The organism is Photobacterium marinum (assembly GCF_000331515.1).
GTDB lineage: Bacteria > Pseudomonadota > Gammaproteobacteria > Enterobacterales > Vibrionaceae > Photobacterium > Photobacterium marinum.
This window is the reverse complement of record NZ_AMZO01000015.1, coordinates 57,672-99,900: the sequence shown is the minus strand read 5'-3', so window position 1 is coordinate 99,900 and position 42,229 is coordinate 57,672. Positions and strand designations below refer to the sequence as shown.

29 protein-coding genes and 2 CRISPR repeat arrays are annotated in these 42,229 nt (G+C 45.7%); of the genes, 11 read left to right on the top strand and 18 right to left on the bottom strand.

The window, feature by feature from the left end:
- Window positions 1–102: 102 nt before the first annotated feature.
- The 7 genes from C942_RS10130 to C942_RS10100 all read right to left on the bottom strand — a co-directional run bounded on the left by C942_RS10130 (window position 103) and on the right by C942_RS10100 (window position 6,521).
- Window positions 103–615: a SixA phosphatase family protein gene (locus C942_RS10130; protein WP_007465315.1), complete on the bottom strand. Its 513-nt coding sequence runs from the start codon at window positions 613–615 to the stop codon at window positions 103–105.
- Between the two features lie 131 nt (window positions 616–746).
- Entirely contained in the window at window positions 747–1,997 is a 1,251-nt protein-coding gene (locus C942_RS10125; protein WP_007465314.1) for an ABC transporter substrate-binding protein, read from the bottom strand.
- Window positions 1,998–2,020: 23 nt separating this feature from the next.
- A complete protein-coding gene (locus C942_RS10120; protein WP_007465312.1) occupies window positions 2,021–3,463 on the bottom strand; it encodes an ATP-binding protein in 1,443 nt (480 codons plus the stop codon).
- 35 nt (window positions 3,464–3,498) lie between these two features.
- The gene (locus C942_RS10115; protein WP_036799585.1) at window positions 3,499–4,224 is read right to left on the bottom strand and encodes a response regulator; all 726 of its coding nucleotides are present in this window, start codon (window positions 4,222–4,224) and stop codon (window positions 3,499–3,501) included.
- A 304-nt stretch (window positions 4,225–4,528) separates the two neighbouring features.
- A complete protein-coding gene (locus C942_RS10110) occupies window positions 4,529–4,735 on the bottom strand; it encodes a DUF3283 family protein (RefSeq protein ID WP_007465310.1) in 207 nt (68 codons plus the stop codon).
- 95 nt (window positions 4,736–4,830) lie between these two features.
- Window positions 4,831–5,622 carry a hypothetical protein gene (locus tag C942_RS10105; protein ID WP_007465309.1) on the bottom strand — a complete coding sequence of 264 codons (792 nt, stop codon included), beginning with the start codon at window positions 5,620–5,622 and terminating at the stop codon, window positions 4,831–4,833.
- A gap of 380 nt (window positions 5,623–6,002) precedes the next feature.
- Window positions 6,003–6,521 carry a porin family protein gene (locus C942_RS10100; protein WP_007465308.1) on the bottom strand — a complete coding sequence of 173 codons (519 nt, stop codon included), beginning with the start codon at window positions 6,519–6,521 and terminating at the stop codon, window positions 6,003–6,005.
- Between the two features lie 523 nt (window positions 6,522–7,044).
- On the opposite strand from C942_RS10100, the gene C942_RS10095 reads away from it, so the two are divergent.
- From C942_RS10095 to C942_RS10080, 4 genes are all read left to right on the top strand, one after another.
- Window positions 7,045–7,215 (top strand): XapX domain-containing protein, encoded by a 171-nt coding sequence (locus C942_RS10095; RefSeq protein WP_007465306.1) that lies wholly within the window; start codon window positions 7,045–7,047, stop codon window positions 7,213–7,215.
- A 41-nt stretch (window positions 7,216–7,256) separates the two neighbouring features.
- Window positions 7,257–7,967 carry a purine-nucleoside phosphorylase gene (gene deoD, locus C942_RS10090; protein ID WP_007465303.1) on the top strand — a complete coding sequence of 237 codons (711 nt, stop codon included), beginning with the start codon at window positions 7,257–7,259 and terminating at the stop codon, window positions 7,965–7,967.
- Between the two features lie 388 nt (window positions 7,968–8,355).
- The gene (locus C942_RS10085) at window positions 8,356–9,846 is read left to right on the top strand and encodes a lactate dehydrogenase (protein ID WP_036799564.1); all 1,491 of its coding nucleotides are present in this window, start codon (window positions 8,356–8,358) and stop codon (window positions 9,844–9,846) included.
- A 236-nt stretch (window positions 9,847–10,082) separates the two neighbouring features.
- A complete protein-coding gene (locus C942_RS10080; protein ID WP_232428163.1) occupies window positions 10,083–12,950 on the top strand; it encodes a hybrid sensor histidine kinase/response regulator in 2,868 nt (955 codons plus the stop codon).
- A 305-nt stretch (window positions 12,951–13,255) separates the two neighbouring features.
- Here the strand turns inward: C942_RS10080 and C942_RS10075 are convergent, their stop codons facing one another.
- From C942_RS10075 to torR, 3 genes are all read right to left on the bottom strand, one after another.
- Window positions 13,256–13,837, bottom strand: coding sequence for a PadR family transcriptional regulator (locus C942_RS10075; RefSeq protein ID WP_007465298.1), 582 nt, complete (start codon window positions 13,835–13,837; stop codon window positions 13,256–13,258).
- Window positions 13,838–14,166: 329 nt separating this feature from the next.
- Window positions 14,167–17,310 (bottom strand): cache domain-containing protein, encoded by a 3,144-nt coding sequence (locus C942_RS10070; protein ID WP_036799562.1) that lies wholly within the window; start codon window positions 17,308–17,310, stop codon window positions 14,167–14,169.
- Between the two features lie 3 nt (window positions 17,311–17,313).
- Window positions 17,314–18,045 carry a two-component system response regulator TorR gene (torR, locus tag C942_RS10065; RefSeq protein ID WP_007465295.1) on the bottom strand — a complete coding sequence of 244 codons (732 nt, stop codon included), beginning with the start codon at window positions 18,043–18,045 and terminating at the stop codon, window positions 17,314–17,316.
- A 400-nt stretch (window positions 18,046–18,445) separates the two neighbouring features.
- Between torR and C942_RS10060 the strand changes: the two genes are divergently transcribed.
- From C942_RS10060 to C942_RS10050, 3 genes are all read left to right on the top strand, one after another.
- Window positions 18,446–19,372: a LysR family transcriptional regulator gene (locus tag C942_RS10060; RefSeq protein WP_007465293.1), complete on the top strand. Its 927-nt coding sequence runs from the start codon at window positions 18,446–18,448 to the stop codon at window positions 19,370–19,372.
- A 172-nt stretch (window positions 19,373–19,544) separates the two neighbouring features.
- The gene (locus tag C942_RS10055) at window positions 19,545–20,609 is read left to right on the top strand and encodes an alanine/ornithine racemase family PLP-dependent enzyme (protein WP_007465290.1); all 1,065 of its coding nucleotides are present in this window, start codon (window positions 19,545–19,547) and stop codon (window positions 20,607–20,609) included.
- Between the two features lie 45 nt (window positions 20,610–20,654).
- Window positions 20,655–22,070, top strand: coding sequence for a YfcC family protein (locus C942_RS10050; protein WP_007465289.1), 1,416 nt, complete (start codon window positions 20,655–20,657; stop codon window positions 22,068–22,070).
- Between the two features lie 181 nt (window positions 22,071–22,251).
- Window positions 22,252–24,275: direct repeats of the CRISPR family, unit length 32 nt; unit sequence GTTTCAATCCACGCTCCCGTGGAGGGAGCGAC.
- A 177-nt stretch (window positions 24,276–24,452) separates the two neighbouring features.
- Here the strand turns inward: C942_RS10050 and cas2 are convergent.
- The 8 genes from cas2 to C942_RS10010 all read right to left on the bottom strand — a co-directional run bounded on the left by cas2 (window position 24,453) and on the right by C942_RS10010 (window position 35,530).
- On the bottom strand, window positions 24,453–24,746 hold the full coding sequence (cas2, locus tag C942_RS10045; protein ID WP_007465286.1) for a CRISPR-associated endonuclease Cas2: 294 nt from the start codon (window positions 24,744–24,746) through the stop codon (window positions 24,453–24,455).
- A 13-nt stretch (window positions 24,747–24,759) separates the two neighbouring features.
- Window positions 24,760–25,788 (bottom strand): type I-C CRISPR-associated endonuclease Cas1c, encoded by a 1,029-nt coding sequence (gene cas1c, locus C942_RS10040; RefSeq protein ID WP_007465285.1) that lies wholly within the window; start codon window positions 25,786–25,788, stop codon window positions 24,760–24,762.
- Window positions 25,785–26,408 (bottom strand): CRISPR-associated protein Cas4, encoded by a 624-nt coding sequence (cas4, locus tag C942_RS10035; protein ID WP_007465284.1) that lies wholly within the window; start codon window positions 26,406–26,408, stop codon window positions 25,785–25,787. The genes cas1c and cas4 overlap by 4 nt, the downstream gene beginning before the upstream one ends.
- Before the next feature lies 1 nt (window position 26,409).
- Window positions 26,410–27,282, bottom strand: coding sequence for a type I-C CRISPR-associated protein Cas7/Csd2 (gene cas7c, locus C942_RS10030; RefSeq protein WP_007465282.1), 873 nt, complete (start codon window positions 27,280–27,282; stop codon window positions 26,410–26,412).
- Between the two features lie 10 nt (window positions 27,283–27,292).
- The gene (gene cas8c, locus C942_RS10025; RefSeq protein ID WP_007465280.1) at window positions 27,293–29,293 is read right to left on the bottom strand and encodes a type I-C CRISPR-associated protein Cas8c/Csd1; all 2,001 of its coding nucleotides are present in this window, start codon (window positions 29,291–29,293) and stop codon (window positions 27,293–27,295) included.
- Window positions 29,290–30,024, bottom strand: a complete 735-nt coding sequence (cas5c, locus tag C942_RS10020) for a type I-C CRISPR-associated protein Cas5c (protein WP_007465278.1) — start codon at window positions 30,022–30,024, stop codon at window positions 29,290–29,292. The genes cas8c and cas5c overlap by 4 nt, the downstream gene beginning before the upstream one ends.
- Window positions 30,025–30,036: 12 nt before the next feature.
- Window positions 30,037–32,532 carry a CRISPR-associated helicase/endonuclease Cas3 gene (locus tag C942_RS10015; RefSeq protein ID WP_007465277.1) on the bottom strand — a complete coding sequence of 832 codons (2,496 nt, stop codon included), beginning with the start codon at window positions 32,530–32,532 and terminating at the stop codon, window positions 30,037–30,039.
- A gap of 341 nt (window positions 32,533–32,873) precedes the next feature.
- Window positions 32,874–34,295: direct repeats of the CRISPR family, unit length 32 nt; unit sequence GTCGCTCCCTCCGCGGGAGCGTGGATTGAAAC.
- A gap of 50 nt (window positions 34,296–34,345) precedes the next feature.
- Window positions 34,346–35,530: an acyltransferase family protein gene (locus C942_RS10010; RefSeq protein WP_036799559.1), complete on the bottom strand. Its 1,185-nt coding sequence runs from the start codon at window positions 35,528–35,530 to the stop codon at window positions 34,346–34,348.
- Window positions 35,531–36,119: 589 nt separating this feature from the next.
- Here C942_RS10010 and tal point away from each other — a divergent pair.
- The 4 genes from tal (at window position 36,120) to C942_RS09990 (ending at window position 42,202) form a co-directional block, all read left to right on the top strand.
- A complete protein-coding gene (tal, locus tag C942_RS10005; protein ID WP_007465273.1) occupies window positions 36,120–37,070 on the top strand; it encodes a transaldolase in 951 nt (316 codons plus the stop codon).
- Window positions 37,071–37,153: 83 nt separating this feature from the next.
- Window positions 37,154–39,148 carry a transketolase gene (gene tkt, locus C942_RS10000; protein ID WP_007465271.1) on the top strand — a complete coding sequence of 665 codons (1,995 nt, stop codon included), beginning with the start codon at window positions 37,154–37,156 and terminating at the stop codon, window positions 39,146–39,148.
- A 535-nt stretch (window positions 39,149–39,683) separates the two neighbouring features.
- Window positions 39,684–40,061, top strand: a complete 378-nt coding sequence (locus C942_RS09995) for a RidA family protein (RefSeq protein ID WP_036799557.1) — start codon at window positions 39,684–39,686, stop codon at window positions 40,059–40,061.
- Window positions 40,062–40,858: 797 nt separating this feature from the next.
- On the top strand, window positions 40,859–42,202 hold the full coding sequence (locus C942_RS09990) for an APC family permease (protein WP_036799555.1): 1,344 nt from the start codon (window positions 40,859–40,861) through the stop codon (window positions 42,200–42,202).
- Window positions 42,203–42,229: the final 27 nt, after the last annotated feature.

Here is a 42,229-nt window from a genome sequence, read left to right as displayed (position 1 = left end):
CTCTCCGTAAGTGCGGCGAATATTATATAGCTGACGGAAAGTTGTAAAGCACAATATCAATAAAACAAAGTCAACCGTTCAAACAGCAAGCAAATCATATGATTATTTTCCACTATGGTTCATTTTTGGCTTCTTTCGTTTGGGATAATCATAATAAAGCGCTATCGCAGGTTCATTATCAATGTCTTTCCAACTATCGATTTCAAGACCAAACACGATAACTCCACACGTCGGAAAGTTATCTAAATCAAAATCCAACTGGCTGATTAACTCATTCATTGCCGGGTTATGACCAACAATCATCAGTCGATCAATTTCATTTGGGCTGTTCTGAATCACTTCCAACAGCACTGCAGGTGAATCGGTATAAAGCGAAGAGCATGCTTCCAGTGTTGGCTTACCGGAAAGCCCCTGAGCAAAAAAAGACGCTGTCTGAGCAGCTCGTAGTGCTGTACTGGAAACAATAAGCTGTGGACCTAACTGCCAGGCATCAAGCCGAAAAGCCATTTCCGGCGCATTTTTCATGCCGCGTTCACTTAAAGGACGATCGTGATCATCCAGCTTTGGGTTATCCCAGGAAGACTTTGCATGACGAACAAGAAACAGCAACTTCATTTTCACCTCCCCCTTTAATTCCAAACAGAAGAATTATCACACTAAGTATATGAAGTAATTAAGGTGGTGTACGAATGAAAACAAAAAAACGGCCCTGAGAACTTGGGCCGTTTATGAAAGAAAATAGTTACTTAGATCGCCGATTTTACTGCGCGGGCTAATTTGCCTGCTGCTTGTTGCGGATCCGGTGATTTAGCATTAAAGAAGTTAGTTACCACGTCAAAAATCGCCGCCTGAACATAACTTGTGGTTGCCAGACCTTGAGATACACTTGGCACCAGCTCACCATTGGTCGACGTCGATCTGAACGTTGCCATAGAATCCAGCGCACACTGATCAAACTTGCTCATGTCCATATCAAGACGAACTGGAATCGAACCTTTATTTAGATTGAAGATCTCCTGAAAGTCCTTATCCAGAATGGTTCTGGCAAGCTGCTTTTGCGCTTTACGGTTTTCTTCATCACTCAGTTTGAAAAAAGCAAAGCTATCGATGTTATAGGTAAACTGCCCTTCTGTACCCGGAGCAGCCAAACACAGGTAATCCTTACCCGGCACCTTACCGGCCGCTGCAAACTCACCTTTTGCCCAGTCACCCATGATCTGCATCGCTGCCTGACCATCAATCACCATTAAGGTAGCTGCATTCCAGCTACGACCACGATACTGAGGATCAATGTAATCACGCATTTTATTAAACTGGACAAAAACTTCCGTCATCTTGTCGCCGGAAAGCACATCCATATCAAGATCAACAAAGGCTTTCTGATAATCTTCAGCTCCCAGAACGGCCAACGCCACAGCCTCGAATAATGTGATGTCCTGCCATGGTTGACCGCCATGAGCTAGAGGCACGAAGCCTGCGGCCTTCACCTTCTCTGCGGCAATGAAAAACTCATCCAGTGTTGTCGGTACTTTGGCTCCGGATTTTTTCAATACATCAGGATTCACCCAAAGCCAGTTAACCCGGTGGACGTTAACCGGCACAGCAACATAATTACCGTCGTATTTCATCACCTTAGTCACGACTTCCGGCAATACCTGATCCCAATGTTCAGCATCAGCGACATCACTCAAATCAGTGAGGAAACCCAACTTCCCCCACTCCTGAATATCATGACCTTTAATTTGCGCTGCTGACGGCGGATTTCCTGAAACAGCTCGAGTTTTCAAAACCGTCATGGCACTTTCACCACCACCGCCTGCAACCGCAAAATCTTTCCAGGTATTACCCTGACCTTCAATCTTCTGTTTCAGCACAGACACAGATTTAGCCTCACCGCCAGAAGTCCACCAGTGCAAAACTTCCACTTCTCCTGCAGAAGCAACAGACGCAGACAACGCCAGTATCAATACAGGCAAAGCCCGTTTAAAAGTCTTCATACGTTTCCCCGAATGCTCCTTCCCTACTCTTTCAGCAGGCGAGGAAGGTAAACTTTAACCTCCAGACCACCTTCCTTAGCATTGTGGATGGTCATATCACCGCCATGGGCGTGGATAATATTACGCGCGATCCCCATTCCCAGACCGTGGCCTTCGTCATCTTTGGCAATGCGGAAATAAGGCTCAAAAACCGTTTCCAGCATCTCTTCCGGAATACCTTCCCCTTTATCTTTAATGATCAGCACAAGAGCATCAGGTTCATCCGAAACAATGATATTTACCTCATGACCATACTTCACCCCATTATCGATCAAATTACTCAGGCATCGTTTCAACGCCAATGGTTTGCCCGTAAGTGGAGCAATTTTGGTATCCGGCAGGTGAACCTTGGTTCGTTTGCTGTTATGACGTTCAGCAATACTTTGCAGCACTTCCGCCAGATCAACCTGGATAAGGTTTTCGTGAAGGTCGGTGTCTTTCACTGTCTGCAAGGCACCTTTCACCATCATCTCAAGCTCATCAAGATCACGGTTAAATTTCTCGATTTTATCCTCATCGTCAATCAACTCAGCTCGGAGTCTCAAGCGAGTAATTGGTGTTTTCAAGTCATGGGAAATAGCAGAGAAAAGATGCTCACGGTCATCGATATAACGGCGCAGGCGCAACTGCATCCGGTTAAATGCCTGAGTAGCCGTTATCAGTTCACTCGCCCCTTCTTCCACCAGCGGTGGCTGGTAGATATCAAAACTCAAGGCATTGGCTGCATTAGCCAGGCGCTTCAAAGGCTTGGTCTGGCGACGAATCATGAAATAAGTAAACACTAACAGCAGAGTAGTAATGAACAGCAAAAACATCACTTGCTGGTTAGTGATGATTTCATCTTCCAGGCTGACGTAAGGCGCAGGCAAAAGAGCGGCGATATAAAGCCATTCATTCTCTGCCAGCTCCAATTGGACAACCAGGATCGGCGGATTTAATGGCTCGAGGCTGAGCGTATAGTGAGCCCAGGATCGCGGTAAATCGCTTAGCAAAATATCGTTTTTCAGAACATGAAGAGTTTCCGGGTGGGAAAACTCTACTCTGATAACGTCAAGACGCGGAAGCTTCTCTCTCAAGACTTCATCAAATACCCTGACGGCGGTATTTTTCATTAATGAGGACGGAATAGGATCAATCTTGATTTCTTCTTCATTAAACGAAACGAAGAAGCGGGTGCCTCCCATATTTCGCAACTGATCCAGAACGATATGCCGATATTCCAACGGAAGAGACTGAAAGAATGTAACTGTAGAGGCAAACATGTTAGCCATGCTGGCTGATGCTGACTCAAGCCCCTCCAGATCCCGCTGTTTTGACTGGCCATACCAAATCACAGTGGCAATCATTTGGGCAAGGAAAACTGCCAGCAATGTTAGCCACAGGGTGCGGGCCAAAAGAGACTTTGGCCACCATTTTTTCAAATTCATGCTGCGATGCCTTGTTGTATCACATCAGGAGGGAATCACTCTTCGTAAGTGACTTCGGCATTAAAGGCGTAGCCGTTACCACGAATTGTTTTGATCAAACGCTGTTGTGTACCCTTGTCACCAAGGCGCTGACGTAAGCGACTAAGCTGAACATCAATACCACGTTCAGAAGGGTGTGCTTCGCGGCCTCGGGTCGCAAATGAGATCGTATCCCGATCCAATACTTCATTAGGGCGGGTCAAAAACAGCATCAACAACGCAAAATCACTGCCTGACAGTTCGTAGTCTTTGCCTTTATCCAGGTCATAAAGACGCTGTGACCCGGTCTCCAAACGCCAGTTGGCAAAGCGAATTGCCTTCGGCGTTGCCGGAGCCTGCTGCGTTTCAGTTGGTTGAACCCGGCGCAGTAACGCTTTTATACGCGCCATAAGCTGGCGCGGGCTAAACGGCTTAGCAATATAGTCGTCAGCACCCAGTTCCAGGCCAATGATCTGATCCATTTCGTCAGATACCGCTGTCAGCATAATAATAGGTACATCAGAAGTTTTACGAATGTACTGACAAAGGGTAAAACCATCATCACCCGGCATCATAACATCCAATAAAATGAGATCAGGGTAACCCATCGCCAGCCGACGCTTCATTTCTTCGCCTTCGGCCGCTGTTGTGACCGTAAAACCTGCTTTCGTCAGGTACTCATCCAGCAGCTCGCGAATTTCCTGATCGTCATCAACAACAAGAACCTTCTTGCTCGCACTCATTTCACCTTCCTTTTGTACCGGTTTTTTCCAACCATCTGGCAGCACCCAAACATACTCACTGCCAAGCCAGTGAAAACCGGAGATATACCATATTACTAAACCAGATACCTTGATTCCGAAGCGTTACTATACACGCGTTTCTCAGGCTGTATCTTTCTTTAAGATACCAGACCATAAAGAAAAAGGCGCGCATTATGCCTCAGAATCATGAAGTTCACATCAAAGACTGATGATTTAGTCAATATCTAATCACTGAGATCAAAAAAGCTGCCAATGGCAGCTTCTTTCAGCAGAGAGATGAGGGTTATGCAACACCCATCTTTGTCTTGTACTTGGTTACCGCGTTGTCGAAGAATTCGCGCTCATCGTCATCTTCAATATTGTTGCTGACTTCAGCAATAGCTTCGTAACCACGCTTGGCATTCTTAATTTGCCAGACAACATAAGCGGCCTGCTTATCCAGTTCAATACGGTTTTTTTCAGCTTGAGATAACAACGTAAGATTATGCATAACCAGCACCAACGGAAAAACACAGCGCAAATCTTAGCTGATTTTCTTGTCGGAACCAATGCATAAACAGCCAAGTGCACCGGGATTAACCGAAATCAAAAGCCAAGGAGCATTTTAAAAATCAAAAAGAAGCTGACAACCACTCCCATGATGAGCCCGAAACTTAAAACCGGGCTGAGTGTCGACTTACAAGGATTATGTATCACATCAGTCAGTGTGGGCTCAGGTTCTGTAGGGTCCGTTTGTTTTCTGACCAGTTCTGAAATGTAATAGGTGACAGTTTCAATACATTCATCAGCAGAATCGATAACCTGAGCACCGAACCACTTTTCGTTATCAACTAACTGATCGTCACCTACTGTTTGTGGCTTACTGAATAATCCTGTCCGGCGATCAATAACAGACACCGCATATTGATTATTTTCTTTATACCAGACCCAGCATGGTAAATAATTGCCCTGAACTTTGACTTTACTTGGAAATGGGTAATGAGTGTCGGTCATCAACTGAAGTAATTTGTCTTTTGAACCAATTAAATAATGCAGTTGCTGGATACACTCTTCCAACCAGTGAGGAAAGTTATTCCGATAAGATGTCTGACGTAAGGGAGCAAGGCGGGATGCCCCTCTCACAACATATTCACTGACAATAGAACAGACTGATTCCTTATCGGACCAAAACGACTCGGCCTCAGCCTTTGGTAATGAAATCCTCTGACAAATCAATCCACTTGGCGAGACCATCAGTAACTTTTGTTCGCCACTCTTACCTGAGGCGACTGCATCATCAGCAGGCTGATATTCAACCTGCCAAGGTAGTTTTACTTTACGGAGAATGGCTGCATTGACTTTATCTGCTGTAGCCCGGTAGTAGTCAAAGTTTGTCATCAATACGCCTCCGTTTATGCTCTCGACAATTATTGACTACATAGTAAAGGAATTTATTTTCAGCAACTATGATCCGTTTCATTTTTTAGAAAATTGGCACTCTTTTACTTTTTTCTTAATAAAGACTGAATAAAAACAAAAAAATTATTTATTGAACAGTTAAATCTGCATCATCAATGCTATTCCTCAACCAAATAAATAAAAAAATGAAAGCACAATTTATCCTAACTATTAAGTAGCTAGCCATATGAACTGTAAAATTTTCACCTTCGGAGATACCTTCTCAACGAGTTCCACTAAATCTCCTATATACAGAAGTAAAGAAAGCTACCTAGGTGGCAGCTTTCAGTCATCTTTATGTTAACAGGCAGGAAAACAGGTCAAATTCCAAGCTGTACACCCAGTACAACGGCGTTACTCTCAACGTCACCCATATTGCGGTACTCATACCCCAGGCTCAGGTCAAGTAAAGGCAGCAGGGTGAATACAAAACCGGCCCCTCCGGTAAAGCCCCAACCGTCATCATTTATTTGTATTCCCGGACTCTCAATATCCACATCGTAATAATTTGTTCCGGCTTTCGCGTATAAATTACCGATCAATAAAGGAAGATCCCCACGGATTGTTACCGGAAACGCCGTATAGTCAATTTCATTGTCTGCTGTTTGCAGATTCGCATCCACATCAGCACTACCCTGCACGACCCCTGCATTAATGCTTAGTATGTCATTGAACTGATACCTTGCATGAACGCCATACTCAAATCCATAGTCACTGTTACCGTCAAATTTAACATTGGCTCCACCAGCCGTTGCACCTGCTGATAAACCAAAAATCTCAGCACTTACAGGTAAAGAAGCAAAAAATAATACAGCTGCTATCACGTACTTTTTCATCATTGTATTCCCTCACAAAGTAGCCCCCCGACAGAGCAGATATGTAGTATCAAACGATCGGCTTATGCCTTTAATCCATAGACAACAACTAGAGTAAATACCAGTTGGCAAAGGCATTACGTGTTGGGGATCACTATCCCATTTTTGACTCATTTTTGAACCTGGTCGCAATGTAATCCATTGCAAGATCACATGTTCACTTGAGCTGTTGCATTACTTTTTCTCAACGCCAAGCATTTGCTCAAAATAACATAACACATTGATAAAAAGCATAAACCATCAAAAAAAAAGGATTCAAATTGCCAATTTACAAGCCTATCAGGCAAACGGTTTCCCTCCCAGTTTCAACAGAATTGGTAATCGACAGCCATTTTTTGGATAATAGCGAGACAATTTGTGATCGCGATCGCGAGATTGTTAACGCTCGTTGCTTAAACTGGCTCCATCAAACGGCAACAATAAAAGGCGCCAGTCAGAGCAGCCTCACAAGCCGAAACAAAACATGCAACACAACGAGGGTAAACACATGAACGAGATTTTACTTGCAATCTTTGCAGGTTTAATTGTTGGCGTATTTTTCTCCGCCATCAAACTTCCGCTTCCAGCGCCACCTGTACTGCCAGGCATTATGGGTATCGTAGGTGTTTACCTTGGCGGTATTGCATACCAAACTATTGTTGAGCGTTTTTTTTCTTAATTTCCCATATTCATTAAATAACAAATTCCGAGGAGTGAGCTATGGCTACCCCACATATCAATGCAGAACTTGGTGATTTCGCTGAAACAGTCCTGATGCCAGGCGACCCACTGCGTGCCAAATTCATCGCCGAAAACTTCCTGGAAGATGTGAAGCTTGTATGTGATGTTCGTAACATGTTCGGTTACACAGGCACTTACAAAGGCAAAAAAGTTTCTGTAATGGGCCACGGTATGGGTATTCCGTCATGCTCAATCTATGTTCACGAGCTGATCAAAGATTTCGGCGTGAAAAATGTAATCCGTATCGGTAGCTGTGGTGCTGTACATGATGACGTAAAACTGATGGACGTTATCATCGCTATGGGTGCATCAACAGACTCTAAAGTAAACCGCATTCGCTTTAGCGACCATGACTTTGCAGCAATCGCTGATTTCCACCTGCTGGAAACTTCTGTAAACCAGGCTCGCCAGCAAAACGTTCCTGTTCGTGTAGGTAACGTTTTCTCTGCAGACCTGTTCTACAGCCCTGAAGCTGACCTGTTCGACAAGATGGAAAAACTGGGCATGCTGGGTGTTGATATGGAAGCAGCTGGTATCTACGGTGTAGCTGCTGAGTTAGGTGCTCGTGCACTGACTATCCTGACAGTTTCTGACCACATCAAGCGTGGCGAGAAACTAAGCTCTGAAGACCGTCAGAAGTCTTTCAACCAGATGATGAACGTAGCTCTGGAAACAGCTATCAGCATCTAATCTGATTTTCAGTGGCTGGCGTTACCCCCGATTACGCCGGCCACTTATTTCCTCATGGTAGGCGCAAATACGAATGTGATTAATGCATTGATCATATTGGTATTAGTGAAAACTAGGGACAATTAGGGTTAGCAAGAGACAGACATTGCAAATGGTCGCAGCTCAAAATTTTGTAAAATGTGGCGTCTTACACAATTTGAACTGAGGGCTGACTGCAAACCTCTGCGCTCAGGCGCACCGGATGCTCTTTCTGTTAATTGGTAACATCTAATTATGTACTGAATAAAAGGTGCATTCCTTTTATTCAGTACCCTTCCCTCCCCCTTTTAGTGAAAGGCTTTGCGGCTAATCACGCTATGCTCTGGCACACGGATAAGGTTAGGCTGTTATGATGAAAACACTTCACACCGATTGCAATGATTCCTTATTGCCTCCGGCTAGCGGTAATCTTCAGCTTAACCACTGCAAAACTATCGGCTGCTGTAATTTCGGTTCCACCGACAAACATCACTACGTGTTACAACGAACCAATCCTCACCGTCCGACTCTTGTATGCCGAGAATGCGGTGCATTTCCGCCTGTTCTGAATAACAACGATGTGTTGGCCGAAGTTGCCCGCCTTAAGATAATGCAAAGCAGCGGTCTGCCAGCCTGTAGTAATCCTGAGTGTGAAAATCTCGGGTTACCTGTACTAACTCACCGTCACCTATATCATGCATTTGGCTACAGTGGTGACCGTCAGCGTTATCGCTGCAAATGCTGCCAAGCCACGTTTGTTGACCGCTGGTCAGGCTTTAACGGCAAGAACCAGATTCAGCAGAAATTACTGGCACTGCTGTTTACCGGCTGTTCGGTACGAGACATCTGTCGTCGTCTAAGCATGAACCCGAAATCGTTCTACGATCAACTGTCACAAATTGCTAGCCGCTGCCGTCGCCAGCTGTCGATGTTCGATGCGCGACTATTCAAACATGCCCAGACACTGTCACTTGCATCCGACCTGATCCCGTTACAGCCAAACAGCAGTAACGGGGTTACCTGGATCGCAAGCTGTGAAGCAGCTTCCGGTTATGTTGTCGGGCAGCATGTTAACTTCCAGCAAAGTGATGTTGAAGATGCCAGCGAAGAACATGATGCGTACGTTGATGGCACCCGCTTCATGGCACCACCAAAGGCAAGACTGGTTGAAGTACCACCTCCGACACCACAAGGTATTCTTGCTCGCGTTGATGCTAAATACCGTGAAGTACTGTCACGTCCGAACCTAGAAGATCCACTCAGCAACATGCCGCGGATTAACTATCCAGCCAAAGGTTGCCTGATCCGCCCGCAGTACACGGTATATGCACATTACCTGCACCTCGCAGAGATGCTGGAATACAATGAATCACTCGCGATTTTCATACCACAAGAACCGCTGATGCGTTCTGCCTGTATTTCTGTATTTATGGATCGTATTAAAGCGAAAACCATTCATCCGCTCTACGTTGAAGAAGATATGGGCTGGCTGCATGGACAGGCAGCAGGAAGAATCGACATCGTACTGATGGGATGGTGGCGTGATCGCTGGGCATTCACCCGTCATGACGACATCAGTAAAGGTGTCTGTCACCTTGGTGGTGAAAAAGGTGATGAAGACAAATGGCTGGAAATCGCATCTCACCGCACTATCAGCGACTACCAGAAACGTTTCCATGACCAATTCGCTCAGTTGGTTGATGAACCGCGCCGTAAACTACGTCCGGCTGGTTTATTGCCTCTGCTCGATATTTACAGAGCATGGCACAACCTATGCCGACAGGATCGTTCAGGACTAACACCTGCACAGCAAATGGGCCTGACCTCCGCCCCACTAACACTTGAGCAACTGCTTAGTTAATTCCATTTCACCTGAGCATCAATCCCCCCTGGCTGCATGCTATTTAGTATGCAGCCTGATAGTTTTCACTAATTTCATTCCTCTAAATACAAGCCAAATGGCACGTCAGCTCTTTCTTTTCACTCGCTTTGCAGCTGAGATCAACTTTCCTTCCTTCAGTCATGCGAAGAGATTGATAATTATCTAAGATTTATTTACAAACAATTAATAAATCTAAAATCTTGGGGTGCTGTAGATTGTTTAGGGTAATTCCATATCGTATCAAGCCAATGTTACTGGCAAGTATGTTGTTCATCGGTATTGTCCCGGCTTTCATATACAGCTGGGTCACCAGTGAAAAACTATCAACTGTCGCACTGACACAGATTTCTCAAAATCTTAGTAATCGAACGGATCTGGCTGCACAGAATATTGATGATATTCTTGCAAAACGGCTGGTTATACTCAACACACTGGCCAACTCCCCTATTTTTGCTTCAAATGCCGGCTCAGAGCGTGTAACCCATCAGTTCATCAGCCGCTACCTGGAGAAAATTACAACTGTCGATACCGCCTTCTCTGCCATATATTTGCTTGAGAACACAAAAGACAGATATACCGTAGCTGAGTCATCCCACCTAATTTCAATAGCCTCTCTAGTCGAAAAATTAAACCAGGCCGGTATCAATCAGCTAACGGCAATTCCCGAAATACTAAGCAACACACCAAATAATGTCTTTATCTCCCAGCCACAACAGCAGGATACAACGCCTTTTGTTTACTTAATCACTCAAGTTAACACTTCAGAGCAAGCAGGCACTTCAGCAAACACGCAAAAAATGCTGATTGTGAAATATGAGCTGAGTGAACTTAACGAAAAGCTGGTTTTCCTTGCAGAACGCATTAATAAGCAGGACCACCTGCTGCTTATCGATCCAAGTGGCGATGTGATTTTGTCCGGCCCACAACAAGGCCATCACCTACAGACATTCGAAAGTTTCAGGCAGGTCTACCTGACAGACGATAACAGTCATAAACAAGTTCTGCGCTATAGCGACCGTTACGGTGATGAACTAATTGCGACTATTTCCCGGCTAACAATACAGGACAATGAACAACAGCCTCTCTGGTCACTGGTTTCAATCACCCCGAAAGATATGGTGACCCATACTCTCGACTACATGCACAAATTCTTTATGGCTTCGTTACTGCTAACAGCGGTGATTGTCATTATCCTTTCTATAACAATGACCAAACGCATTACAAAGCCGCTGGCAAAACTTTCCCGTTTTGCCGCCCAGTTCAGATTAGGCAACTATGACAGAAATGATGAATTTGAAGGCCCGCATGAATTACAGGTTCTGCATGATGCTCTGAACCAGGGGGCAGATAAAATCTCTTACGACACCCAAAGACTCAACCGCGCCCTGCACAAAGCCGAGGCCGCGGACAGAGCAAAATCGGCTTTCCTTGCTAACCTATCCCACGAAATCCGGACACCGATGAATGGCATGCTGGGACTTTCCCAGTTGCTGTTAAAAACGAAACTGTCGGAAGAGCAGGAACATCACCTGCGCACTCTACTGGACTCCGGCAAACACATGATGACGCTACTCAATGACATCCTTGATTTCTCTAAAATTGAACAGGGCCAGCTTAAACTTGATCCAACCAACTTCTGCTTTACCGATCTTGTCGGCACGATAGAAAGTACTTATTACTCTCTGGCCAAAGAAAAAGGCATCGACTTCAATATCAACTGCGAATTTAACCAATATGACTGGTTCTATGCCGACAAAGCCAGGATTCGCCAGATCCTATTCAACCTCATCAGTAACGCCATCAAATTCACTGAAAAAGGCAAAGTCGAAGTCAATTTAAAGATGGAAGAAGGTGCCACGCAGAATGAGCGCATACTGACTATCACTACCACAGATACCGGTATAGGTATCGAACCGGATCGGATTCACTACATATTTGATCCATTTGCTCAGGCTGAAGCATCTACAAGCCGTCGTTTTGGCGGAACCGGACTTGGATTAAGTATCGTAAAACAACTGACTGAACTGATGAACGGCAGTGTTACCCTGGAGAGCACGCCGGGTGCAGGCTCAACCTTTACGGTCACCCTAACAATTCACCAGGGTCAGTACATGCAACCGGAAGTGGACAATGTTGAGTTCGACCAACAAGCTTTCGCCAATCTTAAAGTACTGATAGTGGAAGATAACCACCTTAATGTTTTAATCATTGATGCTTTTCTTAAACAAAGAGGCTTTACTACCCGTACAGCAGAAAACGGCGCCAGAGCCCTGGCCATTCTTGAACAGGAATATTTTGATCTGATTCTGATGGATAACCATATGCCTGTAATGGATGGCATTGAGGCAACACGTAAAATACGAAAAGTGAATCAGCAGATTAGTCAGGTGCCAATCTTCGCCTGTACTGCCGACGTATTTGAAGAAACTCAGAAGTCGATGCTGAATGCAGGGGTAGACTGCGTCATCACAAAACCGCTTGATGAACGTAAACTGCTAGATGCACTTCAACGCTTCAAACATAAGATTACGCATATGGCGAGGCTTCGGGAACTACAGGAAGCTACGCTGCCAACAGAAAAAGCAAAATCTGTCATTACGACCGAAAATGCCGTTACTGATATCCAGGAACAAGCGTCTTCACTTCCACCAACGAGCACGCTGACAGAAGAAATACTTACTACCACAACAGGCAATGATGGATATGCCGACAATAACAATAATCTATTCGAGCCGGAGAATTTCAGCCAGATCGAGCTGAATTCACTGCTAGAGATGATGGATTATGACCAAGAAATCATCTCACAATTCCTGATGATCTTTGCTGAAGAGCACTGTAACGATGTTGATAAGCTCCGGACGGCCATTGAACAAAATGACATAGATGAAGCCATTCTGCTCAGCCATTCTCTGAAAGGCGCATCAGGTAGTATCAGTGCACAATATGTTCATCAGTCAGCCATGTATATTGAACAACAACTTAAAGCCGGAGAACTGCCTTCTGAAGCGGATTTGCTCAGGCTTGAAGAAACACTGATGAAGCTGACAGATGAAATCCATCAACAACTAGCTTCTTTTTGCTGACGTCCAGACCAGTGAAAAGCCATCTCTGAAACAGAAAGAGCGACAGCCATCATTGTGATAACTGTCGCTCTTTTTCTTTTTAGCCAGATAGTTATTTTTACTGCTCTCTATAATATTGGAGCTTTAGTTTCTGGCACTCTTCTACATTTTGTATTTTATTTTTATTTCTATTGTCGTTTATTAACGATTGTGCGCTGGTATGTTCTGTATGGATTTATCTTGTAATCAAAATCCATGTCTATTTTCTACTTACCCTCTTTACTTAAATTGTTAACTCAACATCTACACAAGCTGATATATACTATCTATACACAAAGACGAAGATTTGCCTGTTCTGTATTCTCTGAACTATCTAGTTCTTTTAATTCGGCAAGTACATCTTCAGCCCAGTAAATCCATGCCTGACGGTTATGAATTGCACGACGAAGTGTCAAACGCTCAAGACGAGACTGACGAGTCATGTTTCGATAATGCGAGTAGTACACTTTTTCCAGCGCATCATAATGGTTCAGCAACGAATACGATTCTTCAATCAGTGACTCAAGCTGCTTCTGCATTGGCTCTGAGTCATAAATACTGCAGACCAGAAGTTTTGCAGATACTTCATCACGAATAGTCGGGTTTCCAGCAGGTTCTTGGAACCATTCAAACAACGTCTGTCGTCCCAGATCCGTTATCGAATATACCTTCCGATCCGGTTTACTGGTTTGCGGTACAACAGTGGATACAACCAGGTTGTTACGAGCCATTTTATTAAGCTCACGATATACCTGCTGATGACTTGCTTTCCAAAAGTAACCGATACTCTGGGAAAACTCTTTAGTGATATCGTAACCCGTAGAGTCCCGATTACTCAGTATGGTCAAGATTACATATGGTAGTGACATAGCTTTTCATCCATCAAAAGTACAACAAGGGAGGATTAGTTGAATCAGAAATTCCTTTCTGAATATGCAAACCCCAATCAATTAATTGATATGCACATGATGAATATTTTTTGGGAACAAGTAATAAATAATTGTGTAAATTTATGAACAACACATAGCTCTAGCTGCTGTTTCCAGTTCAAAAAAACTCCAATTAAACAAGTACTAAAGGATATTCCAGCTAAAATATGAAAAAGGCCTGCTTTGCAGACCTCTTTTCAAAATTGCTTAAAAATAGTAAAAAAATACATTCAGGTATTTAATAAATTGTTTTCATACTTTTATGCCGTCTAGCTAAATTTCTCTTTCAACCTCTCTATTGAGGGGACGTAGATTTCCTGCAAAGCCTGATAAAGATCTGCTATTTCCTGTTCATCACGACCTTCTGTCTTACAGGCAATCTCTAACGCCTTACAAGCTTCACTTAATGCAACAAGACCAACAGCACCAGATGAGCTCTTCAGGCTGTGTGCAAGCTTAGCGAGGCCTTCAACTGAGGTGTGAGAAGCCATCTTTTCGACCAGTGATTCTGAATGCGAATAAAATGCCTCTGTCATTTCACACACCAGGGCATCACCTAATGTTTGCCTGTCTTTTTCTAATACCGAGGCATCGAGCAGGCCCATATCTTCAGATACGACATGATCCAACACTGACTCACATCCAGAAATGTCTACAACCTCTATCCCTGATACTGTGGAGGCAGCCCCCTGCTCAGCAACCACTTCATACTTAATTGCCTGACCATGATAAACCTTGGCAATAATTGCCTGCATCTGTTCAAACTGTACCGGTTTACCTAAGAAACCATCTAATCCGGCTTCAAGATAAGATTCAATTTCCTGACGGAAAACATGAGCAGAAAACGCAATCGTCGGTATATAACGATGGGCTTTTTCCCGCAGAACATGAGTAAGGGTAACCCCGTCAGTGTCCGGCAAATTAATATCCATCAGGATAATATCTACATCATGTTTCTCTATCACCGATTCCGCCATTTCACCGGACATAGCCACGACAACGTTATGTCCCAGTTTATTAAGGAAACCTTCTGCAACCAGGATATTGGTTTCATTATCTTCAACCAGCATGATGGTTAAAGGCGGAACAGCAAGCAGAACAGGCTCATTGGTCGAGATGACTTTACCTTCTTTAGCCGCGTTCAGCGGCAACGTAAGGGTAAACGTACTGCCCTTCGCCACTTCACTTTGCACTGTCAGTTCACCGCCTAACAACTCGGCAAAACGTCGGCTGATTGGTAAGCCTAGCCCTGTCCCCCGCTCAGATTTTGTTGCCTGTTCAAAAGGTTCAAAAATCAATGCCAGCTTTTCTTCCGGAATACCTTTACCGGTATCAACCACTTTAAACTGCAACAGATAACGCTTGTCTTCTGTTTGCTCTTTGAGGCTAACTTGAATTTTCACTCCACCTTGAGCTGTGAACTTAATCGCGTTAGCCACCAGATTAACCAACACCTGCGTCAGCTTATTGGCATCACCGTGGAGATAATACGGAACATCTTCTGCAACTTCACAACTCAGGCTAATGTGTTTCTCCTTCGCCCGAGCCGTAAGCATGTTTACCACATTGCTAACAACTGAATTGGTGTGGAAATTAGTTTCATTGATATCGTGATGCCCGGCCTCAATCTTGGAGTAATCAAGCACGTTATTAAGCACCCCCATGAGGATTTCACCGGAGGCAAGAATAGTCTTGGTATAGTTCTTCTGGATCTTATTCAGAAAAGTATTATCGAGTAGGTGCAAGGTGCCCATAATACCGTTCATAGGGGTCCGGATCTCATGGCTCATATGAGCAAGGAAGGTCGATTTTGCCCGGTTCGCCTGCTCAGCCTGCTCACGAGCCTTTTCATGCTTGCTCACTTCAGAGTTCAGCGCTTCGTTGGCTTTAATCAGCTGAACAGTACGTTCATCAACCAATTTTTGCAGTTCATTCTTGTGCTCCTGCAACGCCAGCGCATTCTTTTTGAACACAGAAATTGCATCGGCAAGCTGACTCTTTTCATCAGTTTCCCCTCGGGGAATATCAACCGACAAGTCCCCTGCGGCCAGTTTTTTTATCGCCGCCGTCATACTACCCGATGGCTCAAGAATTTCATCCATCGCCCCCTGCGGATTTGTTATAGAGGCAGAAGCGATGTCGTCGGTAATATGATCTGATGCCTGGGAGATCTCCTGGATCATCGACTGTAGGTAACTAATAAAGTTATTAACCGAACGACCAATATCCCCAAGCTCATCATGGGATGTAATTTCAATTCTAGAGGTCAGATCCGCCTCACCTGTCGACAAAGTATCGATACGCTCTTTTAGGATCACCAGCCGTCGGACGATCCTATTGATCGAGATGGTCGCTACAATTAACGCCAGCATCAGCAAGCCCGCTGATGTGGCAATACTCATATAAACTTTAGCATTGAAGATCTTTTCCGTTGTGCTAGTCAGGCCATCCTGAATACTGGTGAGGTCACTGTCGTAAGTACCGGTTGCGATCGTCCAGCCCCACTCCGGAAACGCCTTTCTGGCGTAAACGAATTTATTCTCACCTTTCTTGGTTGTCGGGTTTTTATGGAAAGTCTTAACAAAAGCTTCAGATTTACCTTGGATTTGGCTGGCAATCTTTTGAGTTGTAGTGGGAATAATAGTACCGACAATTGAAGGGTCAGGGTGAGCCAGAATCCGCCCGTCATCATCTTGAACCCAAAAGTAACCATTCTGACCATACTTAGATGTGCTAATCGTCTGCAGGGCTGCTTCAAAATCATCTTTTCGCAGCGCACTGGTATATTCACCGGTTGCAATCACCATATTAAGCGGCTCGAAGTAAACTGACGCCGTCAGTTTTTCTTCCACTTTGTTAGTCATAGGATTGAGATAGTGATAGCTGGTAAAACCTATCTCATTTTCAATTGCAGCACTGACAATATTTCTGGCATAAAAAGTGCCATTGTCATCTTGTTTATCAAACGCACTGATACCGACTATTTTGCGATCAAGGCCATTCGCTTTATTAATAATAGAGGTCGCATCGTAGGCAAAAATATAACGTCCGTTATGCCAGCGATACTGGTTAATAAATGCTCTTATACTAATCTCAGCATCTAAATCAGAATCACTATTATTATAAATACTTTCAACTGTATCTCTGAAAGCAGAAATATCCTTCGCCAACTCGACTTTTATATTTTCCAGCTTTGAGTTTTCATAATAATAAGACAAAGAGCGGGTGACCGTATCCACCTGCCCTTTCAAATTATCATTAAGTAATTTTGCGACTTTTACGCTGACATTGTGCTTTTCTGCTTCAAGAACCGATTGTTCTGTATTAATCAGGCTGGTGATAAAAAAACCACTGACCGTCAGCAAAGAAGCACACATGATAAGAGTGAGCTTGGCTCTGATTGTCAAGTTCATGGACTAAACCACATCCGGAGCAAATAAATAGCCTTCACCATGTACAGTAATGAATATTTTCGGCTGTTTAATGCTCTCTTCCATTTTGTTTCTGAGACGACGAATTAAAACATCTATCGTTCGATCACTTGGTGTATCTACACGGTGTGAAATCAGATTAAGCAGACGATCCCGGCTAAGCACCCGATTCGGATGAGTAATAAAAGCAACAAGAAGCTCATACTCTGCTTTTGTCAGCCTTATCGTTTCATCACTTTTTGTCAGCTGGCGCTGAGTAACATCAAACTCAAAATCCAGAAAACGGAATTTACTTTCATCTTTTTCCAGTTGCGCCCACGCCGCCTCAGCCTGCTCAAGTGCATCACGAGTAAGCTGAATACGCCATAACAGATTTTTTGCCCTGACCAGTAATTCACGAGGCTCAACCGGCTTGGTGACGTAATCATCTGCGCCCATTTCAAGGCCTAAAATCCGATCAATAGGATCAGTACGTCCCGTCACCAGAATAATAGCAATATCAGATGTATTTCTGACATCTCTGGTCAGTTGTATGCCATCTTCTCCTGGTAAATTAATATCCAGAAGAATTAAGTCGATCTTTTCCCTAGCTAATATTTCCTTCATTTCACCACCGTTATCTGTTTCGAAAACGGTATAACCAGCCTGGGAGAAATGCCCCTTTACCTTAATCCTCAAAATAGGATCGTCTTCTACAATCAAAATTTTGTAAGTCATAGCTTCTCGATCTTTAGCCATACTTTGTGGCTATATTATCATTGTCAGTATCAATCTGTTGTTACCTACCATGCGGCATATCAATTATGCCACTATTGAATATCCCTTTCATAATTCATTCTTCCCATATCTGTTGATAATACTCACAAAAAAGAAAGCCTAATCATGTGTTACGAGGCAATCAGTACAAATTTCAACCATAAATCCGTGTAATGTAATCCTTTAACCTGTTTGCTCTATTTTCCCTTTTTCATTTGTTAGACAATAGGCAACGAACGTTTTTCCATGCCTGACTCTGTTATTTTTTAACCAGTAAGTTTACGTATTTTTAAACCAGTGCGATACATCTCAGACTCATAAAGCACCCCGTAATAGCATTAATAAAAAACGAGATAAAGAGATGCGAAAAATAAATGACTTTGATTTAAAGCTGTTGCAGTTATTTGTAACGATTGTCGATTCTGGGGGCTTTTCCGCAGCACAATTTAAACTCAACATGCACCAATCAACGATCAGCACCAGAATGAATGATCTGGAAACTAGGCTCGGAATGACACTCTGCCACCGTGGAAGGCGAGGTTTTCGCCTGACAAAAGACGGTGAAAAGGTCTACCAGCTTTGCCAGATGCTGTTCAACGACATCGCTTATTTTGAAGAACAGCTTGATAGTATTCGTAGTGTCTCTCACGGGCATATCAAGCTAGCGCTCACCGATAATCTGGCGACCAATCCCCAGTGCAGAATCCAACTGGCAATCCGGCAGTTCTGTAACGAGCACCCCAAAGTCACCATAGATACCGACATCTGGGACTCGTACCAAATTGAAATGATGCTGCTTGAAGGGAAAATTGAGCTTGGCATCACCTCTTCTGAAGTCAGAAAAGACGGTCTGAAATACGATTATCTTTTTGAAGAGAAGCAATGCCTTTACTGCGCCCCGGGACACCCTATTCTTAGCAGTGACAGCGAGATCACTCTGGATGAGTTGATCGAATTCCCTGTTGTGGAGCGAGGCCTGGCCCATAGCATTACACCTCTGAGCCGGGTTAAAGGCTTTAAGCCCCAGGCAAGCAGTGCCAATATGGAAGCGACCGCTCACCTTTTGCTGTCCGGCAATTTTGTTGGCTATCTTCCGGATCACTATGCGGATATCTGGGTAAAACGCGGCGAGATGGTGAGAATTAATGCCCCTTCACTTGAATACTCCGCTGAATTCCATCTGACAACTCTCGACACTAAAGAGCTTTCTTTTGCTGCTAGTGAGTTAGTAAAAGCAATAAGCGAAGCACATAAAGTGAATAACACCTCACTTTCTACAACTCATTAATCATCTTTTTCAAAATAACCATGCGCAGGGTCTCATCTGTCACCCTGCGCATCTTTGCTCAAAACAATACATCGATTAAACACAAAGTAACTATCAAAAAGCCGTTATTTATCTTTCCGACTAAAAAGCGCTCAATAAAAACAAATAAAAAACATTACCAAGAGGTAATAAGATGAGCACTTACCCTTGCATAAATATCCACTTAGATAAAATCACAGAAAATACCCAAAACATGGTAGGCGTGTGTAAAGCCTGTAATGTTTCTCCCACCGGAGTTACAAAACTGGCCTGTGCTTACCCGGAAGTCGGACAAGCAATACTTAACGGCGGAATAAAGATTCTTTCAGATTCCAGAATATCGAACCTGAAAAAGATCCGTCATCTTGATGCTGTTACCATGCTTCTTCGCCTTCCCGCTCTGAGCGAAATCTCTGACGTCATCAAATATGCAGATATCTCGCTGAACTCAGAAGCAAAAACACTTGAAGCCCTATCCGAAGAAGCAGTGAAGCAAGACAAACTGCACAAAGTCATTCTAATGCATGACTTGGGAGACTTACGCGAAGGTTCTTTTTATGATGAAGAAACCCTTGCCCTCAGCCGCAAAGCCATCGAACTTCCCGGCATTGAACTGGTTGGCCTCGGCACTAACCTCGCCTGCTACGGTGGTGTTGAACCAACAGCTGAAAACCAGACACGTCTAGTTGATCTTGCAAAACAAATCGAAACCGAACTGGACATCAAACTCCAGTACATTTCCGGAGCCAGTTCAGCAGGACTTAACCTGTTACTCGACGGCGAACTGCCAAAAGAAATCAACCAGCTTCGCCTTGGCGCCTCACTGATGATGGGTATTGGCCTTAATGATGATCCGGTTCCCGACACCCGCCAAGATACTTTCACCCTTACAGCTGAAATCATCGAAATAAAAATTAAACCTTCCGTTCCAGTCAATTCTACGGCTCTGGATGCTTTTGGTAACAAGCCTGAATTTATCGATCGCGGTCTGCGTAAACGCGCAATCTGTGCCATCGGCAAGCAGGATGTCGATATCAGCGAAATCACCCCGGTAGATAAAGACATCATCGTCATCGGCGGCAGCAGTGATCACCTGATCCTTGATATCGACTATTGCAAAAAACCTTATGAAATAGGAAGCCTGGTGGAATTCGAACTAACCTACGGGGCTGTGCTACAGTGCATGACCTCCGAGTACGTCTGCAAACACTTTGTCTGAATCCAATAACAATAAATGCGGCACAAAAGCTGCTGAGGATTACCCATGCTAAAAATAAAAAAATTTCCCAATACCTTTACGATCTTGTTCTTCCTGATCGCTTTCTTTGCCATGCTGACCTATGTGTTACCGGCTGGTAAGTACGTACGTGAGATGAACGAAAACCTTGGCCGCGAAGTACCTGTACCCGGCTCATTCCATGTCATTGAATCCACCCCGCAAGGCTTTTTCGATACTCTGATGGCCCCGATTTCCGGCTTTTATGATCCGGTGAGCGGCGTAATCGGCGCAATTGATGTCAGCCTGTTTGTCCTTATGGTCGGCGGTTTTCTGGGAATAGTGACCCAGACAGGTGCCATTGATACCGGGATCGCCAGGATCATGGTGCGTCTGAAAGGCAAAGAGATCTACATGATCCCCATCCTGATGTTCCTGTTTGCACTGGGCGGCACCTCCTACGGTATGGCCGAAGAGTCCCTTGCCTTTTACGGCCTGCTGATCCCTATTTTCATGACAGCCCGCTTTGATCCTCTGGTTGCCGTTGCTGTTATCTTTGTCGGTACCGGTGTGGGTACACTGGGTTCCACTATTAACCCTTTCGGTACGGTTATCGCGTCGAATGCAGCCAGTGTTGATTTCCTAAGTGGTGTCGAGCTTCGCTTTGCAATTCTGGCTATCGCTCTTGTTGTCGGCTGTGCTTATGTCATGCGCTATGCGAAGAAAATCCAAAACAACCCAGAATTATCTTTGCTGGCAAATCAGAGAAAAGAAAATGAAGCTCACTTCCTGGGTAATAAAGAGACAACCGATAAATTACCAGAACTGACACTGTCACAAAAAGCGGTGCTGGTACTGTTTATCCTGACGTTTGCCATCATGATCTATGGTGTTTCCTGCCTGGGATGGTGGATGGCTGAAATGGCAACCCTGTTTATCTTCATGGGTATTGTATGCGGCATCGTCGGCCGCCTGAAAGAAGATGACCTGATTAACTCATTTGTTGCCGGTGCTGCGGATCTGATTGGTGTAGCCCTGATTGTCGGTGTGGCCCGAGGTATCGTGGTCGTCATGGAAGCAGGCAACATTACAGATACTATCCTGAGCTACGCTGAAGGCATTGTAGCCGGTAAGAGTTCCGTACTCTTTATTAACACCGTTTACTGGATTGAGATGCTGCTTTCTTTCATCGTCCCTTCAACATCAGGCCTGGCCGTAATGAGTATGCCAATCCTGGCACCACTAAGTGACTTTGCAAACACAGGTCGAGACCTGGTAGTGACTGCCTTTATGAGTGGTATCGGTACTATCTTATTTGTGACGCCGACTTACGGTGTATTGATGGGCGGCCTTGCTATTGCACGTATTCCTTATGTGACCTGGCTGAAGTTCATTGCCCCACTGGTAGCCTTCTTCGTTGCCCTGAACTGCGTAGTTCTGTCCATTGGAGCAAGCATGCTATAAGGCAACATAACCAGTGCGAAAACAAGCACGTAAAAAAATCAGCAGCCTATGGCTGCTGATTGAAAGAAAAACCTCATAATTTCTCGAACACCCTGGTTATTTTCTCTCGGTTTGCCAGGGTGTTTTTTTATGTCGTTCCCGTTATTTTATTTGCCAATAATTTTAAAGATTTAAATCTTGAGTTTTAATTCACGCTTCCGTGGAGGGAGCGACTTCCGCTTTTCAACGGCAACACCTTGGAATCACGGTTTCAATCCACGCTCCCGTGGAGGGAGCGACAATTCTCAGTGAGTTTCGTCGCCGGTCAACTGGGTTTCAATCCACGCTCCCGTGGAGGGAGCGACTACACCGCTTTAATCACATATCCCCAATAACACCGTTTCAATCCACGCTCCCGTGGAGGGAGCGACCAGAAACTATTCAATGCGACCGCGGTCGCGAACATGTTTCAATCCACGCTCCCGTGGAGGGAGCGACGTGTTTCGTCAGAATATTTAATCTTGCCTTTCTGGTTTCAATCCACGCTCCCGTGGAGGGAGCGACATGGGAACCTTACCGAGCAAGAATGGGATGAATGTGTTTCAATCCACGCTCCCGTGGAGGGAGCGACCTACTATTCAGAGGGTAAAGGTTCGCTGTAGCGTGTTTCAATCCACGCTCCCGTGGAGGGAGCGACCTCGGAAAGGACAAGTCCAAGCCAACCGTAGACGGTTTCAATCCACGCTCCCGTGGAGGGAGCGACTCAAAAGTAACACCGCCAACACTCGGGTCTTTTTTAGTTTCAATCCACGCTCCCGTGGAGGGAGCGACGAGAAAAGGCTTATCACATCATAGTCACCACCAAGTTTCAATCCACGCTCCCGTGGAGGGAGCGACTTATGGTATGACGGTTAAAATATCCGGCGGTCGAAGTTTCAATCCACGCTCCCGTGGAGGGAGCGACGAGGCAAAAGAGAGAGTTCAGGCCCTTGCTGTGATGTTTCAATCCACGCTCCCGTGGAGGGAGCGACCCAACTACATTACGGTAACCACTACCGCTTACTGGTTTCAATCCACGCTCCCGTGGAGGGAGCGACCAAAAGCATTACTGCCCCCTGTACTCTTTAACGAGTTTCAATCCACGCTCCCGTGGAGGGAGCGACAGGGTCACAAGTGGCAGATCATTGATGCATTCGAGTTTCAATCCACGCTCCCGTGGAGGGAGCGACCTTTTATTTCAAGCTCCCAAGCTTCAAACTTACCATGTTTCAATCCACGCTCCCGTGGAGGGAGCGACCCATCAAGCAGTTGTATTCGGCAGGAGATATTATCGTTTCAATCCACGCTCCCGTGGAGGGAGCGACCTTCTTGCCCATCTCGTATATCTCTCGTAATTACGTTTCAATCCACGCTCCCGTGGAGGGAGCGACTCCATGTCTGACGACTTACCCAGGACTTTAGTTAGTTTCAATCCACGCTCCCGTGGAGGGAGCGACGGGGTATTTTGGAATGCATTTCTTATCACCCCAGAGTTTCAATCCACGCTCCCGTGGAGGGAGCGACCAGTTAAACACGCAGTTGATTTTTTGCTTAGCAAGTTTCAATCCACGCTCCCGTGGAGGGAGCGACTGACTGTCCACCCTTTGATTTTAATCATTCCGGTGTTTCAATCCACGCTCCCGTGGAGGGAGCGACGGCGGTCAGGCGGAATGTGACAAACTGAGTAGAGAGTTTCAATCCACGCTCCCGTGGAGGGAGCGACTAAAGGCCATCATGATATTCATAAGTTCATGAAAGTTTCAATCCACGCTCCCGTGGAGGGAGCGACATATCGTTTTAGTTTTGAGTGATGAGTTTACAATATGTTTCAATCCACGCTCCCGTGGAGGGAGCGACACACTTGCATCCTGGCTCAAGTCATCATTCTGCTGTTTCAATCCACGCTCCCGTGGAGGGAGCGACGGGTGATGTTGTCTTGCTTAGAGAGTATAGCAATGGTTTCAATCCACGCTCCCGTGGAGGGAGCGACTTTATGCTTGTAAAGCAAGTACCAATGAAAGAAGTTTCAATCCACGCTCCCGTGGAGGGAGCGACCTCCATTCAGGAATCAGTTCGCAAGAGACGACGAGTTTCAATCCACGCTCCCGTGGAGGGAGCGACAGTGATACCATCGCACTAGGAGTACCATTAATTGGTTTCAATCCACGCTCCCGTGGAGGGAGCGACTGCCTTCCATAGAAGGCTTAAATAATGTACACAAAATGAGTAAAAATCGCTAACCTCCGCAATTTACTTAACGTGACATTCATTTTGTATTCGGTAATTTATTAAAGAGCTTATTTTTCAATAAATTAAGAACACGCTAACCTCCTAGGATTTTGATGAGAACAAGGGATTAGCGCACTAAAGAATAAGTGCGTCCTGAAAAATATCGACGGCAACTTTCGCACCATGATGCTCAACACGATTGCGCCAGTTTTTGCCCAGTTTATAAAAGCGCAAACTGTCTACATCTGGATCATAAATCGACAATAACAGAGCTTTAAACTTCACCCATTGGTCGGGGGCAATATCGCATTCAAACACGGAATATTGCACCCGAACACCATAATCCAAACAAGCTTTAGCTAACTTGCGCAGACGTCTCTTACCATCAACATCATCAAAAGAAACATCATAAGTAACTAATACCATCATAATAGACGCTCACTTATCGAGAATAATATGGCGGATAATTATCAAGATCGCCCCGTATATACCGAGCCAACAACATAGACTGGACATGCGGCAATAAACCTATGGCAACCTTTTCATTTAAAAACGGATGGATGATCTCTTCTTGTTTTTTTAACTGATAAGCCTGCAATACTGCTTTCCTGGCATCTTCCTTTATCGTTACACCACCAAGTGCATCAACCTCAAAATCCTTACTTCCGACCTGATTACGGTTGATCAGCGTTAATACCAACCTGTCGACAATCAAAGCGCGAAACTCTTCTAGCAGATCCTGCGCTAAACTATCCCGACCAGGACGCTCTGCATGCAAAAAACCCGCTTGAGGATCTAACCCGACACCTTGCAACGCACTGCTGATTTCATTCCCCAATACCGCATAAAGAAATGAAAGCATCGCATTGACAGGATCTTTGGGGGGCCTGCGATTACGGTTTTCAAAGCTAAACGCTTTATCTGTATTTGTAATGAGAGAGCCAAATACCGAAAAATAATGACTGGCCGCTTCACCCTCCAGCCCGCGTATTTTTTCTAAGTCCTGCTGAGCGGAAAGTGCTTCAACAATTTGCCGGTGACGTTGTATTGCGCACTCCATTTCCGGGGTTGACTGATGATTTCGGGTATGGCGTTGCAAAACCTGTCGAGACGATCGCACTTTGGCTGCCACAATATTCCTGGCCAACACCACGGCCTGCTCATCGGAGATGCGATACTGCTGCCGCCGAAGTAACACGTTGCCGCTTTGCTTACCGACAACCCGAGCTTGGAAACGCCCATATTGATTGAAAAATGCCAGTCCTGTTGCATTTTCACCACAAAACCCCATCACCTGAGGCGATACCATCACGTTACCGAAACAAAAAATATGCCCAATAGAATGAATAGGAAGTTGCATGAGCTTTTGTTTTTTGCCGTCTATACGCTGCTCAATCAGCAATGTTTCCCGTTCTTTATGTAGATAGGCACCATCACGGTTGATATAGAGGCAATTTTGCAGTTTTTTCATTCGTCATCCCCCATTGCAAACAACGCTGACAGGTATCGGTTCGTTTTATCTCTGCTAAGCAGTTTGGGATAACACAATTCGACAAGAGAACAGGCTTTACAAGCACTACACCATTTGGTTTTAGGTGTTTTACCCGCAAGCAATAGCTGTTTGACGCCAGCAATCGTTGTCAGCGTTTTATGTCTGAGTGCATCATCAATCGCAACTTCACATCGCTTGCGAGTCTGCCAGTACCACAGCGCCCCTGTTGTGACAGAAGCAGACGTCATTTCTTCAATGCAAAGTGCCTGGGCACATAACTGAATGGTGTCACAATCATCTATTTTTGGCCGCCCGCGTTTATATTCAACGGGGATATAACAATGGCGCTTCTTGTTATATTCCAGCAAATCCAATTTACCCGTCAGCCCTAAGGTTGGGGCAGCAACCGCTACCCCGCGCTCATAGCGGATCCCCTTGCGGGTTTCCGGCTCGCCGTGATCCACACGATCATGAAGCTGAATACCCTGAGCCGTTAAAAAATTATCAGCCCAGACCTGTTCATTATGTATTAGCGCGCACTGGCGGGGGCAAAATACGTAATGCTGTAAGGCTGAAAGCGGGATCAAGCGAGTGTCCATCTTAAAATCCGTCAATAATTTCAGGAGATAGACCAGGCAAAGTATTAAGCAGACTGTCGTTTAGCGCTGATGTATCTAATGGCAGCCCTTTATTTAAATGCTCCCGTACGGTTTGGTGGACTTTGGCTGAAGAATATTGGCCAGATTTACTGTCGTGCTGCCACCAGATGACTTTTTCTACCATCATGGAGCCTTCCGGGCGCGCCGATGACGCATCGCCTTCAAAAAGCCGTGGCAGCACCGCTTTAATCACTTCGGCATCTTCATTACTGAATCCAGTTTTCTCCGCCAATTGAGGCGTCATGGCGCCGAAAGTTACATAAGTAGCACTATCCACACGGTGTTTCATCCCCATGGTGTCAGAACTTTTTTTATTGCCGTCGCCTTCACCGCTGACGCTCTTGGTGATCTGAGTGCTGGAAATACTGATAGGTTCAAGACTAAATGCCGACTGGATAGTGACCGGGCCGCGAATAGGTAATGAAATACCTTCACTGCCGGATGTTTTCGAATACGCAAATACCTGACCAAAAGCCCTTACATCCAACCACTTATTACATACGATTTTGGCCGCCTCGGTGATCGGCGTTTTTTTGGTATTAAAAACATCCTTACCCACACCGAACTCTTCCGATTCCGCCCTTACACGCAGGCTCGGCATACCATCGGTTTTCTTCTCATCAGACTGAACAAAAATCGGATACCCTTGCTCTTGCAGACGATCTCGCATTTTCCTTTTCAGACAAACATCTGTCACTTCCCCATAGCCATCATAGTCCTGACGTGGGCGGTTACCATTAAGTGGGTCGCCATTCGGGTTGGCATGGTTGACCCGAAAAATAATGGCAAAATCAATTTTATTACTGAGAGGCATAATGATGTCCTTATTCTTGTTCGGTTAATTCGGTTTCGGCTTTTTTCACCATCAACTCAAGGCGCTGGCTGTGGAAGCCAAGCAGAAATTCGGCTGAAAGGGCTTTGTCACTGCTGAAACTTTCGCTGTCAAATGCGCCCAATACTTCATCCAGGGCTTTTTTACGGTTATAGACGAAACCACCATAGGTTCCCTGCAGGCGATGCCAATAAGGTTGCAACGACAGTTCAATGGTTTTCCAGGTTGAAAACGGGCGGTCAGCAAAGCGTTGCATCAGGCGTGCGGCATTGGTCAGGCGCTTTTCTCCTGCTTTATCCAGCGCAAATTGCTCAACATTTTCAGCAATCGCAAGTAAGCGGCCATACAGGTAATCGCGTGAATGGTTGTCTGTTTCTAGCGCCATAGCGTATTTTCTCCCTAATTGGCGAATGGCATAACCACGATAAAGTGCGCAGGCTACGCCAAGGTTTTGTTCCCATTGCCACTGCTCATCTATTTTGAAACTGTGGCGCTGCGCCGCTCGCTGAGTGGCACGGCGCATCATATCGACAGGGATCGAGCGGCGTTCTGTAATACAGGGCAGCAGGCGTTCAGAAAGGTTTTTCTTCAGGCTTTCATTGCTCTTGATAATATCGCCATACACAGCCTGTAAAATGGCCCAGGTACTGGGCGCGCAGCGATACCATTTCGGCTTGCCAGCTTCTTGCTTTTCTTTACTGGCCCGCTGCCACCAGGCACAGTCGCGGTGCCAGGCTTCAAGGTTGGAGAGGTATTCATAAGACAAGAAATCGCGGTAATAGGTGATCCCCATCCGCCCAGGCGTGGCTGAATCCAGCCCCATAACAACAATCGTATCGGTAACAGTCAGAGAAACCGCAGAGTGGCTGCCTTTGAGTTTATGCCTGAAAAGATGCCCGAACCGCTGACCCAGATCCCGGGTGTGCTCAACCCTATCCGGTACTTCTGGAGTATCTGGTGAACTAGAAATAACCTGCGCTGCTAAGTCATCATCCCCCCAGCCCCAGCCAGCTTCAAAGGTGTCATAATCCTGCTCTTCAAGCTCCGGATCTTCCATCGGCTGGAGGATCAGGGATCCTTTCACAGCCCATGCAACAATGACTTGCTCACCATTGCGATATCCCTGACGCTCTATTAACCACCGTAAGGTATTATGGGCCTTCTGAGTCACCTCAAAGCTGACATTGGCCGCCTGGTGGGAATCAAAAAAGCGCCCGCGGAAGGTATAACCTGATTTATCATTTGAGGAGATAAGCTTGGCTTTATCGCCGGTATGCCGAATTTTTGCCGGATGATTCACAGCAGCCGCCGCTTCTTTTCCGGTAACGAGGCACAGTTCCGCGCTACCGCCATTATGGATATCAAAATCAATCCACGCCTGTTGTAAGCTTCTGTCTTTCCACGTTTCGGGACATTTATCACCGACACATTCGACACTCCAGCACACCAGGGCACTGCCCTGTTCAATATGCCCTTTCTCTTTCGGCAGCATTTTGAATAACAGGGGCTGCGGTTGTTCGCTATCCTGCCATGATGTCAGCAACTGTTCGTCATCATCAGCAAAGCAGATCCCGGCTGCGATAAGATCGGCCATCACCCGGCCTTTACGGATATAACGATAAACCGCCCGCGCTTTTAGGTGAGTAAACGATGATGAAACCCAGCTATCGAGTAACTGACAATACTTGTCATAAAATGACGGCTTCGCCCCACCATAGGCTTTATAGTCGGCGGCGACATACTGCAATTTGTCACAAAGCGGATGAGGCGGCGGCTTACTTCCAGCCCGCCCAGCCGACTCTTCCGTCGCTGGCAGAATGATCTGGGTCTTTTCCAATACACTGGCGCGCAAGAACTCCCCCTGCTCATTGATCGTGATATGAATATGAGCATTCTGCGGGGTATGGCAAATCGGCATGATTTGCTCAGATTGAGGTAAATCAAGCGCCTGAGCCGCTTCATAAGTCTGATACAGCCTGGTTAACCAACTCATAGCTCGCCCTCTTCCTGTTCAACTGCTTTCAGGTTGTCATCCAAGTTGAACTCTTTGGCCGTCATCGGGCGAACCGTGCGTTTTACCAACATAGGATCCTGGCCATCAAACTGAGACGGCGAGGCAAACTCAATAATTCCCTCACGCATAACCGGATACCAAAAACGACTTTCAAGGTTCTTACCTCCGGTTTCATCAGGATAACCAAAACCGTGGAACATCAGGCCAAAACCCAGCTCATCGAGGTTGTCATAAGCACTCTCTCCGGCGCCGAATTCACAAGGTTCAACATAACCCTGACAGTCACGGGTTCCCAGAAAAATATCCTGCCGTCCGCCTTTTTCCAACATCCGCCGGGCAATGGCAAAGTGCTTACCGTCAATGCGGTCTTTCGCCAACTTCGGCCGATGCTCGTTCCATTCAAAATGGGCCTCTACCTGATATTCCACATCATGCAGGAAGGTATAAATTGCCAGGCTGTTACCACCTCCCCACACCAAAGGCTTGGTTCCTTTAGTCTGAGTGCGAATGGGTTTAATGATCCGCACACGGTCGATAACCCAGGTAAAGGTCGGCTTCCAGTAAACCGATTTTAAAATTCCTTTTAATGCTTCATAAGTGGGTACGTGATAACTGCATTTTTCGCCACCAATTTTGGTAACGGGATCGGTAAACAGGGCATAACGTCCCCATACCCGAAAACTAATGCTGTTCTTAGGCGTTGTTTTCACTTATCTGCCTCCTTAGCAGCAAATAAAGCTGGATGACGACACAGGTTCAGTACTTAAGCCGAAATCTGCGTCGTAATATTGTTCGAGAAGGTAATACACCCCGGATCCTGGTTGTGTTTCGGCCACAGCTTGCGCCTGAATAAGTTTGTCCCAGACATTAGGAAAAACATTGACACTGTATTTTTGAGCCTGTCGCAGGGCGTGATAATAGACCTGGGCGTCGAATTTTTCGTCTTTGCTACATAGCGTATTAATGATCTCATCTGCCGACATTAAGCCATCCGTCAGCTCTGTTTCAGTCTGCTGATAAGGCACAATCACCGCCTGTGTAGGCGCATTAATCGCCTGGAAAATTCTCCCGGCTTCCATAAATGACTGCTCTAATCGCGGCAGGCAGCCCCGAGCCACACGCTGGTCATTTGAAGCGAGAGGGTGTTCAAAATTGTTCGATAAAAGCGTTAGAAGTGACGTAGCATTCTGCTGACTATCTTTGCACCGATAATCCATATCATCCGAGCGCTGATAAAAATAATATTCAAAATAACGTTCCATCGCCTGCGGGCAGAGCAAATCATCAAAACCTTCACTCATTACCCGCAACGCAACGTCTTTCCCTTTATCTATATCAATGAGCATCCGGGTATTTTCTTCGCGCGGGTTAATCACATACACGGTTGCGCAAGGTTGCCGTCCATTGCGGTTACAACGGCCTGCGGCCTGGGCAATAGAATCAAGCCCGGCAAGAAAACGAATAACCGTGGCAAAATCGACATCGACGCCAGCTTCAATTAACTGAGTGCTAAAACACATCACCGGTTCACCCGCCGCCAGCCGCTGGCGAATAAGGATAAGTAGCCTTTTCCGGTGTGCCGGGCATTGATTAGTACTTAAATGAAACAGTGCCTCGCTATCTACCCGCCCCGCACACGCCTGATATAAATCCTGTGCCCACTGCTTGGTATTGACGATGGTTAAGCAACTGCCCTTTTGTTCAAATTCACCTAGCGCAAGCTCGGCAATTTCATCTAACTCCCAACCGGGAGGCTTACAGGCATTTTCGACATGAACCCGTTTCAAGTCATTGAACAACCGGGAAACATCCTCAACCAGTTCACCTGAAACCGACAGCTGCCCCTTATGGGGATTATCAAGCTTATCGAGCAATGGCTGGGTTGCCGTACATAGCACCGCGGTTGATCCTGTATGCCTGATCAGAAAGTCCAATGCATTACAAAACAGATGAGTACAGTTAATAGGCAACGTTTGGATTTCATCAAAAACCAGCACACTGTTCGCCAATTGGTGAAGCCGCCTTACACTGCGTGTTCCTCCGGCAAATAAGGCCTCTAAAAACTGTACCATGGTGGTAACAACAACCGGTGCATCCCAATTATCTGCACTGATTTTGCTTTTCCATGTTTGCGCCTCCGGCTCCAGGCTGGAATGGTGTTCAAGCACCCAAGTATGAAGGTCGCCCTCTTGTTCGAGCACATCGCGAATAACTGCCGCGTTTTGTTCAATGATTGAAGTAAAGGGGATGATGTAGAAAATCCTATCCATCTTGTGCTTGCAGGCATGATGCACCGCATAACGCAGACTGGCATAGGTTTTACCGCCGCCAGTCGGCACAGTGAGGCTGTAAACGCCTTTAGGCAGCAACGCCTGCTGCTGGCATCGGTGAGAAATTTGTTGGCGAATATGATCGATGGGGTTACGTGGTGATAATGCAGAAAGGTGATTTTCAAGACGCTCAATCGCTACCACCCAATCCGGCTTTTCAGGCTTGGACAATCGCTCTTCCAGCCGCCGCGGCTCGCAAAATTCCGCGCTATTTATCCGATCGGCATCAACCACACAGCTAAACATAAAGCGAGATAGAAAACCCAGCACAAAACTCTTGGTAATACTATCAGCCTGATTGGGTGAGCCGAGCATCTGGCAGAGGCACTCCCCCATTTCTTTCAGGACAACCGGCGCTTTTCCATCACTACCAAGCAGCAGCTCTAATTGTTCAAGTAACTCAGGTTCAGCATTTTGACAACACTCAGCAAAATGTGTTTTGTCGTTCGACTTCTGCATCCTTCTGTCAAATACATTGCCTTTATTAAAATCCGCCGCCAACATATCAATAAGCCCACTATGATGAGAGGCAATGCTCAACGCCAACACCTGCCCGCAGAGTTCACCTTGCCCCTGTCGACCATACTGACGTAAACGCTGATAGAGATATTGCGCCCCGGCGGTGGCGTGATCGATTTTGCCTTTATGACTTTTGGCGTCGACAAAGTTCAACGCATCAGGGTCAATCAAACCTTGCGCTGATTGTATATAGGCCTGAAACGCACCGCTGTACTTGCCAAAGTCATGAAGTAACCCAAGCAATTTTCCCGAATTGGGTAATCCAATTTTTTGTGCAAAACGAGCTGATAAATCACTTGTTTGCGATAAGTGTTCAAATACAGTTTGCTGACACGCATCATCTTCACGGCAATGGGCTATAAATGACATGACTGCTATTTTCTTCGATCAATAAAACTACAGTCTTAGCATTTGGCAGCTTGATAAAATGAATAAAGATCACAAACTCAACTTGTTTTATATTGCGCTACCACATATGCAATGCAACCCACATAATTATCCGCTTTATTGATAAATAACCTGAATACAAAGCGTGACGCTAACCTCTTGTTCTCATCAAAACCCCAGTAGGTTAGCGCGCAGATAGTCTATTGAAAGTTAAGCTCTTTAATAAATTGAGATATTAAACTGCCCCATATTAATGAGCAGGAGGCCGTGTTAGCGTTTTGTGCTTATTTGGCGTAGATTATTTAAGCCTTCTCCGGAAGGCTGTCGCTCCCTCCGCGGGAGCGTGGATTGAAACAAAGTTGATCATGACTCAGCCAGAGATCTAATTGTCGCTCCCTCCGCGGGAGCGTGGATTGAAACATGAACTTTTGAGTACCGGGTCACACCATTCTGAGGTCGCTCCCTCCGCGGGAGCGTGGATTGAAACTCAAATTGTCGATGGAAACATTCACCCAGTCGATGTCGCTCCCTCCGCGGGAGCGTGGATTGAAACCGAAAATGAAGTAGGCAGCTCACCATCAGATTTAGTCGCTCCCTCCGCGGGAGCGTGGATTGAAACAGCTGATGACGACCGAAAGGAACGTCACGAGCATGTCGCTCCCTCCGCGGGAGCGTGGATTGAAACACTGCTTACAATGGGCTTTAGTGGCGACAAAGCCTTGTCGCTCCCTCCGCGGGAGCGTGGATTGAAACTGAGATGTGATGTAATTGTTATCACGAAGCCATGGTCGCTCCCTCCGCGGGAGCGTGGATTGAAACTTCAATTACGATTAATTCGTTGCTCATAGGTTTACGTCGCTCCCTCCGCGGGAGCGTGGATTGAAACACACTACAGCTAACCTTTACCCGCTGAATTGTCGTCGCTCCCTCCGCGGGAGCGTGGATTGAAACTTGAGATGTTAATTGAGTGGAGTGAGAAATGAGTGGTCGCTCCCTCCGCGGGAGCGTGGATTGAAACTTGAAACTACAGCCAAGGCTACGGTTGCCCTACGTCGCTCCCTCCGCGGGAGCGTGGATTGAAACTAGGTAACTGCCATCCTCAACGCCGGGTGCAGAAGTCGCTCCCTCCGCGGGAGCGTGGATTGAAACATGGATTGTTACTGGCGATGATCAAACCTATTCAGGTCGCTCCCTCCGCGGGAGCGTGGATTGAAACACATCAACATATACAGTAACAGCCTCAGGCCTGAAGTCGCTCCCTCCGCGGGAGCGTGGATTGAAACAACTTTACGCTTAAACTCTTTCGGTGCTTTGCCTGTCGCTCCCTCCGCGGGAGCGTGGATTGAAACACTTTCGGTTCTGGCGGAATGCATGACTACATTTGTCGCTCCCTCCGCGGGAGCGTGGATTGAAACTCGTGATTACCGAATAAGAGCTGACTGCGCACGTGTCGCTCCCTCCGCGGGAGCGTGGATTGAAACACTTATAACACCAACCTCAAATAGAATCTCTCTAGTCGCTCCCTCCGCGGGAGCGTGGATTGAAACCCGGTTGTCTTGCTTGGGGTTGCGTCGACAGTAAAGTCGCTCCCTCCGCGGGAGCGTGGATTGAAACCGGATCAAAACCGCAGTAATAATCTGGGTGATTAGTCGCTCCCTCCGCGGGAGCGTGGATTGAAACCGCACGGTAGCGGTTAATCAGGGCACTGGCTATGTCGCTCCCTCCGCGGGAGCGTGGATTGAAACTCGTCTAACATATTGCCTCCATGCAATATCAATAGTTACATATCTATCGATTAAGACGCTTTCGAAACTTCATAGCGCTGAGTCTGAAACTTCTTACGCAGATATTTCATGGCTGGTCGCTCTAAGCCATAGTAACTAAGCGAAGAAATTAGGATAGTCACAGCCATAAATGCTGCCATTCCCCACATCCCTGCCGACCAACTGGTTTGAGTAAACCACGAAGCTAGCGCTTCTGGTGCAATCAGATTTAATACTTCAACACCAACTAGCAAGAGCACTGCATGCCACAAGTAAACTGAATAGGAAATATCCCCCAGAAAACGCGTCACCCGGTTATCCATCATTTTAAATACCGGAGTCTGACGTTCTGACTGCTGCGCTGCAATAAATACCATCAGAGAAAACACCAGTACCACATAGACGTTGTGGCTACCTTCTTTAGGCAAATGCATCAACCAAAGAGACATCAGGAATACACTTAATAAAGCAGCATCGTTATCAAACCACTTCTTCACAACCAGAGAAAGGACGACATTACGTAGCCAGGCTCCCATGGCAAATCCACATAAGCCACGTATAAAGGCGTACAAATCCCCAGTCACATCCAGCGAGCCGTGGTTCTTATTTATTCCAGTCCAAATACAGATGATCACTACCGGCATCCACACACTGTTTCGAGAGCGGACTGATAGCATAGGAATAAGAAGAGGAAAGACCATGTAACACAACCACTCCACACTCAGCGACCATGAAGAGATATTCCACGACAAATCCAAATTAACAACGGCATGTAACATCAAGAAATTAGCCATCAGTGTGTCACCGCTGTTAAACGGTCCGGCAAAAGCAGGAATGCCGTTCACCCCCCAAGCCTCAAATAATGGTCCGCCATAAAACCCGACAGCTGCAAAATACTTAACGCTTTCCCACAACACTAATACCAGCAAAGTCGACAGAAACAGCGGATAAATCCGCGAAAAACGCAGCCACATAAAATGACGCCATTTCGCCACGCTAATTCCCTGCAAGAAAGTTTGCTGATAAATATGCATCATGACGAAACCACTGAGCACGAAAAACAGATCAACCCACAGGTAACTGTTCTCAATAAAGTGGGTATATTCACTGACGGGATCTTTCCACTGCACAAAAAATATCAGGCGGGCATGGAAAAACACGACACAGAGAGCCGCAAAACCACGTAGCGGCGTCAGTATCGGAATTTGCTTATTCATGTTCATCCTTACTTCTTATAAAGAAAACATGAAAATTATCTCAGCCACCAAATTCTTACGCTCAGGTATTTCTTCGAGTGAATTCAATCTACGAGATGTAACATTTTTGTACTTTTGTTGCTTCTCCGGCATTCCACGATCATACAACGCAAAAAGCTCTACATTAATTCCCAACCAAGAATCAATTCATAATCAGCACCGCTTGTAGTGACATACATACAACCTATGTCTTGAAATGTATATTATTCCCACCCACACACCGAACAAAAGAACACACCACCGATCATTTGCTCACGCCGTTCTCATTAATTACCAACCACATCTTTCAACATATTTTGGCTTTTTATTATTCAAGAGCCCAAATAAGACAAAAAAATGCGATCTATGCACGATTTGATATGTTTGATAATTGACAAGTTGCAGTAAAAAGCTAATTATCAGCACATCAATTGTTCTCGAATGATCCATATGTTCACCACCCGCGTACGGGGGACAAAACATTTGGGTTATTTACAGGTAAAAATACCTTTTCTGGCTACACTTTTAGCTAGCAATCAGATAAGCCCTAACACATTGAAGGTCGAAAGATATGAGCACTAAACTGGAACAACTTCGCGCGCTAACAACTGTTGTTGCTGACACCGGCGACATTGAAGCAATCAGTAAGTATCAGCCTGAAGATGCGACGACTAACCCGTCTCTGATCCTTAAAGCAGCTCAAATCGCTGAATACGCTCCTCTAATCGATCAGGCTATCGAGTACGCAAAAGCACAAAGCAACGACAAAGCACAGCAGGTTCAAGACACTTGCGACATGCTTGCTGTTAACATCGGTAAAGAAATCCTGAAAGTTGTACCTGGCCGCATCTCTACAGAAGTTGATGCTCGTCTTTCTTACGACACAGAAGGCAGCATCGCGAAAGCTCGCCAGCTAATCAAAATGTACAACGATGCTGGCATCACCAACGATCGCATCCTGATCAAGCTGGCTTCAACATGGGAAGGCATCCGCGCGGCTGAAGTGCTCGAAAAAGAAGGCATCAACTGTAACCTGACTCTACTATTCTCTTTTGCTCAGGCTCGTGCATGTGCAGAAGCAGGCGTATTCCTGATTTCTCCTTTCGTTGGCCGCATCATGGACTGGTACAAAGCGAAAGAAGGTCGTGACTTTGAAGCACAGGAAGATCCAGGTGTTATTTCTGTAACAGGTATCTACAACTACTACAAAGAACACGGCTACAACACTGTTGTTATGGGCGCAAGCTTCCGTAACACAGGTGAAATCCTTGAACTAGCAGGTTGTGACCGCCTGACTATCAGCCCGCAGCTACTACAAGAACTAAGCGACGCTGAAGGCGAAGTAGTTCAGAAGCTTTCTGCAGACGTAGAAATCAAAGAACGTCCAGCAGCAATGACTCACGCTGAATTCCTATGGGATCACAACCAAGATGCTATGGCAGTTGAAAAACTGGCTGACGGTATCCGTAACTTCGCTGTCGATCAGGGCAAACTAGAAGCAATGATCGCAGAGCGTCTATAAGCGTTAACTAAATATCAGAAAGCGGCCCGGTTAGCCGCTTTCTTCCTTTTTCGATTCAAAAATATTCTATAGTGGAAACCAATATGGAACGTAAAGTGTTAGCAAATGCAATCCGCGCCCTGAGCATGGATGGTGTACAGCAGGCAAACTCAGGTCACCCAGGTGCACCTATGGGCATGGCAGACATCGCTGAAGTATTATGGCGTAGCCACATGAACCACAACCCACAAAACCCTGAGTGGGCTGATCGCGACCGTTTTATTCTATCTAACGGCCACGGTTCAATGCTGATCTACTCTCTGCTGCACCTAACAGGTTACGAACTATCAATCGATGATCTGAAGAACTTCCGTCAACTTCACTCAAAAACACCAGGCCACCCAGAATACGGTTACGCACCAGGTGTTGAAACAACAACTGGTCCACTAGGCCAGGGTATTACTAACGCTGTTGGTATGGCGATTGCTGAAAAAGCAATGGCTGACCAGTTCAACCGCGAAGGTCACGACATCGTTGATCACTTCACATACGCGTTCCTTGGTGACGGCTGTATGATGGAAGGTATCTCTCACGAAGCATGTTCTCTGGCTGGTACGCTAGGTCTGGGCAAACTAGTTGCTTTCTGGGATGACAACGGCATCTCTATCGACGGTGAAGTTGAAGGCTGGTTCTCTGACGACACGCCTAAGCGTTTCGAAGCTTACGGCTGGCACGTAATTCCAGCAGTTGACGGTCACGATCCAGAAGCTATCAACGCGGCAATCGAAGCTGCTAAAGCTGAAACTGGCAAACCAACGCTAATCTGCTGTAAAACAATCATCGGCTTCGGTTCTCCAAACAAAGCTGGTTCTCACGACTGCCACGGTGCTCCACTAGGCGCTGAAGAAATTGCAGCAGCTCGTGAATTCCTAGGCTGGAACCACGGTCCATTCGAAATCCCTGCAAACGTAGCTGCAGAGTGGGATGCGAAAGAAGCAGGCGCAGCTAAAGAAGCAGCATGGGATGAGAAGTTTGCCGCTTACGCAGCAGCACACCCAGAGCTAGCAGCTGAATTCAAACGCCGTACATCTGGCGAACTTCCTGCAGAGTGGGAAGAAAAAGCAAATGCTATCATTGCAGATCTTCAAGCTAACCCAGCTAACATCGCTTCACGTAAAGCATCTCAAAATGCACTAGAAGCATTCGGTAAGCTACTTCCAGAATTCATGGGCGGTTCAGCTGACCTTGCGCCATCAAACCTAACCATGTGGTCTGGTTCTAAAGCGCTTGAAACAAACGACTTCTCTGGTAACTACATCCACTACGGTGTACGTGAATTCGGTATGACTGCGATCATGAACGGTATTGCCCTTCACGGTGGCTTCGTACCATACGGCGCAACTTTCCTAATGTTCATGGAATACGCACGTAACGCAATGCGTATGGCTGCGCTAATGAAAGTGCAGAACATTCAGGTTTACACTCACGATTCAATCGGTCTGGGTGAAGATGGCCCGACTCACCAACCTGTAGAGCAAATCTCTTCACTACGCCTGACTCCTAACATGAGCACATGGCGTCCATGTGACCAGGTTGAATCTGCTGTAGCTTGGAAATTTGCTATCGAACGTAAAGACGGTCCAACATCACTGATCTTCTCTCGCCAGAACCTGGCACAGCAAGAGCGTACAGAAGCACAAGTTGCTGATATCGCGAAGGGTGGCTACATCCTGAAAGACTGTGAAGGCAAGCCAGAGCTAATCCTGATCGCTACAGGTTCTGAAGTAGAACTAGCAACTGAAGCATACGCACAGCTAACAGCTGAAGGCCGCAAGGTTCGCGTTGTTTCGATGCCAGCTACTGACCTGTTCGACAAGCAAGATGCAGCTTACCGTGAAGCGGTACTGCCATCAGACGTAACTGCACGTATTGCTATCGAAGCAGGCATTGCTGACTTCTGGTACAAGTACGTTGGTTTCGGCGGCCGTATCATCGGTATGACTACCTTCGGTGAATCTGCACCAGCAGGCGAGCTGTTCAAGATGTTCGGTTTCACAACTGAAAACGTAGTGAACACTGCAAAAGAGCTGTTGAGCTAATTCATAGCTAAGCAACCCTTTAAATTCTTAAGCCAGGCAAATGCCTGGCTTTTTTCTGCCCGCTAATCGCCATTACAGCACCTGACAGCCTCTCTGTAGCTTAAATCAACTCCATTGCTTTTAACCAAGTAGAATTCCACCTGAACAGCCTCATGACGCCGTTTAGCTTCACCGACTTCTTATCCATACTCCCCCTCTGCAATCACTCAGTTACAGTTCTGCCAGGTTATTCTTCTGCTTTCCGTTTTGCTTCATATACATCTATTTCAGCTGACAGACTCGCTGTCTTCGAAAGTGTGACCAAGCTAACAACTCATTCCTTCATAAAGCCAGGAGGAGAAAATTTTCCTACATATACAGAAATTTAAAGCAATTAAAGCGAAGGATTTCCCTTACATTAGGCGTAAATTAATCCATAAGTTATTCATGGTTATTGTCTGTTCCACCTTTTCAGGGCAAGGACAGAGTGGCTGATATCCGGCCTGTGATGATCGTGAAATTGTGGAACAAACATATAAATCCAAAGTGGGACACCATGGTAGATACAATCAACACAGAAAAAGCACCAGCAGCTGTTGGTCCATATGTACAGGCAAAGAAATTCGGTAACATGCTTATCACTTCTGGCCAGCTACCGATCAACCCAGAAACAGGCAAAATGCCTGAAGACGTAGCAGAGCAGGCAAAACAGTCTCTGGCGAACGTTGAAGCGATTGTGAATGCAGCAGGCCTGACTAAAGCAGACATCGTTAAAGCAACCGTATTCGTAAAAGATCTTAATGACTTTGCAACAGTGAACGAAGTATACGGCGCATTCTTTGGCGACCAATGCCCAGCTCGCAGCTGCGTAGAAGTAGCTCGTCTTCCTCTGGATGCAAAAGTAGAAATTGAAGTTATTGCAGTTTCTGCTTAATAGCTCTGGTTTCTATTAAAAGCCTGCCTTTGTGCAGGCTTTTTTATTTCTTGTTCATATTCATGATTTCTCTCCAGCTCCTCCTCTTTACAATCTCCTTTTGGAAAAATAACTTCACTCAAGTTCTTAAATGAAGTAGCTGTCAGCACCCCATTAGTAAACTCAAATTGGATTATTCCAATAAACCACCAGCTTTAAATTTATAAATTACCACAGTCTCCCCTTCTGATTATTAATTAACACTATTTAAGCATTAAACAGGTATTTTTAATTCTGCTTTAAAGTTCACTTTCAAACCGAGCTGTTTTTATTTAGCTATAAAGTAGTTGCTCAACTATTCCATTTAGCTATTAATAAGATAGTTACAAACCGGGCTTTATTTACCTCTTATAGAGAAAATACTAAATATGTGATTAAGCCCATATTTTTCATATGGGTATTAGCATCAATAAACCCTTTTTTAATTAGCTAAATTTGAATCAAATCACAGTTTTCAGGGTGCTTTGCGAACAAAAACATATTTAAGATCAATTGGTAAAAATCATTTTATGCATACCTCAACTTACTAGAAAAAATTTCCACCAATACCCACCAGCAAAGAAAATTTGAAATTTTTTTCTCCTATAGAAAGCGTATTCTCCATTCGAAATAAAAATAAAAGCACCAGGAAATAATTACTTCAACTATCTATACAAATATTCATAAGATTTTTGAGAACAGATTTAATTAAACCGAAATAATTTCGGCGGCTCCCTAGTGCAAAAATTCTGTATTGGAACGCAAAAGTAGGTCGTATCATGACGAAACAAAAATTAGGACTCGCGAGTATAGTCTTACTCGGATTTAACTCTATTATTGGCTCTGGAATATTCTTGCTACCAAGCTCTCTATATCAATTAGCAGGTGACTGGTCTGTAGCGCTGATTCTTATTACTGCGGTTATTGTCGCTACAATTGCATTTTGCTTTGCTGAAGCATCCGGTTATTTCAGCCAGAATGGTGCAGCTTATGTTTATACTAAAGAAGCCTTTGGTTCATTTGCTGGTTTTGAAGTCGGCTTCCTGAAATGGATGATGCAATGTATCGCCTGGGGGGTAATGGCCGTAGCTCTGACTAATATCCTTGCCAATACGTTCAGTTTTGAAGATAACCAAATGCTGCGCAACATTATCATCATTGGCATTGTCGGTTCACTAACCATCCTGAACCTGGCTGGTGTTGGTGCTGCTAAACTGGTTAACAACATTTCTACCCTTGCCAAAATGGTACCACTGGTCGTTCTGATCGTTGGCGGTATCTGGTTCATTAACCCGGAAAATATCATTCCTACTTTCTCTGCTGCAGAAGCTACCGCTGAACCTGCACAGTATTCGCTGTCTTTTGAAACTCTGGGTTCTGCACTGATTCTTTGCTTCTACGCATTTACCGGTTTCGAAACTTTCGGTACAGCCGCTGAAGATATGGACAATCCAAAGCGTAACCTGCCGCTTGCTATCATTATCGTTATCCTTGCTGTAACCATCTTCTACGCTGCTGTGATGGCGGTATCTGTTGGTATCCTTGGTCCTGATATTGCTAATTCATCAGTACCGCTGGCAGACGCTGCAAAAGTAGCATTCGGTGATGTTGGCTTCTACATGATCACCATCGGCTCAATCATTTCAATTGCTGGTATCAACGTTGCGGCATCATTCCACATTCCTCGTGCCCTGCTGCCTCTGGCTGACGACAAAATGATCCCTGCGGTATTCGGCCGTAAGAATGAAAAAGGCATTCCGACAGTAGCTATCCTGGCTTCAGGTCTGGTTACTATTCCTATCGCACTGTCTGGCTCATTCACTACACTGGCGATGCTGAGTGTTGTTACCCGCTTTGCGCAGTACATCCCGACTTGTATCGCTATCCTGAAATTCCGTAAACGCTTCGCCAACGACGAAAGCACCAAGAAAAACTTCAAAGTACCGTTTGGCCCTGTTATCCCGGTAGTCGGTGTTTGTATCTGCCTATGGCTGCTGGCAGACCAGAGCATCACCAAGATTCTGGTTGGCCTTGGCGCAATGGTACTGATTTCTCCTCTTTACTTTATTGCCCGTAAGCGAGCAGCTGAAAGCCAAACAGAACCATCTGCAGCAAACGCTTAATCAACTTGTAAACCTCAGCCGGGGCTA

Excerpts from the sequence above, each read along its gene's own strand:
- C942_RS10130 (WP_007465315.1), bottom strand. The coding sequence starts at position 615 with ATGAAGTTGCTGTTTCTTGTTCGTCATGCAAAGTCTTCCTGGGATAAC.
- C942_RS10125 (WP_007465314.1), bottom strand. The coding sequence starts at position 1,997 with ATGAAGACTTTTAAACGGGCTTTGCCTGTATTGATACTGGCGTTGTCT.
- C942_RS10120 (WP_007465312.1), bottom strand. The coding sequence starts at position 3,463 with ATGAATTTGAAAAAATGGTGGCCAAAGTCTCTTTTGGCCCGCACCCTG.
- C942_RS10115 (WP_036799585.1), bottom strand. The coding sequence starts at position 4,224 with ATGAGTGCGAGCAAGAAGGTTCTTGTTGTTGATGACGATCAGGAAATT.
- C942_RS10110 (WP_007465310.1), bottom strand. The coding sequence starts at position 4,735 with ATGCATAATCTTACGTTGTTATCTCAAGCTGAAAAAAACCGTATTGAA.
- C942_RS10105 (WP_007465309.1), bottom strand. The coding sequence starts at position 5,622 with ATGACAAACTTTGACTACTACCGGGCTACAGCAGATAAAGTCAATGCA.
- C942_RS10100 (WP_007465308.1), bottom strand. The coding sequence starts at position 6,521 with ATGATGAAAAAGTACGTGATAGCAGCTGTATTATTTTTTGCTTCTTTA.
- C942_RS10095 (WP_007465306.1), top strand. The coding sequence starts at position 7,045 with ATGAACGAGATTTTACTTGCAATCTTTGCAGGTTTAATTGTTGGCGTA.
- deoD (WP_007465303.1), top strand. The coding sequence starts at position 7,257 with ATGGCTACCCCACATATCAATGCAGAACTTGGTGATTTCGCTGAAACA.
- C942_RS10085 (WP_036799564.1), top strand. The coding sequence starts at position 8,356 with ATGATGAAAACACTTCACACCGATTGCAATGATTCCTTATTGCCTCCG.
- C942_RS10075 (WP_007465298.1), bottom strand. The coding sequence starts at position 13,837 with ATGTCACTACCATATGTAATCTTGACCATACTGAGTAATCGGGACTCT.
- C942_RS10070 (WP_036799562.1), bottom strand. The coding sequence starts at position 17,310 with ATGAACTTGACAATCAGAGCCAAGCTCACTCTTATCATGTGTGCTTCT.
- torR (WP_007465295.1), bottom strand. The coding sequence starts at position 18,045 with ATGACTTACAAAATTTTGATTGTAGAAGACGATCCTATTTTGAGGATT.
- C942_RS10060 (WP_007465293.1), top strand. The coding sequence starts at position 18,446 with ATGCGAAAAATAAATGACTTTGATTTAAAGCTGTTGCAGTTATTTGTA.
- C942_RS10055 (WP_007465290.1), top strand. The coding sequence starts at position 19,545 with ATGAGCACTTACCCTTGCATAAATATCCACTTAGATAAAATCACAGAA.
- C942_RS10050 (WP_007465289.1), top strand. The coding sequence starts at position 20,655 with ATGCTAAAAATAAAAAAATTTCCCAATACCTTTACGATCTTGTTCTTC.
- cas2 (WP_007465286.1), bottom strand. The coding sequence starts at position 24,746 with ATGATGGTATTAGTTACTTATGATGTTTCTTTTGATGATGTTGATGGT.
- cas1c (WP_007465285.1), bottom strand. The coding sequence starts at position 25,788 with ATGAAAAAACTGCAAAATTGCCTCTATATCAACCGTGATGGTGCCTAT.
- cas4 (WP_007465284.1), bottom strand. The coding sequence starts at position 26,408 with ATGGACACTCGCTTGATCCCGCTTTCAGCCTTACAGCATTACGTATTT.
- cas7c (WP_007465282.1), bottom strand. The coding sequence starts at position 27,282 with ATGCCTCTCAGTAATAAAATTGATTTTGCCATTATTTTTCGGGTCAAC.
- cas8c (WP_007465280.1), bottom strand. The coding sequence starts at position 29,293 with ATGAGTTGGTTAACCAGGCTGTATCAGACTTATGAAGCGGCTCAGGCG.
- C942_RS10015 (WP_007465277.1), bottom strand. The coding sequence starts at position 32,532 with ATGTCATTTATAGCCCATTGCCGTGAAGATGATGCGTGTCAGCAAACT.
- C942_RS10010 (WP_036799559.1), bottom strand. The coding sequence starts at position 35,530 with ATGAATAAGCAAATTCCGATACTGACGCCGCTACGTGGTTTTGCGGCT.
- tal (WP_007465273.1), top strand. The coding sequence starts at position 36,120 with ATGAGCACTAAACTGGAACAACTTCGCGCGCTAACAACTGTTGTTGCT.
- tkt (WP_007465271.1), top strand. The coding sequence starts at position 37,154 with ATGGAACGTAAAGTGTTAGCAAATGCAATCCGCGCCCTGAGCATGGAT.
- C942_RS09995 (WP_036799557.1), top strand. The coding sequence starts at position 39,684 with ATGGTAGATACAATCAACACAGAAAAAGCACCAGCAGCTGTTGGTCCA.
- C942_RS09990 (WP_036799555.1), top strand. The coding sequence starts at position 40,859 with ATGACGAAACAAAAATTAGGACTCGCGAGTATAGTCTTACTCGGATTT.